This is a genomic window from Pelomonas sp. V22, from assembly GCF_030014915.1.
Taxonomy (GTDB): domain Bacteria; phylum Pseudomonadota; class Gammaproteobacteria; order Burkholderiales; family Burkholderiaceae_C; genus JAUASW01.
The window spans coordinates 509,169-565,335 of the sequence record NZ_JAGIXS010000001.1 but is presented as its reverse complement, the minus strand read 5'-3'; the positions used below and the strand labels follow the sequence as shown (position 1 = coordinate 565,335).

The 56,167-nt window shown below is 68.2% G+C and carries 48 protein-coding genes and 1 pseudogene (2 of these 49 only partly in view); 25 read left to right on the top strand and 24 right to left on the bottom strand.

Annotation, left to right across the window (positions count from 1 at the left end):
• The 3 genes in view from rsgA to J7U46_RS02480 are tightly spaced (each overlapping or abutting the next) and all read right to left on the bottom strand, a layout consistent with a single transcriptional unit that may run on beyond the window.
• Positions 1-385: the start of a ribosome small subunit-dependent GTPase A gene (rsgA, locus tag J7U46_RS02490; protein ID WP_282823238.1), read on the bottom strand. Its footprint begins 521 nt before the window's first position; 385 of the gene's 906 nt are visible here — the first part of the coding sequence; its start codon is at positions 383-385; the stop codon falls past the left edge of the window.
• Positions 382-714, bottom strand: a complete 333-nt coding sequence (locus J7U46_RS02485) for a 4a-hydroxytetrahydrobiopterin dehydratase (RefSeq protein WP_282823237.1) — start codon at positions 712-714, stop codon at positions 382-384. The genes rsgA and J7U46_RS02485 overlap by 4 nt, the downstream gene beginning before the upstream one ends.
• On the bottom strand, positions 711-1,979 hold the full coding sequence (locus J7U46_RS02480; protein WP_282824945.1) for a M48 family metallopeptidase: 1,269 nt from the start codon (positions 1,977-1,979) through the stop codon (positions 711-713). The genes J7U46_RS02485 and J7U46_RS02480 overlap by 4 nt, the downstream gene beginning before the upstream one ends.
• Positions 1,980-2,094: 115 nt before the next feature.
• On the opposite strand from J7U46_RS02480, the gene orn reads away from it, so the two are divergent.
• The 6 genes from orn (at position 2,095) to J7U46_RS02450 (ending at position 9,974) form a co-directional block, all read left to right on the top strand.
• Positions 2,095-2,679 (top strand): oligoribonuclease, encoded by a 585-nt coding sequence (orn, locus tag J7U46_RS02475; RefSeq protein WP_282823236.1) that lies wholly within the window; start codon positions 2,095-2,097, stop codon positions 2,677-2,679.
• Positions 2,680-2,705: 26 nt separating this feature from the next.
• Complete coding sequence (locus J7U46_RS02470) at positions 2,706-4,541, top strand: chorismate-binding protein (protein ID WP_282823235.1); 1,836 nt, start codon at positions 2,706-2,708, stop codon at positions 4,539-4,541.
• Positions 4,542-4,567: 26 nt separating this feature from the next.
• Entirely contained in the window at positions 4,568-6,586 is a 2,019-nt protein-coding gene (locus J7U46_RS02465) for a hypothetical protein (RefSeq protein ID WP_282823234.1), read from the top strand.
• Positions 6,587-7,007: 421 nt separating this feature from the next.
• Complete coding sequence (locus J7U46_RS02460) at positions 7,008-8,726, top strand: DEAD/DEAH box helicase (RefSeq protein ID WP_282823233.1); 1,719 nt, start codon at positions 7,008-7,010, stop codon at positions 8,724-8,726.
• Positions 8,727-8,817: 91 nt separating this feature from the next.
• On the top strand, positions 8,818-9,465 hold the full coding sequence (locus tag J7U46_RS02455; protein ID WP_282823232.1) for a cold shock and DUF1294 domain-containing protein: 648 nt from the start codon (positions 8,818-8,820) through the stop codon (positions 9,463-9,465).
• Positions 9,462-9,974 (top strand): GNAT family N-acetyltransferase, encoded by a 513-nt coding sequence (locus J7U46_RS02450; RefSeq protein ID WP_282823231.1) that lies wholly within the window; start codon positions 9,462-9,464, stop codon positions 9,972-9,974. The genes J7U46_RS02455 and J7U46_RS02450 overlap by 4 nt, the downstream gene beginning before the upstream one ends.
• Here the strand turns inward: J7U46_RS02450 and J7U46_RS02445 are convergent.
• Entirely contained in the window at positions 9,965-10,726 is a 762-nt protein-coding gene (locus J7U46_RS02445; protein ID WP_282823230.1) for a fumarylacetoacetate hydrolase family protein, read from the bottom strand. The two genes, J7U46_RS02450 and J7U46_RS02445, sit on opposite strands and share 10 nt — an antisense overlap.
• Positions 10,727-10,925: 199 nt before the next feature.
• Between J7U46_RS02445 and J7U46_RS02440 the strand changes: the two genes are divergently transcribed.
• Both J7U46_RS02440 and J7U46_RS02435 read left to right on the top strand, forming a co-directional pair.
• Positions 10,926-13,217 carry a TonB-dependent receptor gene (locus J7U46_RS02440; protein ID WP_282823229.1) on the top strand — a complete coding sequence of 764 codons (2,292 nt, stop codon included), beginning with the start codon at positions 10,926-10,928 and terminating at the stop codon, positions 13,215-13,217.
• A gap of 84 nt (positions 13,218-13,301) precedes the next feature.
• Positions 13,302-13,550, top strand: coding sequence for a DUF3297 family protein (locus J7U46_RS02435; RefSeq protein WP_282823228.1), 249 nt, complete (start codon positions 13,302-13,304; stop codon positions 13,548-13,550).
• A gap of 19 nt (positions 13,551-13,569) precedes the next feature.
• Here the strand turns inward: J7U46_RS02435 and J7U46_RS02430 are convergent, their stop codons facing one another.
• Positions 13,570-13,992 (bottom strand): hypothetical protein, encoded by a 423-nt coding sequence (locus J7U46_RS02430; RefSeq protein WP_282823227.1) that lies wholly within the window; start codon positions 13,990-13,992, stop codon positions 13,570-13,572.
• A gap of 184 nt (positions 13,993-14,176) precedes the next feature.
• On the opposite strand from J7U46_RS02430, the gene J7U46_RS02425 reads away from it, so the two are divergent.
• The 3 genes from J7U46_RS02425 to J7U46_RS02415 all read left to right on the top strand — a co-directional run bounded on the left by J7U46_RS02425 (position 14,177) and on the right by J7U46_RS02415 (position 16,003).
• Positions 14,177-14,659: a MarR family transcriptional regulator gene (locus tag J7U46_RS02425; RefSeq protein WP_282823226.1), complete on the top strand. Its 483-nt coding sequence runs from the start codon at positions 14,177-14,179 to the stop codon at positions 14,657-14,659.
• A gap of 18 nt (positions 14,660-14,677) precedes the next feature.
• Positions 14,678-15,094, top strand: coding sequence for a TIGR03067 domain-containing protein (locus J7U46_RS02420; protein WP_282823225.1), 417 nt, complete (start codon positions 14,678-14,680; stop codon positions 15,092-15,094).
• A gap of 78 nt (positions 15,095-15,172) precedes the next feature.
• The gene (locus J7U46_RS02415; protein ID WP_282823224.1) at positions 15,173-16,003 is read left to right on the top strand and encodes a UDP-2,3-diacylglucosamine diphosphatase; all 831 of its coding nucleotides are present in this window, start codon (positions 15,173-15,175) and stop codon (positions 16,001-16,003) included.
• Here J7U46_RS02415 and J7U46_RS02410 read toward each other — a convergent pair.
• Positions 16,000-17,028 (bottom strand): M14 family zinc carboxypeptidase, encoded by a 1,029-nt coding sequence (locus tag J7U46_RS02410; protein WP_282823223.1) that lies wholly within the window; start codon positions 17,026-17,028, stop codon positions 16,000-16,002. The genes J7U46_RS02415 and J7U46_RS02410 overlap by 4 nt on opposite strands.
• A 260-nt stretch (positions 17,029-17,288) precedes the next feature.
• Here J7U46_RS02410 and J7U46_RS02405 point away from each other — a divergent pair, with 260 nt between their 5' ends.
• Both J7U46_RS02405 and J7U46_RS02400 read left to right on the top strand, forming a co-directional pair.
• The gene (locus tag J7U46_RS02405) at positions 17,289-18,923 is read left to right on the top strand and encodes an AAA family ATPase (RefSeq protein WP_282823222.1); all 1,635 of its coding nucleotides are present in this window, start codon (positions 17,289-17,291) and stop codon (positions 18,921-18,923) included.
• A gap of 14 nt (positions 18,924-18,937) precedes the next feature.
• Entirely contained in the window at positions 18,938-19,564 is a 627-nt protein-coding gene (locus tag J7U46_RS02400; RefSeq protein WP_282823221.1) for a general secretion pathway protein GspB, read from the top strand.
• A gap of 14 nt (positions 19,565-19,578) precedes the next feature.
• On the opposite strand, the gene J7U46_RS02395 is transcribed toward J7U46_RS02400, so the two are convergent.
• The 5 genes from J7U46_RS02395 to J7U46_RS02375 all read right to left on the bottom strand — a co-directional run bounded on the left by J7U46_RS02395 (position 19,579) and on the right by J7U46_RS02375 (position 25,271).
• Positions 19,579-20,163, bottom strand: coding sequence for a TMEM175 family protein (locus J7U46_RS02395; RefSeq protein WP_282823220.1), 585 nt, complete (start codon positions 20,161-20,163; stop codon positions 19,579-19,581).
• A gap of 62 nt (positions 20,164-20,225) precedes the next feature.
• On the bottom strand, positions 20,226-21,629 hold the full coding sequence (locus J7U46_RS02390) for a sigma-54 dependent transcriptional regulator (RefSeq protein WP_282823219.1): 1,404 nt from the start codon (positions 21,627-21,629) through the stop codon (positions 20,226-20,228).
• Between the two features lie 38 nt (positions 21,630-21,667).
• Positions 21,668-23,092: an ATP-binding protein gene (locus J7U46_RS02385; protein ID WP_282823218.1), complete on the bottom strand. Its 1,425-nt coding sequence runs from the start codon at positions 23,090-23,092 to the stop codon at positions 21,668-21,670.
• Between the two features lie 68 nt (positions 23,093-23,160).
• Positions 23,161-24,711: a hypothetical protein gene (locus J7U46_RS02380; RefSeq protein ID WP_282823217.1), complete on the bottom strand. Its 1,551-nt coding sequence runs from the start codon at positions 24,709-24,711 to the stop codon at positions 23,161-23,163.
• A gap of 20 nt (positions 24,712-24,731) precedes the next feature.
• Positions 24,732-25,271 (bottom strand): hypothetical protein, encoded by a 540-nt coding sequence (locus tag J7U46_RS02375; RefSeq protein WP_282823216.1) that lies wholly within the window; start codon positions 25,269-25,271, stop codon positions 24,732-24,734.
• A gap of 374 nt (positions 25,272-25,645) precedes the next feature.
• Here J7U46_RS02375 and J7U46_RS02370 point away from each other — a divergent pair, with 374 nt between their 5' ends.
• Positions 25,646-26,872, top strand: a complete 1,227-nt coding sequence (locus tag J7U46_RS02370; protein WP_282823215.1) for an HD-GYP domain-containing protein — start codon at positions 25,646-25,648, stop codon at positions 26,870-26,872.
• 20 nt (positions 26,873-26,892) lie between these two features.
• Here J7U46_RS02370 and J7U46_RS02365 read toward each other — a convergent pair whose 3' ends face one another.
• The gene (locus tag J7U46_RS02365) at positions 26,893-27,582 is read right to left on the bottom strand and encodes a TetR/AcrR family transcriptional regulator (protein ID WP_282823214.1); all 690 of its coding nucleotides are present in this window, start codon (positions 27,580-27,582) and stop codon (positions 26,893-26,895) included.
• A gap of 204 nt (positions 27,583-27,786) precedes the next feature.
• Here J7U46_RS02365 and J7U46_RS02360 point away from each other — a divergent pair, with 204 nt between their 5' ends.
• The 3 genes from J7U46_RS02360 to J7U46_RS02350 all read left to right on the top strand — a co-directional run bounded on the left by J7U46_RS02360 (position 27,787) and on the right by J7U46_RS02350 (position 32,013).
• Positions 27,787-28,911, top strand: a complete 1,125-nt coding sequence (locus tag J7U46_RS02360) for an HlyD family secretion protein (protein WP_282823213.1) — start codon at positions 27,787-27,789, stop codon at positions 28,909-28,911.
• 70 nt (positions 28,912-28,981) lie between these two features.
• Positions 28,982-30,547: a DHA2 family efflux MFS transporter permease subunit gene (locus J7U46_RS02355; RefSeq protein ID WP_282824943.1), complete on the top strand. Its 1,566-nt coding sequence runs from the start codon at positions 28,982-28,984 to the stop codon at positions 30,545-30,547.
• A gap of 26 nt (positions 30,548-30,573) precedes the next feature.
• Positions 30,574-32,013 carry an efflux transporter outer membrane subunit gene (locus J7U46_RS02350; RefSeq protein ID WP_282823212.1) on the top strand — a complete coding sequence of 480 codons (1,440 nt, stop codon included), beginning with the start codon at positions 30,574-30,576 and terminating at the stop codon, positions 32,011-32,013.
• A 32-nt stretch (positions 32,014-32,045) separates the two neighbouring features.
• Here the strand turns inward: J7U46_RS02350 and J7U46_RS02345 are convergent, their stop codons facing one another.
• Positions 32,046-34,040 carry a TonB C-terminal domain-containing protein gene (locus tag J7U46_RS02345; RefSeq protein ID WP_282823211.1) on the bottom strand — a complete coding sequence of 665 codons (1,995 nt, stop codon included), beginning with the start codon at positions 34,038-34,040 and terminating at the stop codon, positions 32,046-32,048.
• Between the two features lie 325 nt (positions 34,041-34,365).
• Here J7U46_RS02345 and J7U46_RS02340 point away from each other — a divergent pair, with 325 nt between their 5' ends.
• The 5 genes from J7U46_RS02340 (at position 34,366) to J7U46_RS02320 (ending at position 41,540) form a co-directional block, all read left to right on the top strand.
• A complete protein-coding gene (locus J7U46_RS02340) occupies positions 34,366-35,475 on the top strand; it encodes a DUF5694 domain-containing protein (protein WP_282823210.1) in 1,110 nt (369 codons plus the stop codon).
• A gap of 141 nt (positions 35,476-35,616) precedes the next feature.
• Positions 35,617-36,966, top strand: coding sequence for a hypothetical protein (locus tag J7U46_RS02335; protein WP_282823209.1), 1,350 nt, complete (start codon positions 35,617-35,619; stop codon positions 36,964-36,966).
• Complete coding sequence (locus J7U46_RS02330) at positions 36,963-37,733, top strand: hypothetical protein (RefSeq protein WP_282823208.1); 771 nt, start codon at positions 36,963-36,965, stop codon at positions 37,731-37,733. Before J7U46_RS02335 ends, J7U46_RS02330 begins: the two co-directional genes overlap by 4 nt.
• Entirely contained in the window at positions 37,733-40,564 is a 2,832-nt protein-coding gene (locus tag J7U46_RS02325) for an ATP-binding protein (RefSeq protein WP_282823207.1), read from the top strand. Before J7U46_RS02330 ends, J7U46_RS02325 begins: the two co-directional genes overlap by 1 nt.
• A gap of 94 nt (positions 40,565-40,658) precedes the next feature.
• Complete coding sequence (locus J7U46_RS02320; RefSeq protein WP_282823206.1) at positions 40,659-41,540, top strand: DUF4349 domain-containing protein; 882 nt, start codon at positions 40,659-40,661, stop codon at positions 41,538-41,540.
• 6 nt (positions 41,541-41,546) lie between these two features.
• Here J7U46_RS02320 and J7U46_RS23195 read toward each other — a convergent pair whose 3' ends face one another.
• Complete coding sequence (locus J7U46_RS23195) at positions 41,547-42,347, bottom strand: GNAT family N-acetyltransferase (protein ID WP_349239480.1); 801 nt, start codon at positions 42,345-42,347, stop codon at positions 41,547-41,549.
• A gap of 207 nt (positions 42,348-42,554) precedes the next feature.
• Between J7U46_RS23195 and J7U46_RS02305 the strand changes: the two genes are divergently transcribed.
• Positions 42,555-45,167, top strand: coding sequence for a zinc-dependent metalloprotease (locus J7U46_RS02305; RefSeq protein ID WP_282823205.1), 2,613 nt, complete (start codon positions 42,555-42,557; stop codon positions 45,165-45,167).
• A gap of 66 nt (positions 45,168-45,233) precedes the next feature.
• Here the strand turns inward: J7U46_RS02305 and J7U46_RS02300 are convergent, their stop codons facing one another.
• The 5 genes and pseudogenes from J7U46_RS02300 to J7U46_RS02280 all read right to left on the bottom strand — a co-directional run bounded on the left by J7U46_RS02300 (position 45,234) and on the right by J7U46_RS02280 (position 48,673).
• Positions 45,234-45,992, bottom strand: a complete 759-nt coding sequence (locus J7U46_RS02300; protein WP_349239479.1) for an MgtC/SapB family protein — start codon at positions 45,990-45,992, stop codon at positions 45,234-45,236.
• A 68-nt stretch (positions 45,993-46,060) separates the two neighbouring features.
• Positions 46,061-46,408: an FKBP-type peptidyl-prolyl cis-trans isomerase gene (locus J7U46_RS02295; RefSeq protein ID WP_282824937.1), complete on the bottom strand. Its 348-nt coding sequence runs from the start codon at positions 46,406-46,408 to the stop codon at positions 46,061-46,063.
• Between the two features lie 30 nt (positions 46,409-46,438).
• Positions 46,439-46,783, bottom strand: a pseudogene (locus tag J7U46_RS02290) (FKBP-type peptidyl-prolyl cis-trans isomerase); the annotation flags it as partial.
• Between the two features lie 28 nt (positions 46,784-46,811).
• Positions 46,812-47,702: a tRNA glutamyl-Q(34) synthetase GluQRS gene (gluQRS, locus tag J7U46_RS02285; protein ID WP_282823204.1), complete on the bottom strand. Its 891-nt coding sequence runs from the start codon at positions 47,700-47,702 to the stop codon at positions 46,812-46,814.
• Positions 47,702-48,673 carry a LysR family transcriptional regulator gene (locus J7U46_RS02280; RefSeq protein ID WP_282823203.1) on the bottom strand — a complete coding sequence of 324 codons (972 nt, stop codon included), beginning with the start codon at positions 48,671-48,673 and terminating at the stop codon, positions 47,702-47,704. Before J7U46_RS02280 ends, gluQRS begins: the two co-directional genes overlap by 1 nt.
• A 98-nt stretch (positions 48,674-48,771) precedes the next feature.
• On the opposite strand from J7U46_RS02280, the gene J7U46_RS02275 reads away from it, so the two are divergent.
• Positions 48,772-49,506 (top strand): pirin family protein, encoded by a 735-nt coding sequence (locus J7U46_RS02275; RefSeq protein WP_282823202.1) that lies wholly within the window; start codon positions 48,772-48,774, stop codon positions 49,504-49,506.
• Positions 49,507-49,516: 10 nt separating this feature from the next.
• Positions 49,517-50,239 (top strand): DUF599 domain-containing protein, encoded by a 723-nt coding sequence (locus tag J7U46_RS02270; protein ID WP_282823201.1) that lies wholly within the window; start codon positions 49,517-49,519, stop codon positions 50,237-50,239.
• Between the two features lie 6 nt (positions 50,240-50,245).
• On the opposite strand, the gene J7U46_RS02265 is transcribed toward J7U46_RS02270, so the two are convergent.
• The 5 genes in view from J7U46_RS02265 to J7U46_RS02245 are tightly spaced (at most 60 nt apart) and all read right to left on the bottom strand, a layout consistent with a single transcriptional unit that may run on beyond the window.
• Positions 50,246-51,625 carry a TolC family protein gene (locus tag J7U46_RS02265; protein ID WP_282823200.1) on the bottom strand — a complete coding sequence of 460 codons (1,380 nt, stop codon included), beginning with the start codon at positions 51,623-51,625 and terminating at the stop codon, positions 50,246-50,248.
• Positions 51,626-51,630: 5 nt separating this feature from the next.
• Positions 51,631-53,646 carry an ATP-binding cassette domain-containing protein gene (locus J7U46_RS02260; RefSeq protein ID WP_282823199.1) on the bottom strand — a complete coding sequence of 672 codons (2,016 nt, stop codon included), beginning with the start codon at positions 53,644-53,646 and terminating at the stop codon, positions 51,631-51,633.
• A complete protein-coding gene (locus J7U46_RS02255) occupies positions 53,643-54,809 on the bottom strand; it encodes an efflux RND transporter periplasmic adaptor subunit (RefSeq protein ID WP_282823198.1) in 1,167 nt (388 codons plus the stop codon). Before J7U46_RS02255 ends, J7U46_RS02260 begins: the two co-directional genes overlap by 4 nt.
• A gap of 60 nt (positions 54,810-54,869) precedes the next feature.
• Positions 54,870-55,844 (bottom strand): alpha/beta hydrolase, encoded by a 975-nt coding sequence (locus tag J7U46_RS02250; RefSeq protein WP_282823197.1) that lies wholly within the window; start codon positions 55,842-55,844, stop codon positions 54,870-54,872.
• Positions 55,841-56,167: the end of a sulfurtransferase gene (locus J7U46_RS02245; RefSeq protein WP_282823196.1), read on the bottom strand. 456 nt of this gene lie beyond the right edge of the window; the window shows 327 of its 783 coding nt (coding positions 457-783); its start codon lies off the right edge, out of view; the stop codon is at positions 55,841-55,843. The genes J7U46_RS02250 and J7U46_RS02245 overlap by 4 nt, the downstream gene beginning before the upstream one ends.

Genomic DNA, 56,167 nt, shown 5'->3' with positions numbered 1-56,167 from the left:
CGGCCACGCCGGGCAGGTCGGTCTTGTTCATCGCAATGCGGGTGCTGATGCCGGCGCTCTCGGCGGCTATCAGGGCGCGGGCCAGCTGCGTCTCGCTGAACACCGGCTCCACGGCCACCAGCACCAACAACTGGTCGATGTTGGCGGCGAAGCTCTTGGTCTTCCATTCGTCCTGACGGAACAGCAGATTGCGGCGCGGCTCCACGGCCTCGATCACGCCCTCATCGCCAGTCTCGGCCCAGCGCACCAGGTCGCCGACCACGCAGTCGCTCTTCTTGCCGCGTGGGTGGCAGACGCGGCGTTTGCCTTCGCTGTCTTCCACGATGTAGTGGCGGCCATGGCCGCGCACCACCAGTCCCAAGTCCAGATTGCCGAATCGGCTCATTCGCCGAAAGCCTCGGGCAGGGCGTCAGCTTGCGCGGCACAGATGAAATCGTTCGCCGTCAGGCCGCCCGCCGAATGCGTGGTGTAGCTCAGGGTGCAGGCCGAGTAGCCCACATGCATCTCCGGGTGGTGGTCCTGGGCATGGGCGATCTCGGCCACTGCGTTGACGAAGGCCATCACCTGGTAGAAGTTCTCGAAGGCAAAGCGCCGCGCGATCAGCTTGTGCTCGGGATCGGCGCGCCAGGCCGGCACTTGCGCCAGCCAGTCGGGCAGTTGTTCAAGCGGCAGGGCCTCGCGTTGAGGCGTGCATTGGGCGAGCAGCAGATTCATGGGGAGGCTTGCAGTGCCGCCAGACGTTCGCTGGCCGGCGGATGGGAGTAGTAGAAGCGGGCATACACCGGGTCCGGCGTCAGCGTGCCGGCATTGTCCTCGTGCAGCTTCAAGAGTGCGCGGGCCAGGTCCTCGCCGCTGCTTTGCGCGCGGGCATAGGCATCGGCCTCGAACTCGTGTTTGCGCGACAGGCGGCTGCCCAGCGGCGTGAAGAAGAAAACGAACACCGGCAGCGCCAGCATTAAGAGCAAGAGCGCCAGCGCATTGTTCGGCGCCGCCAGATTCGGTTGCACGCCAAGTCCCAGGTAGAAGCCGACCTGGCTCGACAGCCAGCCCAACAGTGCGAAGCCGAGCAGGCTCAAGGCAAACATGCTGAGGATGCGCTTCTGCACATGGCGGTGCTTGAAATGACCCAGCTCATGGGCCAGCACGGCCTCGATCTCGTCGGGCGCCAGGCGTTCCAGCAAGGTGTCGAAGAAGACCACGCGCTTGGCGGCGCCGAGGCCGGTGAAGTAGGCATTGCCATGGCCGGAGCGGCGGCTGCCGTCCATCACGAAGAGGCCCTTGGCCGCAAAGCCGCAGCGCTGCATCAGCGCCTCGACGCGGACCTTCACGCCCTCGTCGGCCAGCGGCTCGAACTTGTTGAACAGCGGGGCAATGACCGTCGGGTAGAGCACCAGGATCAAGAGGTTGAAGCCCATCCACGCGCCCCAGGCCCACAGCCACCACAGGCTGCCGGCAGCGCCCATCAGCCACAGGATCAGGGCGGCAATCGGCAGGCCGATCAGGGCGCCGATGAAGAGCCCCTTCACGGCATCGATCACGTAGAGCTTCAGCGTCATGCGGTTGAAGCCGAACTGCTGCTCGATGCGGAAGGTGTTCCAGAGCTCGAACGGCAGGTCGAGCAGCATGCCGATCAGGGCGAACGCGGCGATCAGGCTCAGCTGGTAGCCCATCGTGCCAAGCGGTTCGGCGGTGAGGCCGTAGATCCAGCTGTTCAGGGCATCGAGGCCGCCGAGCAGGGTCCAGCCGAGCAGCAAGGCGCTTTCGAAGGCGAGGGCGAGCAGGCCGAACCGGCCTTTGGCCACCGTGTAGTCGGCCGCTTTCTGATGGGCCGCGAGCGGCACGCTGGCGGCGAAGGCCGCCGGCACTTGGCCGCGATGCAGCATCACGTGGCGCATCTGGCGGCTGCTCAGCCAGAACTTCATGCCGAGGCTGACCACGAGAGCCAGCGCGAACAGCAGGCTCACGAGCGGTGCGGACAGGGGAGGGAGAAATGCGCTGGAGGACATGGCCGAAGTGTAGGGCTGCCACAATGCGAGGCTGTGCCGCCGGCATTGCGATGACAATCCGGCCCCAACAAGAAACCAAGGAATTCCCATGAGCAGCAGCCCGGACACCCCGAGCGCAGCCCCTCAGCTGGCGATCAGTGACACCAACCTGATCTGGATCGACCTCGAGATGACCGGCCTGTACCCGGACCGCGACCGCATCATCGAGATCGCCGTTGTCGTGACCGACGCGAACCTGAACGTGCGCGTCGAAGGCCCGGTTTTCGCCATCCACCAGAGCGACGAGACGCTGGACAAGATGGACGCCTGGAACAAGGGCACGCACGGCCGCAGCGGCCTGATCGAGCGCGTCAAGGCCTCGACCATCAGCGAAGACGAAGCGGTGGCACAGACCATCGCCTTCCTGAAGCAATACGTGCCGGCCAACAAGTCGCCAATGTGCGGCAACAGCATCTGCCAGGACCGCCGCTTCCTTGCGAACTACATGTCCAAGCTGGAAGAGTTCTTCCACTACCGCAACCTGGACGTCACCACGCTGAAAGAGCTGGCCAAGCGCTGGAAGCCGGCAATCCTCGATGGCTTCAAGAAGGCACAAGCCCACACGGCGATGGCCGACATCCACGAGTCCATCGACGAACTCGCCTACTACCGCGAGCATCTGCTGAGTCTCTGAAGACCCGGCGATCCGGTCCATCACCCATGAGTGAGCAGCACCGCCCGGAGCATCTCTGGGCGGCCTTCGACTTCCCCCGCCATCCGCTGGCCCGCGAGGACGGCGAGCGCGTGCGTGGCGCTTTCTATGCGCCGCCCGCGCGCTGGCTGCGGGCCGAGCGAGCGGACCAGGTGGCCGCCGTGCTGGCAGAGGCCCATGCGGCGGCGCGTGCCGGAGCCTGGGTGCTGGGCGGCCTGCGCTATGAGGCTGCACCAGCTTTCGACGAGGCGCTGGCGGTGCAGGCCGGCGATCAGCCGCTGGCCGAGTTCGCCGTCTATCTGGATGAGCCGCAAGCCTGGCCCGAAGCGGCGGTGGATGGCACGGGCCTGCTCGGCTGGCACGACAGCCAGCAGGACGCCGATGAGGCCGCGCAGATCGAGCGCATCCGCGAATACATCCGCTCGGGCGACTGCTACCAGGTCAACCTGACCACGCGGGTGCGGGCCCAAGCGGCTGCACCTGATCTGGGCCGCACCTTCCTCGCCCTGCACGCCAGCCAGCCGGGCGGCTTCTCGATCTTCTTGCGCGAGGCCGGCGTGGCCAGCGTCTCGCCCGAGCTGTTCTTCGACTGGCGCGCCTTGCCCGAAGGGCCGCGCACCTGGCTGCTCGCCGCCCAACCCATGAAGGGCACGGCGCCGCGCGGCCGCGACGTGGTGGAAGACGAGGCCGCCCAGGCCTATCTGCGCACCAGCGAGAAGGAGCGCGCCGAGAACCTGATGATCGTGGACCTGCTGCGCAATGACATGGGCCGCATCGCCACCCTGGGCTCAGTGCGCGTGCCGCGATTGTTCGAGCTGCACGCGCTGCCCACCGTCTGGCAGATGACCTCGACGGTCACGGCCGTCAGCCGGCCTGGCACACTGCTTTCGGATGTGTTTGGCGCGCTGTTCCCCTGTGGTTCGGTCACCGGCGCGCCCAAGGTGCGGGCGATGGAGATCATTGCCGAGCTGGAGCCCGAGACGCGTGGCTGGTACTGCGGCGCGTTGGGTCTGATACAGCCAGGCGGCGTGGCAACTTTCAACGTGCCTATCAGGACGGTGGAGCAGGGCGCCGAAGGCAGTCTGCGCTGCGGCATCGGCAGCGCGATCACGCTGGACTCGTCAGCTGAGGCCGAGATCGCCGAATGGCGGGCCAAGATGCGCTTTCTGCGCCGCGCCGAAGCGCCCATCGAGGCGCTGGAGACGCTGCGCCTGCAGGACGGCGAGGTAGTGCGGCTGGCTGCTCACCTCGCGCGCCTGCAGCGCACGGCCCATCACTTCGGCATCAAGCTGCAGGCTGCCAAGGTCCGAAGCACGCTGGCCGAGCTGGCGGCCGCCCATCCGGCGGGCCGCTGGCGCCTGCGCCTCACCGTGGCGGCGGACGGCCGCATCACCACCGAATTGCAGGCGCTGGCTGATACGCCAACGCCGGTGCTTCTCGCCCTCGCGCCGCGTGCCATCGAAACCGATGGCGCTGCGGCCGAGTTCATCCAACACAAGACCACCCGCCGCGAGCTCTACCAGGCCTTCGCGGCAGACAAGCCGGCGGCGGCCTTCGACCTGCTGCTGTGGAACGCCCGCGGCGAGCTGACCGAATGCACCTTCGGCAACATCGCGCTGCAGATCGAAGGCCGCTGGCTGACGCCTGCGCTCGGCTCGGGCCTGCTGCCCGGCGTGCTGCGCGATGAGCTGCTGGCGCAAGGCCGCATCCATGAGGCAAGACTGACCCTGGACCATCTGCGCCAAGCCAGCAGCCTCGCCTTCTTCAACAGCTTGCGGGGCTGGTGCCCGGCCGAGCTGATCACCCACTCCCCCAGCGCCGCGCCTCCTGCGCCCGGCGCCTGAATCCGAATCCCTTCCCTCCCTTTTTCATGGCTACCACGACCAAGAGCCGCCGCAAGGCGGAAGCTGCGCTTGTTGAAGCGCCGCTGACAGTGCCCGAGACCCTTCATCAAGACGCGATCCAAGACGCTGTCCAAGCCGTCACCCAAGACCCCGTGCAGGAGCCGCCCCCGGAAGTCCCGGCCGCCGCACCCGCTGCCAAGAAGAAGGCAACCACGGCACGCAAGCCGCCGGCAAAGAAGACGCCTCGTGCCGCCAAGGTGGCGCCACCACGGTTTGGGTTCGTTGCTCGCCCGGCCGAGGGTGCGCTGGGGCGCTATGTCTTGAGCGACAGCCAGGCTGATGCGGTGCTGCAGCTCGATGTCCACGGTGATGGTGTTGGTGACTACCGCTGTAATTGCGCGCCCTTCGCTGCGAGCGATGAGGGCAGCTGCGAGCACAGCCAGTTCCTGCTGGAGCAGATTGGCGACACGCTTACCACAGCACCTGCGCCGGCTTTCAGCGAGATCTGGCTGGCCCAAGGCCTGCAGCGCCGCTTGCGCTGGCGAGCTGGCGAGACGGCACCCGAGGCGCTCTGCGAAGCTGCTGAAGACTTGTTCGGTGAGTCGGCCTCGCTCGACGCAGAGCAAGGCCAGCGCCTCGATCCGCTGCTGGACCTGGCGGCCGAGCTGGGCCATGAGTTGCGCGTGGCGCCCGAGGTGTGGGAGCAGCTGAGCCATGCGGCCGATGCGCGCGAGCGCCTGGCGCGGCTGGAGGCCGCCATGGCCGAAGGTGCTGATCTGCAGCAACTGGCGGGCCTGCGCCAGCCTTTGCCCGAGTTCCAATGGGAGGCAGCCCTGTTCGCGCTCTGCGCCGGCCGCAGCCTGCTAGCCGACGACCTCGGTCTCGGCCACCGTGCCGCGACCCTGGCTGCCTTGCAGCTGTGGCGCCGTTTGTTCGGCCTCGGCAGCGTGGTGCTGCTGGCGGCAGAAGAGCGCCATGCCGCCTGGCGCGCCGATGCCGAGGCCTGGCTGGGCGGCTGGCCCGAGGGCGTGCAGCTGCTACAGCAGGGCGAGGCGCCGCTGGCCGATGCCGAGCTACTGATCGTCGATGGCGTGCAGCAGCTGGAAACCCTGCCGCTGGTGCCCACCACCCATCTGCTCTTGCTGGCCGACCGTGAGCTGCTCGGCGAACCGCTGCTGGGCGAAATGGTGGCCTGGCTGGACCTGCATCGTCGCGGCCCCTGGGCCCTATGGCACAAAGAGGCGGCGGCCGCCAGCAAGCGCCAGCAACGCGAGCTGCTGCAGAGCGTGATGCTGAGCCGCCGCAAGCGGGACCTGCTGCCGCGCCTGCCCGAGACGCTGGATCAGCGGCTCTGGTCGGCTGAGTCGGTGGCGCTGGATCAGGACGCGCTGGCGCAGCTTCGCCAGTTGCAGGCACGCTGGCAGTCGCAGCGCTACCTGGGTGCCAGCGAGCAACTGCGTCTGATGACGGCATTGCAGGTTTTGCGCCAGTCCGCCCAGTCGCCGGCGGCCTTGGCCATCAAGAGCGGGCAGTTGCTCAAGCTACTGCCGCAGATCATCCCGGCTGCCGCCCAGCGCGTCGCCGTGTTTGCCCAGCAGGACGCCAGCGTGCAGGCGCTGGCCGCAGCCTTGCGAGCCGAAGGCCTGGCCGTCGCCGAACTGCTGCTGGCTCAATCGCCCGAGCAGCGGCAGGGCGAGCTCGATGCCTGGCGCGGCGACGAGGGCCTGCTGCTGCTGGCCTCTGACGCGGCCTGTGCCGGTCTCGATCTGCAGCATGAACAGGTTGCCCTGGTGCATGCAGATCAGCCCTGGAACCCGGTGCAACGCGATGCGCGAGCCCGCCGCCTCAACGGCGAGACGGGTCGCGGGCTGCCCATCTGGCACCTGATGTTGACTGGCAGCTTCGACGCCGTGCAGTCCTGGGCACAAGCCGGCCGCGCTGCCTTGCCGGCCGGTGGCCTGGACTACGAACTGGGCGCTCGCCCCTTCCTGGCCGCCGCCGATTTGGCCCTGCTGATGGACGCGCTGGCCTCGGCCGGCGCCTGAAGCCAGCGCTCGGCGGCCAGAAATCATGTCCGCCGGGCTTGCTAGTAAAAACCCTAGTGTGCTATAGTCGCGGCTTCGCTGCAGAACACCACGGGGTGGATGCAGCGGGTTCGTACGTCTCCTCTGACCTCGTTCAGGCCGCTTCTCTCCATCTCCGAGAGATCCACAAGCGCAGCACTGAACACCCTCGGGTTCGGTCGGCGGCGATGCCGTCGCTTTGACTGTTCCCCCGGCGCCGCACCGGCCCCTTGATTCCAATTGAATGAATCAGGCCATCGTCTTTGACGATGACCAGGTGTGCGACGCGAGCTTGTCTCCCAGCGACTTCACTGTTCCTGCCTGCAGCGCCAAAACAGCTGAGGCTGGAATTGTCTTGCTCGGCTCTCGCCAGGCAAGGCATGGTTTTGTTGAAAGAAAATCGATGTCATTCGAAACACTCGGCCTGCACGAAGCTCTCCTGCGCGCCGTCAAGGAATCCGGTTACGAGACCGCCACCGAAGTGCAAGCCCAGGCGATTCCTCACGGCCTGGCTGGCAAGGACCTGATGGGTTCCTCGCGTACCGGCTCGGGCAAGACCGCTGCCTTCATCCTCCCGGCCCTGCAAAAGGTGCTGGACCACCGCGCCACCGACACCGCCCGTCCGCGTGGCAAGAACTTCGGCCCGCGCGTGCTCGTGCTGGCCCCCACCCGTGAACTGGCCCAGCAAGTGGCCAAGGCCGCACAGACCTACGGCCGCTATGTGCCGGGCCTGCGCATCTGCACCGTGCTGGGCGGCATGCCTTACCCGCTGCAGATCAAGCAGCTGACCAGCTCGCTGGACATCCTGATCGCCACCCCGGGTCGCCTGATCGACCACCTGCAATCCGGCAAGGCCGTGCTCGAGAACGTGCAGATGCTGGTGCTCGACGAAGCCGACCGCATGCTGGACATGGGCTTCATCGACGACATCAAGATGATCGCCGAGCGCACCCCGGCCAATCGCCAGACCGTGATGTTCAGCGCCACCTTCGCCGGCCATGTCGGCCGCCTGGCTCAAGAGCTGCTGAACGACCCGGTGCGTGTCGACGTGGCCTCGCACACCGACACCCACGAGAACATCACCCAGCGCCTGCACTGGGCTGACAACAACCACCACCGCGACCAGCTGCTCGAGTCCATCCTGGGCGAGTCGACGCTGGACCAGGCCGTGGTGTTCACGTCCACCCAGCGCGATGCCGACTGGCTGGCCGAGCGCCTGCACGAGATCGGCCACGCCGTCGCTCCGCTGCACGGCGGCATGCCGCAAGGCCGTCGCAATCGCGTGCTGATGGCCCTGCGCCGCCGCGAAGTGCGTGTGCTGGTCGCCACCGACGTGGCCGCCCGCGGCATCGACGTGCCGACGATCACCCACGTGATCAACTACGGCCTGCCGATGAAGGCCGAGGACTATGTGCACCGCATCGGCCGCACCGGCCGTGCTGGCCGCGAAGGCCTGGCCGTGACCATTGCCTGCCGTGACGATGTGTCGATGATCCGCCGCATCCAGCAGTTCACCACGCAGCAGATTCCGGTGGCTCACATCGAAGGCCTCGAGCCCAAGACGCAAGAACCGCGCATCTTCCCGCCGCGTCCGGCTGGCGAGCGTGGCCACTTCGAAGACCGTGGCCCGCGCCAGGGCTATGCCAACAAGAGCGGCTTCAACAACAAGTTCGGCAGCAAGCCTTTCCAGCGCGATGGCGGTCGCCCGACCTTCAATCGTGACGGTGGCGGCAAGCCCTTCAGCCGTGACGGTGGTGGCTACCAAGGCAACCGTGGTGAAGACATGGGCTTCCGCTCGACCGAACCGCGCAGCTTCAGCGGCGACCGCAAGCCTTTCGAGGCTCGCAGCTTTGATCGCGGCCATGACCGTGGCTTCGACAACGGCGGCTACCAAGACCGCCAGGACCGTGGCTTCGCGCCGCGTGCCGAGAAGCCGGCCTTCGCGCCGCGTGGCGACAAGCCTGCTTTCGGTGGCAAGCCCAGCTTTGGCGCCAAGCCCTCGTTCCAGCGTGAAGGCGGCGACCGCCCGTCGTTCGGCGGTGACCGTCGCGGCCCTGGCGGCCCGGGCAAGCGCCCCGGCCCGCAAGGCGGCGCCCCGCGTCGCGGCGGCTTTGGCCGCTGAACGCGTGCTGACCGCTGATCAATTCAATCGCTCTAGCGATTGAACTCATGAAGCCCACTTCGGTGGGCTTTTTGCATTCCAATCAGCAGCCATGCCAGAAGCGACCAGAGATACCGGAAAACTGAGCCAATGGGATGACGCCAAGGGCTATGGCTTCATCACGCCGGATGCCGGCGGTCCCAAGCTTTTCGTCCACATCAAGTCCTTCGGCCTGCGCGCACGCCGGCCCTTTGTCGGTGAGAGGCTGAGCTATCTGCCTGGGCAGGATGCGCAAGGCAAGGCGCGCGCCTTGAAGGTGCAGAGCCTTGAGCCCAAGCCAGTCACGCCCGCAGCAGCGCCAAAGCGCAAAGCCTCGTCTGCCGACAAGGGCGACATCAGCATCGGCCTGGTGCCTGGCTTTGCCGCGCTCCTGCTGTTCTGCCACCTGGCCTGGCCACTGCCGCAGGCGGTGCTGGGCATCTACATGTCGATGAGCATGGCCAGCTTCATCGTCTATGCGCTGGACAAGCGAGCCGCCCGCCTGGGCCATTGGCGGGTCAAGGAGGCCACGCTGCATGGCCTGGCCCTGGCCTGCGGCTGGCCGGGCGCCTTGCTGGCGCAGAACATCCTGCGCCACAAGAGCAGCAAGCCGGCCTTTCGCCGCGTCTTCTGGCTGAGCGTCCTGGCCAATGTGGCGGGCTTCGTCTGGCTGTTCACGCCGCTGGGCATCGGGCCCTGGCAGCGCCTGGTCGCGGCATGACCAGCGTGGCGCTGCGGCTGCTTCGTGCCGCCGACGTGCCAGCGGTGCTGGCCTTGCAGGCCCAGTGCTACGAGGCGCAATTCCTGGAGAGTGCTCGGGCCTTCGAAGCCAAGCTGTTGGCCGCCGAGCCGCACCGCAGCAGCTGGATCGCGATGCAGGGCGAGTTGGCGCAGGCCTATGCGGTGGCGCTGCCTGTCTGCTTGCAGACGCTGCCGGCACTGAACGCGCCTCACATCACACCGAGCGCAAGGCCGGAACTGTTGTACCTGCATGACCTGGCGGTTGCGCCGGCCGGGCGTTCGCTGGGCTTGGGGCGACTTCTGGCTGAGCAGGTCGAGCAGAGCGCGCGTGCCCTGGGCCTTGCGCGCATCGGCCTGATCGCGGTGCAGGACTCGCTCGCCTACTGGCAGCGCCAGGGCTTTGCCGAGCTGCCGTCCTTGCCGGAGGGACTGCAGGCCAAGCTTGCCAGCTTCGGCCCGCAGGCCCGCTGGCTAGAGCGTCAGGTCTGAACCGACAGCTCGCCCAGGCCCTCGAAGCGGATCAGCACCCGCTCGCCCTGGCGCAGCGGCAGGTTGCCGGTCCAGGATCCGGTGGTGACCACGCTGCCGGCCGGCACGCGGCGGCCATCGCGGCAAGCAAAGCGCAGCCAGTGCGGCAGCAACCAGGCCGGGTCGACCAGTGAGTGCGAGCCGATGCGGCGCAGCGCCTCGGCCTCGCCAATCCTGATCTCGCAGGCCTGGGCCGACCAATCGCGCTCCGGCTGCACGGGCAGCCAGGGCCCCAACAGCAGGGCCGCATGCGATTGCAGATCGGCCTGGCGCAGTGCGTCGGGCGCGGCACTGCCTTGCTGCCAGCGGGAGGCCGTCAACTCGATGGACAGGGCCATGCCGTCGCACAGGGCGAGGGCGCTTGCCTGGTCCAGGCCGGCAGCCAGCTCCGCATCCACTTCATGGGCGATCCGGAAAGCGATCTCCGCCTCGGCGCCGCCCTGCGGCAGCCACCGCTGGCTCGCGTCCATGGGCAGGCCATTGAGCGATTGCTGCAGCCAGGTGTGGGGCAGGGGTGAGTGGCCCAGGCGCAGCGGATCGCGGCTCGGGCCGCCGGACTTCCAGCAGCGCGCGGCTTGCCCGTCCAGCGCTTCGACCACGCCATGCTGCGTGGCCACGATGGCGCTGGCATCGGGCACCAGCCAGTCGGTGGCCGACAGCGTCTGCAGATGTTGGTGAGCCTGGATCAGGGCGGTGGCAAGCGCGGAACTCATGGCTTGGAACTCTCTCTGCTGGGGAGCGGTGGGGGGAGGGCTGCGCAGTATCGCGTTGACCCGGCTTCATGGGGCGCATTGTGCGAGCCGCGCGCGCCGTGGAGACAAAGGCTTTACATGTGCATGCTGTAATTTCTTCGTGACATCTGCTTACAGCCTGCGCGCCTCAGCGGCGCTCCCCCGCAAGACCTGGCCCCCATTGTTCAGCGCCATCCTGGCGTTGGCGCTGAGCCTCGACGTGCATGCGCAAACCTCGGTGCCGCCGGCACCCGCTCCGGCTGCCAGTGCACCGGGGCAAGCCGCTTCGGCCGCCCCGGCCGCATTGGTCGCACCACAGGCGGCCATGGCCGCGAGCGCGGCGAATGGCACGCAGAGCATGCCGCGCGTGGAGATCAGCGGCGCGCCGGAGTCCGACGAGAGCAACCGCCGCCGCCAGAACGCGGCCATGTCCATCTACGGCCGCGAGGAGCTGGACCGCCAGGGCGACATCGACGTCACCGACGTGCTCAAGCGCCTGCCCGGTGTCTCGATGGACAACGGCGCACCGCGCCTGCGCGGCCTCGGCGGCGGCTACACCAAGGTGCTGATCAATGGCGAGGACGCGCCCCCGGGCTTCTCGCTGGACAGCCTGGCCCCAGGCGACGTCGAGCGCATCGAGATCATCAAGGGCGCGACCGCCGAGTTCCCCGGCGTGGCCGGCACCATCAACATCGTGCTGCGCGAGCCACCGCGTTCGCGCAGCCGCGAATGGCGCGGTGGCCTCAACTACCGCGCGGTCCAGCCCGGCGGCAGCCAGGCCTTCCAGTGGGGGGATCGTATCGACGGCTTCTCCTTCGTGGTGCCGGTCAGCGTGTCCCGCACGGCGCAGGGCACCGAGTACTTGAGTGACCGTCTCTCGCGCACGCCGGCCGGCGAGGTGCAGGAGCAGGCCATCCATGGCGAGGACGTGGGCCGCAGCAGCAGCGGCCAGATCGCGCCGCGCATGCAGTGGAAGCTCAACGACCTGGATACGCTGACCGCCGGTGCCTTCTACCAGCACAACAAGTCGCGCAGCCACAGCCAGCGCGACTTCACCACGTTGCAGGGCACACCCTGGCTGACTGCCAGCGATGGCTCGCAGTCGCAGGGCGAGAGCGAGGTGAGCCGCCTCAACGGCCAGTGGCAGCACAAGTTCAAGGAGGGCGGCAAGGTCGAGCTCAAGGCCTCCTGGCAGGACACCGACCGCACCACGCTCGGCCACTACCAGTCGCTGCGCACCGATGGCAGCGTGCCTGTCATGCGGGATTCGCGCACCGAGTTCGCGGAGTCGCGCAGCCTCGTAGGCGCGCGCTGGAACCAGCCGCTCGGTGAGGAGCACACGCTCGTCATGGGCATCGACGTGGAAAGCCGCGAGCGCGACGAACTGCGCCGGGTCTGGGACTTCGGCGTCGAGCGTCTGGACAGCGCCACCGGCATCCCGTTCGCGGCCGACATCAACCAGACCGCCGTCTTCGTGCAGGACGAGTGGACGCTCAGCGAGCGCTGGTCCTTTCTTCCGGGCGTGCGCGTGCAGGAGGTGCGCACCCGCAGCAGCGATGGCAGTGGGCCGATCAACAACCTCGCGCGCACCACCTCGCCGGTGCTGCACGTCAACTACCGCTTCGACCCCAAGGGCCGCGACCAGATCCGCGCCAGCGTGACGCGCAGTTTCAAGCTGCCCGACCTCAATTCACTGGTGGCGCGCTATGTGCTGAACGGCAACTACGAGCGCGATGTGACCAACACGCCCATCGCGGCGGACCGCGCAGGCAACCCGCTGCTCAAGCCCGAACTGTCAACAGGCTTCGACCTGCACTACGAGCACTACCCCTCGAGTGGCGGCATCTTCAGCATGGGCCTGTTCTACCGCCGCATCGACGGCCTGACCCGCCAGCGCATCAGCCTGGAAGAGCATCCGGCACCGGGCGTGGTCGATGTGCCGCGCTGGGTCTCGCGCCCGGTCAACCTGGCACAGGCCACGACCATGGGCCTGGAGTTCGAGGTCAAGGGCCGGGGCGAGGACTGGCTGCCGATGTTCTTCCGCCGGGGCCGCGACAGTGGCTTGCAACTGCGCGCCGCCTTCAACCTCTACCGTTCGCGCGTGGAGCAGGTTGAAGGGCCGGACAACCGGCTCGAATCGCAGCCGCCCTGGCTCGCCAACATGGGCTTTGACTGGCGCCTGCCCGGCTACGCGGCCTGGACCGTGGGTGGCAGTCTGGTGATGCAGCCCGGCTACCGCACCATTCAGACCGACCGTCAGATCGCCCGGCGCAGTGCCGTGCGCACGCTCGATGCCTTCGTCTCCTGGCGCATGGACCGCATGACCCAGGTGCGCCTCGGCCTCGCAAACATGCTGGCTCCCGACAATGTCTTCTCCAGCAGCGTGATGGACCTGGACGGTTTCTCGGCCGGCAGCACCACGCGGCGCAACAGCCTGCGGGCCGTCAATCTCAGCTGGGTGCTGAGGTTCTGATGCGGGGCAGGGCGAGGCTGGGCAGAAAGTGCTCCGGAATCCCGGACAATCCGCTCATCATCGATTTTCTGAAGCTTCACTCTCATGAGCGATACCGCCGCCAAGCCTGAACTGCCCGACCACCTGTCCGTCGACCCGCGTAGCCCGCACTACAACGCCGCCGTCGTCGAGTTTGACATCGGCATCCGCTTCAACGACAAGGAGCGTTTCGACGTCGAGGAATACTGCCTCAGCGAGGGCTGGATCAAGGTGCCGGTGGGCCGCAAGGTCGACCGTCAGGGCCGGCCGCTGACGATCAAGCTCAAGGGCAAGGTCGAGGCCTTCTACAAGTAAGGCAAGCCGCTGCTGCGGCTCAGGCCTTCAGCGGCATCAGCACGCAGCGCAGCCAGACATTGGTGCCGGGCTCGACCTGGTAGTTCAGCAGGAACTTTTCGGCCGTGGAATTGCGCTTGACGAAGCGCAGGCCGAGGAGCTGGCCGAAGTCGCCGAGCGGTCGCTGCCAGGCGGTCTCGACGACGCCGTTGAACCAGGTCACCGCATCCTCGGCTTCCTCGCCCATCAGCAGCACCACGTCGTGCCGGGCGGCGCTGAGGTCTTCGCCGGCGCTGACCAGCACCTGCAGGCCGCCATCGCTGATGTTCATCACCAGGCCGGCCGGTGCCTTGTTGAACTCCACCTTGCGAAAGGCCCAGTCGGGCAGCAGGCCGCGCTCATTGGTCGGCGAGAAGAAGCTCACGCGGGGATGCTGGCGGTGTTCGGCAAAGTCCTCGGCCATCAATGGGCTCCTGGGTCAGGGCGTTGGGGGCGAAATGCAGGCCGCATCATCGCCCAGCACGGGGCTGCAGAGGCTGCCACCCGGGTAAGTCCCAGCGTGGGATGAGGCGGATTGCTTCAAGCTAACAATTGATATCAATCCGGGGCACCGTTTCTTGATTCCATCGCCTGCCACCCTCGATCCCATGCGTAGCTTCGGCTTTCTGCTGAAGGACTTGTCGCGCCTGTATTCCAGCAACTTCGAGCGCCATGCCGCGCCGCTGGGCCTCACGCTGCCCCAGTGCAAGCTGCTCGGCTACCTGCAGCGCAACGAGGGCATCTCGCAGTCGCGCCTTGCTTTCCTGACCGACACCGACCCGATGACGCTCAGCCGCCTGGTCGATCGCATGGCGGCCGAGGGTCTGGTCGAGCGCCGGCCCGACCCGACCGACCGCCGCGCCCGTCGGCTCTACCTCTGCGAAAGCGCCTTGCCGGTGCTGGACGAGATTTGGCGGCTCTCCGATGTGGCGCGCGGCGAGGCCATGAGCGGCCTCAGCGTCAACGACCGCAGCCTGCTGATACAGCTGATGCAGCGTGTCCGCGCCAACCTGGATGCGCTGATGCCTGGCGTCGCCGATGACAACGGCCTCGCCATCCGGCCGACCGGGCGTGCCCGGCAGTCGGTCTGACCGAGTCGAGGCCTGCCCATGATCCGGCGCTCCCTGCTGATCTTGACCCCGCTTCTGTTCGTCGCCTGTGCCCAGGCGCCCAAGCCGCCCTTGCTGGCCGGCGAGTGGCTGCCGCAGAGCGCCCAACTGGCCGGCCAGGAATTCCCGGTCAGCAATTTCCGGGGCGCCAGCCTCAACCTCACGGCGAGCAGCTATGAGTTCGCCGGCGACAAGGGCAGCTACAGCCTGCTGCCGGGTGCCGAGCTGCCGGCCCGCATCGACATCCAGGGCCAGCAAGGGCCGAACGCCGGCCGCCTGATACCGGCCATCTACCGGCTTGAAGACGAAGTCCTGACCCTCTGCTACCAGCTCGCGCCGGGCGCTGCGCGGCCCACCGAGTTCGCCTCGCCCAAGGGCTCGCGCATCTTGCTGGTGCGCTACCAGCGCTTGCGCTGACGGCTTACCGCAACGGGGGTCACGCCGGCGTCATCAGGGCCGGCCACCATGCCGGGCGAATCCATAGCAGGAGTCGCCATGAGCCCCATGTCAGAAGAATCCGGCGCGAGCCTGCGCGTGCGCACCGCCTGGATCTCGGACCTGCACCTGGGCACGCCGGGCTGCCAGGCCGAGGCCTTGCTCGACTTCCTGCGCGAGCTCGATTGCGAAACGCTCTACCTGGTCGGCGACATCATCGACGGCTGGCAGCTGCGCCGCAGCTGGTACTGGCCGCAAAGCCACAACGACGTGGTGCAGAAGATCCTGCGCAAGGCCCGCAAAGGCACGCGGGTGGTCTTCGTGCCCGGCAACCACGACGAGTTCGCGCGCCGCTATGTGGCGCACAACTTCGGTGGCGTCGACGTGGTCGATGAATGCATCCACGTCACGGCGGACGGCCGCCGGCTCTGGATCACGCATGGCGACCTGTTCGACGGCGTCATCCAATGCGCCAAGTGGCTGGCCTATGTGGGCGATGCGGCCTACGAGTTCACGCTGAAGATGAACCGCCACCTGAACCGCCTGCGCGGCCGCCTCGGACTGCCGTACTGGAGCCTCTCGCGCTACCTGAAGCTCAAGGTCAAGCGTGCGGTCAGCTATGTCTCGGACTTCGAGGAGGCCGTGGCCCGCGAGGCCCGCAAGCGCGGCGTGCACGGCGTGGTCTGCGGCCACATCCACCATGCCGAGATCCGCGAGATCGACGGCGTGCTCTATTGCAATGATGGCGACTGGGTCGAGAGCCTCACGGCCCTGGTCGAGCATGCCGATGGCCGGCTCGAGATCCTCGACTACAGCGCCCGCTCTGACGTGCACCGCCTGATCGAGAAGTTGAAAGGCGAGCTGGCCCCGGTGGAAGGCGCGCTCGGCTAGGCCTGCCTTCGGTACCAGCGGTCCAGCGCCGCTTCATGGGCCAGCGCGCGGGCCTCGCCCTGCGGCCGCCATCGTTCGTGGCTCCAGGCGGCCCGGGCGATGAAGTCCAGCCAGCCCAGGTGACGGCGCAGCACGCGCTGCTGGCGATGGGCGATCAAGGGATTGAAGATGCCGTGGCGCGAGAACAGCTGGCGCGGGTTCTTCTTGATCCACAGCCAGGAGCCCATCTCCAGCGTCAGCGGCAGAAAGGCCTGCTCGGCATGTTCGGCGCGGCTCGCCAGGTAGAGGTGGTCCCAGAGGTCGCCGTGGCAGAGGTACTGGCGGCTCTGCGGCTCCATCGTGTAGCGGTGGTGCAGGAGCGTGCGGTCCTGCATCTCGGCCAGGGCCTGCAGTTCGGCCAGATGGGCTATGGGCCGCGCCGTGTGGGCGAACGGGAACCAGATGCGGTCCACGAAGCCGAAGCCCGAATGGCAGTCCACCGCGATGCTGAAGCGGTGCGGCAGCAGCTGCTGCTCGACGAAGGCGCAGAGGGCAGCGCTCTCCTGTTCCATCGGCGCGCCTTCAGCGCCGCGATACCAAGGCAGGCGCGGGCTGATGCGCTGGCCGCCCACCAGGGCCGGCGCGCCGGCCTCGGCCGAGATCGGCCCGTTGCGCATCAGGTCCACGCCGCGCGGGTTGGCTCGGGTGCCGAGGAGCAGGCCGCCGGGATTGACCAGGGGCATGAAGACGAGGCGCATCGAAGCCAGCATGCGGTGCAGGCTCTCGTCCCATTGCAGCCGCGTCACCAGGCTGGTCAGGAAGGCCAACACCACCTCGCTGCCTATGCGCTCCAGCCCATGCACACCGCCGAAGTAGCCCACGGCGGGCAGCGCCGGGTCGGCATTGCCGAGCGTGAAGGCCAGCAGCGGCAGCTCGCGCTCGCCCAGGGTCACGCGGCCCAGCTCATGCAGCTGCAGCGCGCCGCCGGCCTGGTCGTGGAGCTGCAGGAGCTGCTCGAGCTCGGGAAGGGCTTGGTTTGTCGTCACCTTGGGCTGCCATCGTGCCGCCATCAAGTTGTCATCTGATGACGCGAGCATGACCCCGTTGCATTCCCGCGACCGAGAGTTCCATGCAGACATCCACCCGACAGCGCCTGGTCCAGCAGGTCTTCGTCACGGCCGCCTTGATCGCTGGCCTGCGCGAATGCCTGGCCCTGGCCTGGGCCCAGCGCCACCGCCGCCGCGCCTAGGCGCGAACGCGGCGCTGCAACCGCTACCATGCGGGCAGTTTCAAGACTGCCCCGCCCATGTACGCGAAATTCTTCGGCCTGCAACAGGAGCCGTTCTCCATCGCGCCCGACCCCCGCTACCTCTTCATGAGCGAGCGGCACCGCGACGCCCTGGCCCACCTGCTCTACGGCCTGCGCGGCGGTGGCGGCTTCGTGCTGCTGACCGGCGAGATCGGCGCGGGCAAGACCACGGTCTGCCGCTGCTTCCTGGAGCAGATCCCCGAGGGCTGCAACGTCGCCTACATCTTCAATCCCAAGCTCACGGTCCACGAGCTCCTGAAGACGGTCTGCGAAGAGTTCCACGTCGCTCACGAGCATCCGGCCGGCGAGGCGGTGACGGTCAAGCAGTACATCGACCCGCTGAACGAGTTCCTGCTGCGCACTCATGGCCAGGGCCAGAGCAATGTGCTGATCATCGACGAGGCCCAGAACCTCTCGGCCGAGGTGCTGGAGCAACTGCGCTTGCTGACCAACCTCGAGACCAATGAGCGCAAGCTCTTGCAGATCGTGCTGATCGGCCAGCCCGAGCTGCGCGGCATGCTGGCGCGGCCCGAGCTGGAGCAGCTGGCGCAGCGCGTGATCGCGCGCTTCCACCTGGAGGCTTTGTCTGAAGGCGAGGCCGCGCAGTACATCCAGCACCGGCTCGGCGTGGCCGGCTTCACGGGCCCGCTGCCGTTCGACAAGGCGGCACTGCGGCGCATCCACCGGCTGACGCGTGGCGTGCCCCGTCGCATCAATCTGCTGTGCGACCGCGCCTTGCTGGCCGCCTACGCGCTGTGCCGCCACCAGGTCGACCGCAAGACGCTGGACCGCGCGGCCGCCGAGGTCTTCGAGGGCGCGGGCCAGGCCGTGTCCAGGCAGCGCTGGATCTGGCCCCTGGCCTTGGCCGGCCTGCTCGGCGCCGCCGGCGTGCTGGCGGTGACGGCCAAGCGCCTGAGCCCTGAAGAGAAGCCTCCGGTGATGGCGTCCGCCGCGGCGAGCGTGCCGCTGCCAGCCTCGGCGCCGGCCCGCTCAGCGGTTCCGGCAGCGATCAGCGAGGGCCCCATCGCCTCGTTGCGCAGCGAGGCCGAGGCCTGGAGCCTGCTGGCCGCCGCCTGGCGACTGGAGTGGCCGATCGACAACCAGCCCTGCCAGGCTTGGCGCCAGCTGGCAGCGCCGGTGCTGTGTTTCAAGAGCAATGAGGGCGGCCTCAACCTGCTGCGCCAGCTGGGCCGGCCGGCCGTGCTGACCCTGCACGACGAGGACGGCCAGATCGGCTACGTGACGCTCACCGGTCTCGGTGAGGGCCATGCCGTGCTGCGTGCCGGCGAGCAGCAGCAGGTGGTGAGCTTGCTGTCGCTGAGCAAGCAATGGCGGGGCGAGTTCGTCACCTTGTGGCGCTCGCCGCCCGGTTTCACGGCAGGCCGCAGCAGCATCAACGAAGAGCTGGCGGCCTGGATCGATCAGCAGTTGCTGCGCGTGTTCAAGGAGCCGCGCGCTGCGGCCGCCTCGGCGCCCGACGCCGCCAGCTTGCAGGCCCGCGTCGCTACCTTCCAGCGCTCGCGGGGGCTGCGCGCCGACGGTCTGGCCGGGCCTATCACCCTGATGCAACTGGGCCGGGCGGCCCAGGCTTTCGACGAGCCGCCGCTGCCCGCTGCCGTGCCGACGAAGTAGAAGAGAACAGAGTCATGTCCTTCATCCTTGACGCCTTGCGCCGCGCCGATTCCGAACGGGAGCGTGGCCGCGTGCCGGGCCTGCATGCCCAGCCGTCGAACGCGATGAGCGCCGATGGTGCTGTAACGGGCGAGGGTCGGCGTGCCGGCTGGAATGGGGCGCAATGGCTGGCCGCTGCACTGGTGGCCCTGGCCTTGCTGTTGCTTGGGGGCTGGCTGTCGCTGCGCTTGAGCGAGCCCAGGCCCGAGGGCCTTGCGCCCGCGCCCACAGCTGCGCCGCCGCAGCCCGCGCCGCAGCAGTTGCCGCCAATGAATGTGCCGACCGTCGTCCAGGCGCCGGTCGTGAGTCAGCCGCAGGTGGCTGTGGTAGCGCCTCCGGTTCAGCCCGCCGCCTCTGCAGCCGCAAAGGACCAGCCGGTGCCGCTGCTCAGCGAACTGCCTGCCGAGCTGCGCAGCCAGATCCCGGCATTGACGTCCGGCGGCAGCATGTATTCGGAGACACCGGCCAACCGCATGCTGATACTCAATGGCCAGCTGCTGCATGAGGGCGACCTGGTGGCCGGCAAGCTGGTGCTGGAGGAGATCCGCCTCAACGGCGCCGTGCTCTCGCTGAAGGGTCAGCGCTTCCGCATCAGCTACTGAGCGCTGATGCGGCTTCAGCCGCCATGCGGCTCGATGACGCGCTCGATGCGGCGGTCTGGCACCAGCCAGATCAGCGCGGCCAGCACGTAGAGCGCCTGCGGTACCCAGGGCACGCAGAAGGACAGCACGATGCCGCTGATGTAGATCAGCGGCGAGAGCTTGCCCTTCCAGTCCGAGCCAAGGGCCCGGCTCAGCACCGAGCTCGAGCCATCGGCCGCGATGATGCGCAGCTGCAGGATGTAGTACGAGATCGCCGCCATCAGGAGCACGAAGCCGTAGACGGCCGAGGGCAGGGCGGCAAAGTGGTTCTCGCCCATCCAGCCGGTGGCAAAGGGCAGCAGCGACAGCCAGAACAGCAGGTTGAGGTTGGCCCACAGCACGCCGCCCGACACATGCTTGGCCGCATGCAGCAGATGGTGGTGGTTGTTCCAGTAGATGCCCACATAGATGAAGCTCAGCACATAGCTGAGAAAGGGCGGCATCAGGGGGCCAAGGGCCGAGATCTCGGAGCCATGCGGCACCTTCAACTCCAGCACCATGATGGTGATGATGATGGCCAGCACGCCATCGCTGAATGCTTCGAGCCGGGTCTTGCCCATTGTCGCCCTTTTGAAAAGTGGGTGGCGGCACCATACCACCCGCTTCAGGCGCTCAGGTCCCGTCAGGCCGCGTCTTCGTCGCGCAGGTTCAGCCGCTCCAGGCGGTAGCGCAAGGTGTCGCGCGAGATGCCCAGCAGCTTGGCTGCTTGCGTGACATTGCTGCCGCTTCGCTGCAGGGCACGTTGCACCAGGCGGCGCTCAGCGCGCTCGAGATTGAGATCGTCTGCGTCGTCGTCATCGCCGCTGCCCTGCGGCAGCTGTTGGCTGCTCGCAGTTGACAGGAATCCGAACTCACGGAGCCCGATGCGAGGCCCTGGCGCAAGCAGCAGGGCTTGTTCGATGGCATTGCGCAGTTCTCGCACATTGCCCGGCCAGGGGTAGCGCTGCAGCGGCAGCAGCAACTCCTCGCCGAGTTCGGGCAGCTCGCGCCGGTAGCGCTGGGCATGCCATTGCAGGAAATGCCGGGCCAGCAGCAGCACGTCGGTGCCGCGCTCCCGCAGGGCGGGCACCGGCACTTCGATGATGCGCAGGCGGAAGTACAGATCGGCCCGGAAGCGTCCCTCGCGCACCATTTGCTCCAGCGGGCGGTGCGTGGCTGCAATCACGCGCACATTGGCCCGCTGCTCGCGGATGCCGCCCAGGCGGCGAAAGCTGCGGTCCTCCAGCAGCTTCAGCAGCTTGACCTGGGTGGCCGGGTCGGCCTCGCCGATTTCGTCGAGGAAGAGCGTGCCGCCGCTGGCGGCCTCCACCAGGCCGATCTTGCGCTGGCGGGCGTCTGTGAAGGCGCCTTTTTCGTAGCCGAACAGCTCGGCCTCGATCAGCTGCGGGGGCAGGGCGCCGCAGTTCAGTTCCACGAAGGGTTGGCTCGCGCGAGCACCGCCGAAATGCAGGGCGCGCGCCACCAGCTCCTTGCCGGTGCCCGTCTCGCCCTGGATCAGCACGCTGGGTGGGTTGTCGTCCGACAGCTGCCGCTCCGCGCCGACTATCAGACATATGCGCTCTCGCAGGGCCGTGACCTGGGAGGACTCGCCGATGATCTTGTCCAGGCCGCTGTGATCTGCCTCGCGCTGGCGGTAGTACTCGACACGGCTTTGCAGCCGACTTTGAGCGAGCAGCCGTTCGAGCAGCAGGCGGAGTTCACTCAGCGCCAGCGGCTTGGCCAGGTAGTCGGCAGCGCCCTGCTTGATGGCCGAGACGGCCAGTTCGATGCCGCCGTTGCCGGTCATCAACACGACGCGGGCTTCGGCATCCATCGCGCGCAGCTTGACCAGCGCGTCCAGCCCGGTCTGGCCCGGCAGGTTGTGGTCCAGCAGCACGATGTCAGGCCGGAAGCTGGGGTAGAGATCGAGGCCTTCCTCGGCGGAGCCGGCGATTTGCGTGGTCCAGCCCAGGCGCTGCAGGTAGGTCGCGATGTTGCGGGCCAGCACGGCCTCGTCATCGATGATGAGAATGGCCTGCCCGGACACGGCGGGCTTCTCTGGCAAGTCGGAGCGCGAGGCGGTGTTCAAGCGGCGGCCCCCGTCGTGTCGGCCGGCAGTTCGGTCACGGGCAGATGCAGTGTCACGCGCGTGCCCTGGCCTGCAGGACTGTGCAGTTCGACATCGCCGCCCAGCCGCTTCAGGATGCGCTGCGACAGGGCCAGGCCGAGGCCCAGGCCTCGGGGCTTGGTGGTGTAGAAGGGCTTGAACAGGTTCTGCATTTGCGCAGCGCCTATGCCTGCGCCGCTGTCAACGAGTGTGATGAGGGCCTGCTGCCCCCGGCGCGATGCTTGCAAGCTGATGCGGTCACCGGCCTGGGTGGCCTCGGCCGCGTTGGCGAGCAGGGAATTGAACACCTGGGCCAGCACCATGGGATCGGCGGCCACCTTGCCCAACTCCTGGGGCATGTCGATCAAGAACTGCTTGCCCTGGCTCTTCAGCTCTGGGGCAAACCGGGTCACGGCATCCCGCAGCACGGCCGCGAGGTCGGCGCTGGTCTGGTGTTCCGAGGGATCGCTGGCGTAGGTGAGCAGGGTGCGCACCAGATGTTCGATGCGATCAACGTTGCGCATGGTTTCTGCATGCACCTCTGCCTGTTCGCCACCCAGTTCGTGGTGTAGTTCGGCCGAGGTTCGAATCGAGACCAGCGGGTTGCGGATGCTGTGTGCCACGGCGGCCGAGAGCTCCCCGACGATGGCCAGCGCTTCGGCCTCGATCAGCCGGCGACGTTGGTCCTGCAAGGCTCGCTCGGTATGGCGCACGAAGCCAACCAGGATCAGGAACAGCATGGCTCCACCTGCCACGGCGCCAAGCTGCATCAGGTGCTGGCCTGCGCGGATCGCGGCAAACAGGGCATCCGGCTGTCGATAGAGCTCGATCACGCCGATCAGCTCCTTGCCACTCTGGTCGAAGACCGGGAGGTAGTCTTCGACGAACATGACGTCGGCGCGCAAGCCCTGGTGTTCGGCCTTGTGTGCCTTGTTGGCTTCTTCCTCATCCTCTTCCTCGCGGTTGACGACCACGCGCCCACGCAGGGCTGCGTCCAGCTCGTCGTTGGATGGGAAGGTCTTCCCGATGAGCTCGGCTCTGCTGGACCACAACACCCGGCGGTTGGTTGCATAGACATTGGCGCGCAGCACGTCGGGCATGGCAGCGACGTGGGCGAAGAATTCGGTGACTTCCTTGCTCTCCGGGCCGTCGGGGTCCTTGAAGAAGCTGCCGACCTGCTGGATGTTGGCGATGCTCTGCACGAAGTCGCGGCTGAGCGCCGCATCGCGTTCGAGCATCCGGGTCGCGAGGTAGTTGCTGAGCAGCCAGGCCATGCCCAGGCTGAACAGTCCGATGGACAGGGCACCCACCAGCGCGAACCAGCGTGTGAGGCCGAGGCCGGTGGTGGGGTCGATCAGGCGTTGCGGCCAACGGCTGCTGGAACTGGAAGAGGCAGGGGGCATGAATACGGGCTCCTTGTCGCCCGAAATATTGCCACCCTGTCCCCTCGCCAGCCTTACGGCCGCGGCTCTTACTTGCTGAAGTTCGGTTGAACCTTGGCGTCGGCGCCCAGCACCACCGTGCAACTCGGCGCGCTGCCGCTGCAGGCGCCGCTCCAGCCGAGGAAGCTGGCGCCAGCGAGCGGTACTGCCGTCAGTGTGACCGCCGTGCCCAGCGTGTACTTCGCCGTGCAGGTGTCGCCACAACTGATGCCTGCGGGGCTGCTCACGACGCTACCCGTCTTGGACTTGGTGACCGTCAGCGTGGCGCCGGAAACCGCGCCGCCGCCGCCGCCACCACCACCACCACCACCACCGGCAACAGCGCTGAACTGGGCTGAGACCGACTTCTCGGCATCGAGCCGCACGGTGCAGCTCAGGGCGTTGCCGGCGCAGGCACCGGACCACAGCGCGAGGGCATTGCCGGAATCCGGCTTGGCCGTCAGCGTGACCGTGGTGCCGGGCGGGTAGACGCCGTAGCACTTGCTGCCACAGCTGAAGACCTTGTCCGAGGACGACACGCTGCCGGCGCCTGCGACGCTGACGCGCAGGGCGTTCAGGTCCAGGTTGGCTGCTGCGTTTTGCGCGCCGATGGCATCGCCTAGCTCTCCCGGGCTGGGCGCGGTGCAGGTGCCATCCGCGCACAAGGCCTCGTTGGTGATCGGGTCGAAGGCCCCGGCGTACTTGTAGTGTTCGTAGCGGCGCACCACGGCATGCTTGCCATTGCCGAGGTTGCCCTGGTTCACCAGCTTGCCGCGCCGGCGCTGATTGCCGCCCGAGGGGGGCTCTTGCTGAAGCAGCGTCCAGCTGACTTCCTGATGTGCGGCATCGGCGGCGACGACGGCGCGGTTGTCACCCATCAGCTCATGCAGATCGACCTTGCGGTCGAGCTCGTTCTTGTAGACCTTGACCCACTGTGCCTCGCCGTACTTCGGCACCGGCGCGGGCGGTGCTGGCTGCACCTGAACCTCAGCCACCACCACGGGCGGCAGCGCCGGATCGGCCGGTGGCTGCGCTGTCCAGATTGGCGCTGGCAGTGATACATCGGTGCCTGCTCGGATCAGTTGCCCAGGGTTGGCCGGGTCCGGCAGCAGCCAGCGGTACAGGATGCGGGTCGGGTTGACATAGCTCGTGCTGATGCCGAAATGCTCGCAGCCCGCCGTCGCGTAGGTGCCGGGCATGCCCAGCGTCCAGCAGGACTCGCCGGGCACGGTGCTGCGGTTCACCGGCTTGGGCGTGCAAGACGTGAAGCGCCCTGAAGCGGCGTCATAGGGCGACATCCAGCGCACATAGGTGCCGCCTGGGAAGTCCGTGGCCTTGCCGAAGCCGTAGCGAATCACGCTGGCATCGAAGTTCGACGGGAAGATGCGGCTCAGCTGGGCGGCGTTCACGCCCCAGACCTCCATCTCGAAGCCGCAAGCCTCGCCGCCGGTGTTGTTCAGCACATCGAAGTTCTGGTACGAGCCTGCCATGACCACCGCTTGAGCGCGGGCCTGGAAGGTGGGGGCGAGCAGCAGCAGGGCGAGGGCCAGGGGCTTGAGCCGCTGCCGGCGGCCGGCTTGGGGCGAGTGCATGCTTGTCATGGTGTCTCCTGTCGGTCGGGTTACTTTGCGGGGCTGGCGACGCGGACGCGCAGGTTGTCCAGCGCGAGGTGGTTCCAGTCCTTGCCATTGCTGTCGAAGGCGAGGGCGACGTAGTCGACCAGGCCGGTGTAGTTGGGCCGGATCATCGTGGGCGCGCCGGTGAAACGGATGCGGCCGCCCTTCTTGTCGGTCAGGCCGTTGTAGACCGTCTTGCCCTTGAGGTAGAGCACGAAATAGACGTCGCCCACGGCGTCCAGGCCGCGGCGGCTCCAGAGGTCGATGCCATCGAAATAGAAGGGCGTGCCGTCGCTGTGGCGCCAGTAGGTGCCATTGCTGGAGCCCATGGCCAGGTACTTGTTGCCGGTGACCTCGTTGGTCATGTAGTAGTAGCTCGACGACCAGTCGAAGCCGCCATAGCCGTCCGGCAAATTGGCGGCAAAGGCAGGCTTGGGCAGTTCGTCGAAGGCCAGCAGTTGCGAGCCATAGCTCTGCGCCTGTGCCGTGGCGGCCAGCATCAGGCCGGTGGCAAGGAGGGATATGCGGTGGAGCGTGCGGGTCATGGCGTTCTCGTCGAGATGGGCAGTTGCGATGCCTTGAGTGGCGCAAATCGCATGCCAGCCATCAATCCGTCCCGGCGCTGATGTGAATCAACGACTTGGCGAGCCTCCGCCTAGCTTGTGCGGGGCAAATCGCGCAATGGGGCTGGGGCTTATCCCCCACTCCATCACGGTGGCGAGCCTTTCGATAAGGCCCGATCCCCTGCCTGACTCAAAGCTTGGCTATCGTGCGGGCAGACCGGGCCATGCGAGAAGTCATGTTTTTTAGGGTTCTTGATCAAGGTCATGCGTTGCTGTGGTGGCGCACCAGAAATGCATCACAGAATGCGCGACAGAGACCTCATGCGGGGCCAGCGCGTGTCAGACGGAGTCGATGAATGCTGAAGAAGATCCCGACCGCCCAGGTCCGCACCGGCATGTTCATTCATGCGCTGGATGGTCCTTGGCTGGCGCACCCGTTCTGGAAAACCAAGTTCGTGCTGGAGGAACCCGCTGACCTTGCTGCCTTGCAAGGGAGCAAGGTGCCTGCCGTCTGGATCGACGTGAGCAAAGGGCACGACCTGGAGGCCGAGGCCGAACTGCATGCGCCCCCAGAACCTGCGGCATCTGCAGCCGAGGAGCTTCCCCCGAGTCGCGAGGCCTCGACCCGGAGCACGGGTCGCGTCACCAGCGCCGCCGAGATGTCGCGTGCTGCAGCCCTGGTGAACCGCTCACGCCAGCAGGTGATGACGCTGTTTGGCGAGGCGCGCCTCGGCAAGGCCGTTGATGCCGAGCAATGCCTGCCCCTGGTCGAGGACGTGGCCAATTCGGTGGCGCGCAATCCGTCGGCGCTCATCAGCCTCGCGCGGCTCAAGACCAAGGACGACTACACCTACATGCACTCGGTGGCCGTATGTGCCCTGATGGTGGCGCTGGCCCGCCAGCTCGGCCTGGACGAGGCGAAAACCCGCGAGGCCGGCCTCGCAGGCTTGCTGCACGACGTGGGCAAGATGATGATGCCGCTTGGCGTGCTGAACAAGCCGGGCCAGCTGACCGATGACGAGTTCAATCTGATGCGCTCGCACCCGGTGCGCGGCTACGAGGCGCTGAAGGAAGGCGGGGCCGTGCCCGAATCGGCGCTGGACGTCTGCCTGCACCACCACGAGAAGATGGACGGCACGGGCTATCCGCACAAGCTCGCCGGCGAGCAGATCAGCCTGCTGGCGCGCATGGGCGCGGTCTGCGATGTCTACGACGCCATCACCTCGACCCGGCCCTACAAGGCCGCCTGGGATCCGGCCGGCTCGGTGCAGCGCATGGCGCAGTGGCAGGGGCATTTCGACCCGGCCGTGTTCCAGGCCTTCGTCAAATGCGTGGGCATCTATCCGCTGGGCACGCTGGTGAAGCTGCAGTCAGGGCGCTTGGCCGTGGTGGTGGACCAGCACCCGAGCAACCTGGTGGCGCCCACGGTCAAGGTCTTCTTCTCGACCAAGTCGCAGCTGCCCATTCCGGTGGAGTTGCTGGACCTGACGCGCGGCAGCGACCGCATCGTCGGGCGCGAGCAGCCGGCCGACTGGGGTTTCAAGAACATCGACGATTTCTGGTCGCAGCAGGACGGGCGCTGAGCGCCGCTGGCTGAGCCTGCTCAGCGCAGCACGCTGCGGTAGAACAGTTCCATGCGCTCGGCCAGCGCCTTGGCGCGCTGGGCCTTCGTGCCCTCGTCAGGATGCAGGAGCATGCGCGACATCTGGTCGCCGAGGATGCAGTTGATCAGGAAGACCGGCAGCTGGGCCATTGGCAGGTCGTCGTGCAACTGGGCGCGAACCTCCGGCCGGCTCAAGTAGCGGGCAATGGCCTCGCGTGAGATCGTCGGGCCCTCGGCAAAAAAGGTCTGCACCAGCTCCGGGTTGCTGCTGGCCTCGGCCGCCAGCATGCGCTGCAGACCGGCGGCCTCGGGCGTGGTGATCATCGTGTAGAAGCGCTGCGCGAAATCGTCCAGCACCTCGCGCACCGGGCGGGTGTCGGTGCTCATGTCCATGTTCGCGAAGAACTGCTGGCGCTTGTCCTGCAGCACGGCGGCGAGCAGGCCGCTCTTGCCGCCGAATTTCACATAGATGGTGCGCACCGCCACGCGGGCCTCGCGGGCAATCATCTCCAGGCTGACATTGCCGTAGCCCTTGGCGAGGAAGAGCTGGCCGGCCGTGCAGCGCAAGGCCTCCAGGCGTGCCTCGACCTCGGTCGCACGCGGGCGCCCGGCGCTTTTGGGCGCGACTGCCTTGCGGGCTGCGGCGCGCGGGCTGCGAGGCTTGGTGGTGCCGGTGGCCGGTGCGGGCATGGCTGAGGTTGGCTTGATAGGTGTTGGCTTGGCTGGGGAGCGCAAGGCTGGCGAGCGCGTGGCTGACTGCTTGGGCATGGCCGAGACTGTAAATCAGCCAGCGCGAAACAGAACAAAATGAAATGAAACATTTTCATTTCTTGACAGGTGACAAGCGGGCGCAAATAATGCGCAGCCTTCATTTCATTAATCCGAGTCCGCGTCATGCAAAACACCCAGACCAAGACCGAGCCGGTCGCTCTCGCCGGGATCGCGCCGGCCGCTGCCGCAACGCCGGCGCCCAAGGCGCCGGGCAAGCCGCGCGTGCTCCTCGTGCTGGGTGTGATGGCGCTGGCGGGCCTCAGCTTCGGTGGCCGCATGTACTGGCGCAGCCAGAACTTTGTCGAGACCGAGAACGCCTACGTGGCCGGCCATGTGCACCCGGTGTCGGCCCGCATCGCCGGCGTGGTCACGAAAGTGCTGGTGGAGGACAACCAGCTCGTGCAGCAAGGCCAGCTGATTGCCGAGCTCGACCCGGCCGACCAGCGCGTCAAGCTGGAGCAGATCCAGGCGCAGATCGCCTCGGTCGAGCAGCAGGTGCTGCAGGCCGATGCCCAGACCGCCCAGGTCAAGGCTTCCGCGAGTGCGGCCAAGGCCCAGGTGCTGCAGGCCGAGGCCCTGGCCCAGCGCGCTCGCCAGGATGCCGAGCGCTACAGCCAGCTCTACAACTCGCAGATGAAGGCCGTGGCCAAGGCCGAGCTCGATGCCGCCATCGCCGCCCGCGCCAGCACGCAAGCCGACCTGGCCGCTCGCAAGGACGCAGCCCTGGCGGCCGAAGCCCAGATCGGCGCAGCCCGCTCGGCCCGCGCCGTGCTCCAGGCCCAGATCAAGGTGCTGCAGGCCCAGGCCAAGGACGCTCAGCAGCAACTGGGCTACAACCAGATCGTCGCGCCGGTGGCGGGGCGCCTGGGCAAGCGCAGCGTCGAGGTCGGCGCGCGCGTGCAGCCGGGCCAGCAACTCGCCGCTCTGGTGGAAGACAAGGTCTGGGTCACCGCCAATTTCAAGGAGACCCAGCTGGCCGGCCTGCAAGTCGGCCAGGAAGTGGATGTGGCCATCGATGCACTGCCGAATGAAAAACTGAAGGCCCGGCTCGACAGCTTCTCGCCCGCCTCGGGCAACCAGTTCGCCCTGCTGCCGGCCGACAACGCCACCGGCAACTTCACCAAGATCGTGCAGCGCGTGCCGGTCAAGCTGGCGTTCGCCGAGGCTGACCTGAAGCGCCTCGCGGGCCGCCTGGTGCCGGGCATGTCGGCCGTGGTCGAGGTGGACCTGCGTCAGTCCAAGCGCTGATTGCCGGCCTGCTTCGGTAAAGAAGACGGCCATGGCCACCTCATCCTCTTCGTCGGCAGCGCTCGCGCCGATGCTCGCGGCACACGATGCGCGCGTGGACCTGCGCACCTGGCTGGCCGTGGCGGCCGGCCTGCTAGGCGCCTTCATGGCGGTGCTGGACATCCAGATCACCAACTCTTCACTGAGGGACATCCTCGGCACGCTCTCGGCCACGCAGGAGGAGGGCTCCTGGATCTCCACCGCCTACCTGTGCGCCGAGATCGTCGTGATTCCGCTGACCGGCCTGATGGCGCGCGTTTTCGGCCTGCGCGCCTACATGGTCGTGACGACGGCCCTGTTCCTGGTCTTCTCCACGCTCTGCGGCGCGGCCTGGAACCTGCCCAGCATGATCGTCTTTCGCATGCTGCAGGGCTTCACCGGTGGCGCCCTGATCCCGATGGCCCTGACCCTGGTGATGGCCAAGCTGCCGCCGACCAAGCGCGCCATGGGCATGGCCATGTTCGGCCTCACTGCCACGCTGGCGCCCACCATGGGCCCGACGCTGGGCGGCTACCTGTCGCAGATCTACGGCTGGCCCTCGATCTTCTACATCAACTGGATTCCCGGCCTGCTCCTCATCGGCGGCATCCTCTACGGCCTCGACAAGGATCAAAAGAACTGGTCGCTGCTCGCCAACGCCGACTGGCTGGGCATCGCCTTCATGGCCCTCGGCCTTGGCAGCCTCACCATCTTCCTGGAAGAGGGCAATGCCAAGGACTGGTTCGATTCCGGCTTCATCCGCGGCTTCGCCACGCTCGCCGTGGTGGGCCTCGTAGGCTGGGTGGCCACCAGCATGCTGAGGCGCGACCCCTTCGTCGACCTCGGCCTCTACCTGCGCCGCAATTTCTTCGTGGCCTCGGTGCTGGCCGCCGTCACCGGCATGGCGTTGTACGGCTCGTCCTTCCTGCTGCCGCTGTACCTGGGCCAGATCGCCAACTACACGCCGATGCAGATCGGCGAGGTGATCATGTGGGCCGGCCTGCCGCAGCTCTTCGTCATGCCGGTCGCGGCGGCGCTGTCGTCCAAGCTGGACAACCGCATCATGTGCACCATAGGCCTGGGCCTGTTCGGCATCTCCTGCCTGATGAACGGCTTCATGGATGCCAGCGTGGGCTACGACCAGCTGCTGGTCTCGCAGGTGGTGCGGGCCCTGGGTCAGCCCTTCATCATGCTGACGCTGTCCAACTTCGCCATGGCCGGCATCGCGCCGCAGGACACACCCTCGGCCTCCAGCCTCTTCAACATGACGCGCAACCTGGGCGGCTCCATCGGCATCGCCATGCTCGCGTCGATGCTGACCAACCGCCAGCATTTCCATTCGGCGCGCATCGGCGAGTCGGTGACGCTGTTGTCTGACGCCACGCAGGCCCGGCTGGATCAGCTGACGCAGGGCTTCATCGCCAATGGCATCGACCCTGCGCAGGCCGCCAACCAGGCGCTCGCCGTGGTCGACCGCATCGTGCGCCGCGAGTCCTATGTGATGGCCTACAACGACGGCTTCCTGATGATGGCCGGCGTGCTGTTCGCCTGCATCGCCGTCCTTTGGTTTGCCGACAAGACCAAGTCTCCTTCGGGCGGCGGTGCCGGTGCGCACTGAGACCAGAACATTGAGGTAGAGAAGCAATGAACAAGCCCCTGATCCGTGGTGCCATCGCTGTCGCAGCGCTGGCCGTGCTGAGCGGCTGCGCCAGCGTCGGTTCGAGTTTCGTCGCGCCCAAGTTCGAGCCTGCGGCCGCGAGCTATCGCCACGCCTCCGTCAGGCCGGCGGACGCCGCGCTGCCGTCCAGCTGGTGGACCGTCTTCAAAGATCCGGCGCTTGATGCGCTCGAGCAGCGCGCGCTGCGCGACAACCCGAGCGTGGAAGCCAGCTTCCAGCGCCTCGTGGAGGCGCGGGCGCAGCTGGGTCTGGTGCGCTCGGACGAGGGCGTGAAGTTCGGCGTCGGCACCTCGGCCGGCTACTCGCACAGCTCCAAGAACACCTCGCAGGCCATCATGCTGGGCCGCCGCACGGTCGAAGGCACGAACTTCACGGCCGGCGCATCGCTGTCCTATGAGCTCGATCTCTGGGGCCGCGTGCGCCGGGCTGTCGAAGCTGCCGATGCCCAGGCCCTGGTGGCGCAGACGGACCGCGACGGCGTGCTCTTGATGCTCTCCAGCCAGGTCGCTGCCAGCTACTACCAGCTGCGCGGCCTGGACACCGACATCGCCATCCTCGAGCGCGCCCTGGGCACGCGCCGCGAGACCGAGCAACTGGTGACGGCACGCTTCGACAACGGCCTCTCCAACGAGCTGGACCTTTCTCGTGCCCGCGTCGAGCGGGCCAATGCCGAGTCCGATCTGCACGAGGCGCGCCGCCAGCGCCAGGCGCTGGAGCATGGCCTGGCCGTGCTGGTCGGAGCCTCGCCGAGCGAGCCGCTGATGGCCCCCCAGGCCGGCGAGCTGCCACTGCCGCCCAGCATCCCCACCAGCCTGCCGGCTCAGCTGCTGGCCCAGCGGCCCGACCTCGCTTCCAGCGTGGCTGGCCTGCGCGCCTTGAACGCCCAGGTCGGCGTGGCCGAGAGCGCCTTCTACCCCTCGATCAGCCTGACCGGCAACTACGGCTTCGCCTCCGAGAAGCTGCGCGAGCTGAGCCGGGACAGCTCGCAGCAGTTCAGCGTCGGCCCGCTGGCGCTGAACCTGCCGCTGTTCGATGGCGGCCGCAACAAGGCCAACCTGGCGGCAGCCCAGGCGCGCTATGCCCAGGCCGTGGCCAACCATGGCGGCAAGCTGCTGACGGCGCTGCGCGAGGTCGAGGATGCGCTGTCCGACGTGCAGCAACGCCAGTTGCAGGCCGAGGCTCAGGCTCAGGCCCAGGTGGCGGCGGCACGCGCCTATGAAGTGGCGCGTGCGCGCTATGAGCGCGGTGTGTCGAGCTACCTGGACGTCACCGATGCTCAGCGCAGCAACCTCGCGTCCGACCGCGCTGCGGCGCAGATCCGCACGCAGCGCCTGCTGGCCGCCGTGAACCTGGCGCGCTCGCTGGGTGGGGGCTGGGCGCCTGATTCGCAGGCCGAGCGGCACTGAGGTCGGGCCGGCCGTCCATCGGCCGGGTGGTCTCAATCCAGCCGCACGGCCGTGTCGAAGTGCCAGGTGCGGCGGATCTCGATCACGTCGTACTCGCGGGCCAGGGCCGGCTGGAAGGCCGGGTAGTTGGCCTGGGTCTGGATGATGCGGCGCACCGCCTCGTCGAGGGCGGGCAGGCCGCTGGAGCGCACGAAGGTGATGGTCTCGACCGAGCCGTCGCTGCGCACGGCCACCGTGACGACCGGGTCCGAGTGCGGCTGCTTGAGCAGCTCGCGCACCGCCTCCACCGTGGTGTTGAGCTGGATCTTGCGGGCCCAGGCCTCGGCATAGAGCACCAGTTCGGCATTCGGGTCGATGCGGCCGAACAAGCGCGCGCGCCGCGCGGTGCTCAGCGAATAGGGCAGATTGGATTGCTGCTGCTGGCGTGCTGCGGCCTCGCGGCGGTCCGCTTCCTCGTTCAACTGCTTGCCGATGGCGCGAAGCTTGGCCTCGCGCTGCTCGGCCGCCTGCGCGGCTTCCAGCCGGGCGGCCTCGATCTTGGCGGCCGCGAGGCGCGCCGCTTCCAGCCGTGCTGCCTCCTGCTGCAAGCCGGCCTGGCGCGCGGCTTCCACCCGCGCGGCTTCGGCGCGCGCTGCTTCCTGTCGTGCAGCCTCCTGGCGCGCCGTGGCCTGGCGTTCAGCTTCTTGGCGGGCGGCGGCTTCGGCTCGTGCGGCCTCCTGACGTGCGGCTTCCCGCTTGGCTTCGGCCTGGCGGGCTGCCTCGCGCCGTTCGGCTTCGACACGCGCGGCTGCCTCCACCCGGGCCGCTTCGACGCGAGCCGCCTCCAACCTCGCGGTTTCGAGCCTTGCTGCTTCCAGTCGCGCCGCCTCCTGCTTGGCCGCCTCGGCCTTGGCCGCTGCAGCTACGCGGGCCGCCGCCTCCTGGCGCTCGGCCTCCTGCCTTGCGGCTTCGGCGCGGGCCGCTTCCAGCCGGGCGGCTTCTGCCTTCGCTGCCTCCAGCTTGGCAGCGGCCAGGCGCTGCGCTTCCTGTTTCGCCGCTTCGGCGCGCGCGGCTTCCAAGCGAGCGGCCTCCTGCTTAGCAGCTTCCTGCCGGGCCGCTTCCTGCTTGGCGGCCAGTTGGCGTGCCGCTTCCTGGCGGGCGGCTTCGGCACGGGCGGCCTCGAGGCGCGCGGCCTCCTGCCGTGCGGCCTCGCGCTTGGCGGCGGCCGCAGCTTCGGCGGCGGCCTCGGCCTGTTTCTGTTGGGCCTCCTGGCGCAGGCGCTCGCGCTCGGCCAGCTCGGCCGCACGCTCGCGCGCTTCCTGCTCGCTGCGTACCCGGGCTTCCTCGGTGGGGTCGCGGGTCGAGGCGTCGTCGGTCTGCGGGCTCGGGGCGCTGGAGGCGGCCTTGATGTCGGGCGAGGGCGCGGCGGCGGAGGCGGCGGTGACGCTCCAGGCGGCCTTCTCCGGCTTCTCCACCGCCAGCACTGTGGGCTCGGGCAAGGGCGGCGGCGGCGGCGGCGGCACGGCCAGCGGGTCCACCCGGCCGACCTGCTTGGCCGGCACGGCCGGCGTGTTGCTGCCTGGTGTGAACGTGGGTTTCAGCGGAACGGCCGGCGCCGTGGCCGCCTGCGCGGCCAGCGCCAGCACCTGGCCGGTCCAGTCGGAGGGCGCTGCGGCGGCCGAGGCCGAGGGCGCCGGCTCGCTGGCGGCCTGGGGCGGCGTCTCGGCGGGCGTCTCGGCGATGGCTTGTGGCGCCGGCTGCGGCAGCAGGACCACGCGCAGGTCCGGCACCTCGACACGCCGGTGCTCCCAGGGGAAGCTGAGGCCCGGCAGGCCGAACTCGGCGCTGCCGAACGCGAGGCTCAGCAGCAGCGCATGGAAGACCAGTGACACCGTGAGCGCCAGTGTCGAGCGCCGGCCTTCGCCGCCCAGGTTCAGGCTGGGCCGGCCTAGCCAGGGCGCGTCATCCGCCGGGAGGGCGGCCGGCGCCGCTTCAAGCTCGGAGGGCTGGGTCGGCGCGTAGCTGGGGGATCCTGGCGTGGAGCTCAAGACGGCTCCGTCTTGGCAACTGCTGCGCCGCCGTCGGGCCGACAGCGGTAGCGATCAAGGGCCGGCATCGGCCCAGGGGAGACAGTCATGTGCCACATCGGCCGGCATTGTCCCCTCCAAATCCGACTCATTGGTGCCCGCGCAACAGGCGATTCGAGCATTCCCATGCGGAGAAACCCTTTGGATTCGCGCCGGCATCTGACGCCCGCGAACTGACGCTCTGTCGCAGCGGCCTTCCGGTGCCGGCGCTGCACGCTTATGGTCCCTGCCTGTCGCGGTCGGTCGCGGCGCGACGATTCAACCCCATCACACCCCGGTTTCACCCATGCGAAAACTCTTTGCCCTGATTCCTCTGCTGACTTCGCTGGCCGCCCTGGCCCAGAGCCCGGCCGGGCCGAGTCAGCCCACGGCGGTGGCGGCTGCCGTCGACATCGCCGACCAGGCTGCCCTGCAGCGTGGTGGCCGTTCGCAGATTGCCGTGCTGGGCACGACGCATCTGCGCGAGGCGCCGGAGGCGCTGACCCGGCAGGCACTGTTCGACCCGCTGGTCGAGCGGCTGGCGACCTTCAAGCCCGAGCTGCTGGCCGTCGAGTCCATCGCCGGCGCCCAATGCGACTACCTGCGTGCCTATGAGTTCGCCTACGACGACGCGGCCAAGACCTATTGCACCGATCCCACGGCCGCCCGGGCCTTGCTGAAGCTGGATGCGGTGGCGGCCGAACGCGAGGTGGAGCAGACGCTGGCCGCTGGCCGCGAGTTCACGCCCGCGGAGCGCCGCCGCCTGGTGGCGCTGTTCCTGGCCATTGGCGAGCCGGCCTCGGCCAGCCTGCAGTGGCGGCGCCTTGCCCCGGCCGAGCGGGTGGCCGATGCCAACCTCAGCGCCGAGCTGATCGCCCAGGTCGAGAAGCGCCTGGCACGGCGCTCCGAAGACACCTTCATCGCCATCCCGCTGGCCCTGAAGCTGAAGCTGGAGCGCATCTACCCGGTGGACGACCACACCGGCGACCGCGCCACCGGGCCCATCGACGAGGCCGCCTGGGCCGTGAACATGAAGCGCGTCTGGAGCAACCCCCATGCCGAAACCCGCCACAAGCTGGACAAGCAGGCGCTGGATCAGGCCGTGGCGAGCGGCGATGTGCTGGCCTGGTACCTCTGGTCCAACTCTGCCGAGGCGGCGCGGCTTGCGGTGGGCGGCGACTTCGGTGCGGCAGCGGGCGACACCAGCCCGCAGCGCACCGGCCGCGCGTATCTGGCCTATTGGGAGACGCGCAACCTGCGCATGGTGGCCAACATCCGCGAGGTCGTGGGCCGCAGCAAGGCGCAGCGCGCCCTGGCCATCGTTGGCGCTTCGCACAAGCCCTACTACGAGCGCTATCTCGGTGTGCTCAGTGATGTCGAGCTGGTGGGTATCGAGGGCTTGTTGATGAAGAAGTGAAATCGCGGGCCGGCGCGAGCGGCCATTGGATTGGTTCCGGTTGTTTGTGCGCATTTCGCCCCGATCGTGGGCTCGTGGCGGCCGGCACTACCCGGCTTCCCCTAGCCGGACCGGCCCGTCCGCCCGGGGATAATCCGTCCCATGCATGACGAGACCGCATCTGCGGCGAGCGCTGTCCAGGACGAGACGGAGCTGCGCTTCGAAGACTATTTCCGTGAGGGATCCGCGCCAACCGAGGCGCTGCTGTGGTGGCAGCTGGAGCGCAACGAGGCCCAGCTGAACGCGCTGCGGGCCCTGTTCCATGGCCCGGCCGCCCTGGTGCGCCTGCGTGTCTGGGTGTTCCTGGAGCTGATGGCGTTGCCCGAGTCGCGCGTGTCGCGCGAGACCCTCAACCGCCATTTCCACTTGCTGCGCGACGAGGCGCTGGAGCTGGTGCTCAAGCGCCTGCGCGAGGCCGAGCTGCTGGCCTGGGACGGCTCCAACCAGCAGTACGGCGTGACGCCGCTGGCGCAGAGCGTGGTGGGCCTCCTGGCGCCGCTGGCCCGGGCCCCGCAGCAGGATGGCGACCTGGCTTCGCTGCTGGCCAGCGTCACCGGCGCCCACCAGCTCGGCACGCTGGACCCGGCCCAGCTGCAGCATCTGCAGGCCCAGCTCTCGCGCCTGTATGACGAATTCGCTGACGCCATCGCCAGCGGCTCGGAGTTCCACCTGCGTCGGGCGCGCCAGCGTTTCGAGCGCGCGCTCAAGCTGGTGGACAAGGCCGGCGACGCACTGAAGGCCATCATTGAGCAGGCCCAGGAAGACGGCAACGCGCGCCTGGAGCGCCTCGCCCGCGAGTTGGGCCTTGCGCAGGCACGGCTGCTGGCCATGGCCAGCCAGTTCAACCGCGCGCTGCAGCAGGCCGACCGCCAGCGCGTGACGCTGGGCTCCACCGGCATCACCACCACCGACGTGCGCCGCTGGCTGCAGGGCGTGCATTTCCTCGAAAACATCGCTCTCGGCGCGCTGTCGCGGCCGGTGCAGCCGGTGCTGGTCTCGCAGCATGAGTTGCTGGACATGGCCGAAGGCGAGTTCGAGCGCGACCGCCCGCTGGATGGCCGCTCGCCCGAGGCTCTGCCGCAAGGCCAGGCCGCGCCCGAGGGGCAACTGGCCGTGCTGAGCCTGCCGCCCGAAATGGCCTTGATGCAGCAGCTGCTGAACCGCTGGAGCGGCGAAGGCCATGCCGAGCAAGACCTGGCCCCGGCCGTGCTCGGCGGCAGTTATGCCCGCGCGGCCTATCGGGCCCAGCTGCTGCCGCTGCTCGGCGATCCGCAGGCCCAGCACCTGGCCGGCGCCACCGGCGACATGGCGCGCCAGCCCTGGCGCGTGCTGTGGTCGGCCGAGCAGGGCGAGATCGCCGACGAATACGTGCGCTGGATGAGCCGTGGCCTGCTGCGCAGCACCGAGGCCGCCGCCCCTGAATCCGAAGAATCCTCCTCTCCCCATCCATGAGCCAAAAACTGCAAGACGATGCCGCGCTGCTGGCGGCGCAACTGCTGGCGCGCCGCTGGCTGCCGCGCAGCCATGCGCTGGTCAAGCGCGCCCTGATCGACGACGAGCTCTGGGCCGCCCTCGGCGAGCGCCTCGCCGCCGTGGGCCTGCGCGTCGTGGACAACCTCTATGCCGACCACATCAGCGTGGCCATGCTGCGCTCGGCCGAGTCGGCGGTGTTCGGCGAGACCGGCCTCGCGGCCAACAACAACCTCGATCTGCCGCGCGACGGCGTGGCCCTGCTGGTGGTGCTGTGGTCGCTGATCGTGCTCCCGAAGCGCCAGCGCCAGGTGGCGCGGGCCGATGCCGTGGAAGCCGGGCAGGGCGAGATGTTTGCCACCGACAAGCCCCTGCCGCTGGCCAGCAGCGTGGCGCCCTCGGTGTCCTACCGCAGCCTGCTGGCCGACTTTGGTAACCAGCTCGGCAAGAAGCTGCGCATCGACTCGAACCTGAAGCTCCTGGAGCGCCACGGCTTCATCCTGCGTCGCGGCGAAGACATTGCCGAGGGCCCGTTGCTGGACCTGATGCTGGACTACGACCTGCTGGCGCCGCGCATCCTCGACGGCGCGTTGGCCGACGTGCTCGGCCGCACGACCGATGCTGTGGCCGGTGCTGAAACCAAGGCCGTGATCGACAAGCGCCGCGAGCCCGAGCCGGAAGAAGAGACGCCGGAAGCAGTGATCGAAGAACGAGCACATCAAGAAGAACAAGACGAGGGCCCCGCCTGATGTTTCACCTGCAATCGCTGGAACTGCTGCACTGGGACTACTGCCAGCGCGTCTCCATGCCGCTGGACGGCGCCATCATCACCATCGCGGGCCCGAACGGCTCGGGCAAGACCACGCTGCTCGACGCGATGCGCACGCTGCTGGGCCTCGAGTGCTCGGGCGGCCGCACCTTCCGCACCTATGCGCGCCATGCCAATGCCGACACGGCCTGGCTGCGCGCCCTGGTGGACAACCGCCCGCGCGGCCGCCAGAACTCGAGCCGCCCGTTTGCCAGCTCGCTGCTGTACGCAGATCAGGTGACGCTGGCCTGCCGCATCGAGCGCCATGGCGGCGACTGGCAGCGCAAGTACATCCTGGTCGACGGTGCGCATGAAATCGAGGCCCTGGCACAGCATGCCGAGAAGGAATGGCTGGGCATTGAGGCCTGGAAGCGCCGCCTCGAAGCCGCCGGCTTGACCCGCGCCATTGGCCGGGTGCTGGCACTGGAGCAGGGCCAGACCGACCGGCTGTGCGAGCTGTCTCCCAAGGAACTGCTGCGCCTGGTCTTCGAGGTCTTCGGCGACCAGGAAGTACTGGACCGCTACGACCAGGCCCGCAACCATCAGCAGCAGCTGCTGAAGGAAGTGGAGCAGGCCGCGCATGAGCTCTCGCACACGCAGGCCCAGGTCTCGGACCTGGCCAACCGCGTCAACAGCTATCAGCAGTACCAGCTGCGCTTGAAGGAACGCGAGCGCCTGGCCACCGAGGTGCTGCCGGTGCTGCAATGGGCCGAAGGCCGCCAGCGCACCGCCAACCAGCTGCGCGAGCTGCACCGCCAGCGCCTCTTCGCGGCGCAAGACCAGCGCCAGATGAGCGCCAAGCGCGCCGAGCTGCATGGCCTCTTCGTCGCGCATGAGGCGGCCAAGCAGAAGCTCGTCGACCTCGAAGCCCAGCGCAAGCAGGCGCGTGCCGATTTCGATGCGGCCCGCGAGGCCGAGCGGCCGGCCGAACTGCTCGCCAAACGCGAGGAAGAGCTGAAGGCGCTGGCGGCGGTTGAAACCGATGCTGCGGAGCTGGGCGAGCGCCTGGCCAGCTTGAGCGGCCAGCAGCACCAGCTGCGCGAGGCTTACACCCGCGCCAACGACCAGAGCCGCAAGGCGCAAGCCGCGATGGATGCGCTGACTGGCCAGCGCCTGCCGCCGCCGCCGGTGGAGGTGACGCGTTTCCGCAAGGCGCTCGACGAAGCCGGCATCGCCCACCATGTGCTGGCCGACTGCATCGACATCGCCGACGAGGCCTGGCGCGCTGCCGCCGAAGGCATGTTGCGGCCCTCGCGCTGGGTGGTGGTGCTCGCGCATTCAAGTGACGAGTCGCGCGCCTTCAATCTCGCGTCCAAGGAGCGCTACCGCCACTATGTGGTGGCCGATGGCGAAACGGTGCCAGCCCAGGTGCCCAAGGATTCCTTGCTCGCGGCCCTGAAGGTCAATGCCAAGTTGCCGGGCTGGTTGCTCCGCCAGCTGGCCAGCATCCGCTGCGTGAAGGACACCGAGGCCGGCGCACGCGCAGGGGGCGAGTGGATCACCCCCGATGCCTACTACCGCGATGGCCGTGGCGGCCGCAGCCTGTGGGTCGAGCCGCGCGACTACCAGTTCGGCGCCTCGGCGCTGGACTCGCAGCGCGGCGCGCTGGAGCGCGAGCTCTCGCGCTACGACGCGGAGCTGACCCGCATCGCCAAGGAGCAGGCCGAGGTCGAACGCCAGCTGAAGGACGTGCAGCGCGCGGCGCAAGGCCACAAGGCCGCGCAGGAGCTGGCCGAGCGCGGCGCTGATTTCGCCGAAGCACGCGCCCGTTTGCCGGCGCTGCGCCAGGCCCGTGTCGAGGCCTCGACCCGCATGGGCCAGCTCGACCAGGAACATGACCGCGCCTTGACGCAAGCCACCCGCAGCGAGCGCGACTACGAGGCTGCGCAGGGCGGGCTCAAGGCCAGCGAAGCCAATGTGCTGCGTGTGCAGCGCGAGCATGAAGGCCGGCGCGACGAGCTGCGCGCAGCGGCCAAGGCCTCGCGCGAGGCGCGGGCGGCTTTCCCGGTGTCGTGGGTGCAACCGAACCGCATCGCCTCGCTGCGCGACGAGTTCGAGAACGCCAAGCAGGCCGAGATCGCGATGCGCCATGTGCAGCAGGAGCTGGACAACGGCCTGGCCAACGGCACCTGGGAGGTCGACCCACAGGTGCAGGAGCGCCATGCGCGCATGAGCGTCTCGGTGCTGGAGCAGACCACGCAGCTGGAAGACCGCCGCGCCAGCAACGAGATGGCGCGCATCGCCGCCTTCAATGCCCGCGAGCGCTACATCGACGTGCTGCGCGCCACGGTGCGCCGCTACAAGAAGAACGTGCAGGAACTGGGCGAACTGGCCGGCGTCAATGCCCAGGCCGAATTGCCGCACCTGGACAACGACGACACCGTGCTGGCGCAAGCCGGCCTGCACGTGAAGTTCAACTTCGACGGCAAGGGCGAGGTCGGCCTGAACGACGGCGAAGCCTCGGGCGGCCAGCAAGTGCTGAAGAGCCTGATCCTGCTCGTGGGTCTGATGAAGGACGACGAGACCCCCGGCGGCTTCGTCTTCATCGACGAGCCTTTTGCCCACCTGGACGTGCGCAACATCCAGCTGGTCGGCCACTTCCTGCGCTCGACCCGCGCGCAGTACTTGCTGACCACGCCGATCACGCACAACGTCGAGGTCTTCGAGCCCAGCGAGATCACCTTGATCACGTCCAAGAAGACCCGTGGCGACCGCTGGGCCCCGCCGATTGCGGTGCTGGCGAGAAGGCCGGAGAAGGGCGTGTACGACTGAGGGCCCACGGGCGCACCCGGGCTTGTCCTCGGGGTGGCGCTGCCGCTCCGCCGTTAGCATGCCGCGCATTGCCATCGCTGCCGGGGAGGGCGCAATGCAGGGACATCATGGGCTTGTGTGGGGCGCGCTGAGCGCCATGCTGTTGCTGTCGGCCTGTGGCCGCTCGCAGCCGGAGCGGGTCGATCTCGACATGTCGCCGCAGCGCCTGGCCATGGCCGCGCCCGCCTTCATTCCGCCCCCTGAGGCGATGGCCATCCGGGCAGCGCCTGCGAGCCAGGGCGACGGCAGCCAGATGAGCTATTCGCACCAGCTGAGCCTGCAGCTGGAGGCCCAGCGCCTGAAGAGCGCCTACCAGGAGATCGTGGAGGCCTGCAAGGCCGCCGGGCCCGCCAAGTGCGTGGTGCTGCGCTCAGGCTTCAAGCAGGACCAGGCCCAGGAGGCCAACGTCGACATGAAGGTCGAGCGGACCTTCCTCTCCGGCCTGCAGCAGAAGGCCCGGGCCTTGGGCAAGGTCACCGAGGACCGCACCGAGGCCGAGGACCTCGGCGCCGTCATCGTCGACAGCCAGCGCCGCCTGGCCATCAAGAAATCCTTCCGCGACAGCCTACAGGCCCTGATGGCCAAGCCGCAGGCCAATGTCGAGGCCCTGCAGAAGATTGTCGAGAAGCTCAACGAGGTGCAGGCCGAGATCGAGGGCGAGGAACGCGGGCTGAAGGAGCTGAAGGACCGCGTGCAGATGGATGACTTCCACCTGAAGCTGTTCAGCAAGGAGGGCATCGTCGAGCGGCCCGATGCGCTGGCACAGGCCGCGAGCGATTTCGTGCCCAACCTGCAGCGCGCGCTGGGCGACATGGTCGTCCTGCTGGCCCGCTTCCTGCCATGGGCGCTGCTGACCCTGCTGCTCTACACCCTGGTGCGCTGGCTGCGGATCCGCTGGCTGAAGCATCAGCGAGCCAGGAAGGCCGGCTCTTCCTGAACCGGCTCACAGCCCCTTGTAGGCCCGGATCTCGGTGATGCGACCTGCCGCGTCGAAGCGCAGCGCGTCGATGACGTGCAGGTGCAGCGAGCCGTCGATGACGATTTCCAGTTCGGCGGCGGCGCGGTGCTCGCCGTCGCCTTCACCTTCGTAGATCGCGAGCAGCTCGATGCTCAGCGACCGCACCGATTCGAAGTTCTTGCGCGTCTCATCCAGGGCAGCGGCCTTGCCTTGCACCGCGAGGTTCCAGTCGACGAGGCGGATGTCGTCCGCGAACTGCCGCCCGACGCGTGCCAGGTCCCTGGCCTCGTAGGCCTGCAGGTAGGCGCGCAGCCGCTCGGCTGGCCTGGGCTCGGCACTGGCGAACAGGAACTCCAGCTCCTCGTCGCCCAGGCGGTCCCGCTTGCCCGTAGGCACCCAGCCGAGGTGGCGGTAGAAACCATGCGAGCGTGAGGCCGGATCGGCCGAGCAGCCGAGGAAGAGCCGCTGATGGCCGAGCTCGCGCAGCAGGCTCATGGCGCGGTCCAGCAGCGCGCGGCCGAGGCCCTGGTCCTCGAAAGCCGGCAGCAGGGCCAGCACCACGATCTCCCCGCTGGTGGCGTCGCCGAAGCAGTAGCCGGCGAGTTGCTCGCCTTCGAAGGCGAGGATGCCGAGCAGGCGCTCGGCCTGCACGTCGGCCGACCAGCTGGCCCCGGTCACGCCGAGCTCCGCGAGCCGTGCTGCACTGACGGCGTTCTGCCGGGTTTTGCCGCGCAGCACGATGCAGGCGGCGATGTGATGGGGCAGGGCGGCTTGAAACTGGATCATGGTCATGCGATCAGGGTCGAGGGCGGCATTGGGCTCGTTGTTGGCCCGACTTCCAGTGCCAGAGGTCAGGCCCGCACACCGGGGCTCATCCCAGGACTGGGATGCACCGGCCGCCCCTATGATGCCTCGGCCGCCGCAATGCCAAGTTCGTGGCGCGGCCAGCAGCTTCACCCATCCATCCTTCCAAGAGAAAGACGCGGGATTGCCATGCACCTTCGTATGACCCCCCTGGCCAGCCTGCTGTCGCTGGCCCTGATCGCCGCCGCAGCCACGGCAGCCGAGGCACCCGCCCCCAAGACACCGACCACGCCGTCGGCTCCCAGCGCGCCGAGCAAGCCTGGCCAGGACACGCCGCAAGCCGCCAAGCCTCCCGCTGCCGCCGCGTCGGGCGCCGCTGCCGTCACGCCGCCGCCGGGTGCCGACGAGCCCAAGCCCTACGACAAGGTGGTCACGGCCGACGCCAAGAGCCAGAACGGCCTGTTCAAGATCCACACGATCAAGAGCAAGCTGTACTTCGAGATCCCCAAGGCAATGCTGGACCAGCAACTGCTGATGGTGGCCACCGCCATGGCCGTGCCTACCGGCACCGACCACGTCGGCCGTGAGATCAACGAGGACGTGGTGCGCTTCACGCTGAAGGGCAACAAGGTCCTGTTCCAGACCGTCTCGCATGCCTATGTGAGCGACCCCAACCGCGCCATCGCCCCGGCCGTGCAGGGCTCCCAGCGCGACACCATCCTCGCGAGCTTCCCGGTCGAGGCCTTCAGCAAGGATGGCGCGCCGGTGATCGAGGTGAGCAAGCTGTTCACGACCGAGGTCGGTGATTTCTCTGCCCGCCAGGTCGTGCGTGGTACGGGCCTCGACAGCTCGCGCAGCTTCGTCGACGGCTCCAAGGCCTTCGCTGGCAGCCTGCGTGTTGATGCCGTGCAGACCTACGGCCTGATGCCCGCCATCAGCTTCCCGACGATTCCCGGCATGCCGCCGCAGCCCTCGCCGCCGGCCCGCAGCGGCAGCGTCAACGTGGCCTACAACATCGTCAAGCTGCCCGACCAGCCGATGATGCCGCGCCTGATGGACGACCGCGTCGGCTTCTTCAGCATCTCGCGCGTCGACTACGGCAGCGACGAGCATGAGAGCAAGCGCGAGCGCCTGATCACCCGCTGGCGCCTCGAGAAGAAGGACCCGACCGCGGCCGTCAGCGAGCCGGTGAAGCCGGTGGTCTGGTACATCGACAGCGCCACGCCGGCCAACCTCGTGCCCTACGTGAAGAGGGGCGTGGAGGAGTGGAACGTGGCCTTCGAAGCTGCCGGCTTCAAGAACGCCATCCAGGCGCGCCCGTTCCCGACCAAGGAAGAAGACCCCGAATTCGATCCGGCCGATGTGCGCTACAGCATCATCCGCTGGGTGCCGTCGCCCGTGGCTAACGCCTACGGTCCGCACCTCAGTGATCCGCGCACCGGCGAGATCCTGAACGCCAACATCGTCATGTATCACAACATCATGCAGCTGCAGCGTGACTGGTACGTGACGCAGGCCGGCGCCGTCGATCCGCGCGCCCAGAAGCTGCCTTTGCCCGACGACCTGATGGGCGACCTGGTGGCCTATGTGGTGACGCACGAAGTGGGCCACTCGCTCGGCTTCCCGCACAACATGAAGTCCAGCTCGCTCTACCCGGTCGAGAAGCTGCGAGACCCGAAGTGGCTGAAGGAGATGAGCCACGTCGCCACGCTGATGGACTACAGCCGCTTCAACTACCTGGTGCAGCCGGAAGACAAGGTCGACCCGGCACTGCTGATCCCCAAGATCGGCCCCTACGACGTGTTCGCCACCAAGTGGGGCTATATGCCGGTGCCAAGCGCCAAGACGCCCGAGCAAGAGCAGACGGTGCTCAATGCCCTGGTGCGCGAGCAGGACAGCAAGCCCTGGCTGCGTTTCAGCACGCCCAAGGGCGAGGGTGACTTCGGCGAGAACACCGAGGCCGTCGGCGATGCCGATGCGGTGACCGCCACCACGCTCGGTACCAAGAACCTGAAGCGCATCGTCAAGATGCTGCCGGGCATGACGCTGAAGGATGCCCGCGAGGACAAGGCGCTGGAAGAGCTGTACGGCGCCACCTGGGGCCAGTGGAACCGTGAGCTGGGCCATGTGGTCGCCGTCGTGGGCAGCTACAGCACGCAGAACAAGCATGGCGACCAGCCGGGCGCGATCTTCTCCGCCACGCCCAAGGCCCAGCAGGCCCGCGCGGTGAAGTTCCTGACCGAACAGTTGCTGGCCACGCCGAGCTGGATTCTCGATCCGGCCATCACGGAGCGCCTGCGTCCCTCGGCTCCGGGCAACATGCTGCTCGGCAGCCAGCGCAATGTGCTGCGCGGCCTGCTGGACCGCTCGCGCATGGCTCGCCTGCAGAACCAGGAAGCCGTTGCTGGCGACAAGGCCTACCGAGCCGACGAACTGCTGGCCGACCTGCGTGCCGGCGTGTTCGGCGAGCTGAACAGCGGCGCCAAGATCCAGCCGGCCCGCCGCAACCTGCAGCGTGTCTACCTGGAACTGCTGGGCGAGCGTGTCAACGCCGCTGGCTCGGCTTCCGGCGACGACAGCAAGCCCCTGGTGCGTGCCGAGCTCATCGACCTGCGCGGCCTGCTGTCCGCCAAGGCCGGTGCTGCCGCCGACCGCACGCAGCGTGCCCACCTGGTTGCCATGGCCGACTACATTGGCAAGGTCCTCGACCCCAAGATGGCCGACAACAGCTCGGCCGGTCCCGTGATCACGACCGTGCGCATGGGCATCGACGAGCAGGTCTGCTGGCCGACCGGCGAGTAAGCCTCTCTTGAAGTAAGAAGGGCGGGCCCATCGGGTCCGCCCTTTTTTCTTCCTGCTGCGCGGCGCTCAATTGCGCGCGTGCGTCACCCGGTAATCGGCCACGCCAGGCAGCTCGTGCAAATGGCTGGTGAAGCGGCAGAGCGTCTGGCCCTTGTAGTTGCGCTTGGCGGTGCAGACGAAGCGCCATTCCTCATGACCTCCATGCTTCTCGATGCTGAGTGAGCCGGGGGCGAAGCGGTAGCCGAGGCCGTTGGTGAAGGCGGCCAGCTCTTCCTGGGTGAAGCGCCGACCGCTCTCGCCGCGCAGCAGCACCGAGATGGCCGGGTGCGAGGGCAGCTGGTTCTCCAGCTTGGCGCCCCACATCATCAGGCTGGCGCACAGGAGCGTGAGGGCGATGGCAGCGAAATAGAAGCCCATGCCCAGCACGATGCCGATGGCCGAGGCGGCCCAGAGCGAGGCGGCCGTGGTGAGGCCCGAGATGTTCATGCCCTCGCGCATGATCACGCCGGCACAGAGGAAACCGATGCCGGTGACCACGCCCTGTATCACCCGCGTCGGGTCCAGCATCGGCGGCACGCCGCCGCCGGAGACATGGCCGCCAAACCATTGGTCGGGGTAACCCACCAGGATGGTCACGGCACAGGAGGCCATGCAGACCAGGGCATAGGTGCGCATGCCCGCCGCTCGGCCGTGGTAGGCCCGCTCGTAGCCGAGGATCAGGCCGAGCAACATGGCGCCGAGCAGGTGCATCAGCATCAGCACATTGGCCGCCCATTGCGTGGCGTTCCAGTAGTGCAGCAGGTGGTTCAGGTCGAGCATGTCCATGCGGCGATGCTAATGCTCGGCCCATGAAAAAGGGGCCTCGCGGCCCCTGGGTTGTTGCTAGCCGGCTATCAGACGGCCAGCAGCTCCACCTCGAACAGCAGCGTGGCGTTTGGCGGGATCACGCCGCCCGCGCCGCGCGCGCCATAGCCCAGCTCCGAGGGGATCACCAGCATGCGCGTGCCGCCGATCTTCATGCCCTGCACGCCCTCGTCCCAGCCCTTGATGACCTCGCCACCGGCCAGCTTGAAGCGGAAGGGGTCGCGGCGGTCCTTGCTGGAATCGAACTTCTTGCCGCGCGTGCCGTTCTTGTAGAGCCAGCCGGTGTAGTGCACGGTGACGCGGGCGCCGGCCTTGGCCTCGGCGCCTTCGCCCACCACGGTGTCCTGGTACTGCAGGCCGCTCGGCAGCGTGGCCAGGTCCAGCGAGATCTCTTCATCGCCGCCGGCCAGGCCCAGCAGTTCCACCTCGAACAGCAAGGTGGCGTTCGGCGGGATCACGCCGCCGGCGCCGCGGGCGCCATAGCCCAGCTGCGGCGGGATGATGAGGGTGCGCTTGCCGCCGATCTTCATGCCTTGCACGCCTTCGTCCCAGCCCTGGATCACCATGCCGGCATCGAGCTCGAACTGGAAGGGATCGTTGCGGTCCTTGCTGGAGTCGAACTTGGCTCCCTTTTCGCCGTCCTTGTAGAGCCAGCCGGTGTAGTGCACGGTGACGTCCTGGCCCGACTTGGCAACGGCGCCGCTGCCCTCGGTCGTGTCTTCAAACTGCAAGCCGCTCTCGGTGGTGTTCATGGTGGGAGTCCTTCTCTTCCAGGGAAATTCAGCAGGCCGGCATCATGCCACGCCAGGCTTGCACCGCCTTGGCCAACCAGTCCGGTAGGCTCGTGCTCTCGGCCTGCAAGCCGAGGGTGTTGCCCGCCTGGCGCAGCGCGGCCAGCGGGTCCGACAGGTCCAGTGCCAGCGCGCCGTTCTGCTTGGACAGCTTCTCCCCGTTGGCACCCAGCACCAGGGGCGTGTGCAGGTAGCGCGGCGCGGCGAGGCCCAGCTGGCGCTGCAGCCAGAGCTGGCGCGGCGTGTTGTCGGCCAGGTCTTCGCCGCGCACCACGTCGGTGACGCCTTGCAGGGCGTCGTCCACCACCACGGCGAGCTGGTAGGCCCAGAGGCCGTCGGCGCGCTTCAGCACGAAATCGCCGACCTCGCGTTCCAGGTCTTGCGTCTGCGCGCCGAGGCGCCGGTCTGTCCATTCGATCCTGCCGCTGTTCTCGGTCGAAAGGCGCCAGGCCCGCGCCGGGCGGCCGTTCAAGCCGGCGCGGCAGGTGCCGGGATAGACCAGCTCGCCATGCCTTTGCTGAACCTGGCCGGCAGCTTCCTGGGCACGTGCAATGTCGGCGCGGGTGCAGGCGCAGCCGTAGGCTAGGCCCGCAGCCTGCAGCTGTTCCAGCGCCTGCTCGTAGGGCGCGCAACGCTGCGATTGCCAGACCGGCTCCCCATCGGGCAGCAGGCCGCAGGCGGCGAGTTGCTGCAGGATCAGGTGATCGGCACCGGCCACGCAGCGCGGGCCATCCACGTCCTCGATGCGGACCAGCCAGCGGCCGCCGTGGGCGCGCGCATCGAGCCAGCTGGCCAGGGCCGCGACCAGCGAGCCGGCATGCAGGGGGCCAGTCGGGGAGGGCGCGAACCGGCCGACGTAGCAGCTGCGGTCGCTGGACATCAGAGCAGCAGCCCCTCGTGCTGCTCCAGCAGGGCGCGGCGCGTGGCGGGGCTCTTCAGGCGTTCCAGCCACCAGGCCAGGGCCTTGCCGGGCTGCTGGTTGCCGCTGTCGCGCCAGGCGTAGTGCAGGGTGGCGGTGCGACGGCCCTGGTAGGTGGCTTTCTGGACCAGGCGGCCGGCCTCCAGATGGCGGCGCGCCATGCTGGCCGGGATGCCACCGCAGCCCAGGCCCCGCAGCAGGCATTCGAGCTTGACTGCCATCGAGGGCACGGTCAGCACATCCTGCCCCGGCACGATGCCGGCGGTGATGGGCGTGAGCTGGCGCGCCGTGTCGGCCACGGCGATCACGCGGTGGGCGGCCACGGTGCTGGCGGCGAGCGGCTCCTCGGCCTTGGCCAAGGGATGGTGAGGCGCCACGCAGAACAGCAGCTCCAGCTCGCCCAGCGGCTCGCATTGCACGGCGCTGCCGGGCAGTTGCGGCGGCGTGCCTATGGCCAGGTCGGCCTGGCCCGAGACCAGGGCTTCCCAGGTGCCCGACAGCACCTCCGTGCGCAGCTTGAGCCGGGTCGGCGGGCCCTCGCCATGCTCGCCGCCTTCGAGCTGGTAAAAGCTCTCGAACAGCTCGAACAGCGCCCGGCGCGCGAGGGCATCGTCCACCGCAATGGTCAGCTCGGTTTCCCAGCCGGTGGCCACGCGGCGCACGCGGTTGGCCACGGCATCGATCTCCTGCAGCAGGCGCCGGCCTTCGCTGAGCAGCTCCTGGCCGGCGGCCGTCAGCTGGGCCTGGCGCGAACGGCGGTCGAACAGCAGCACGTCGAGCGCATCCTCCAGCTGGCGCACGCTGTAGGTGAGGGCGGACGGCACCTTGCCCATCTCCCGGGCGGCGGCGGCAAAACTGCCGGTGCGGGCAATGCTGTCCATCATGGCCAGCGCCTCGGGCGTCAGCACATTGCGTTTGTCGGTTTGGGCCATGGCTTCATGATATTTGAACGATGGCTTCAAGCCGCGCCGGGACACAAGAGCGACCCTCGGTCCTACAGTCTTTCCATCGACACAAGGAGAGCAACACCATGATGGAACTGATCAAGTCCTGCGACCGCGGCCATGCCGACCATGGCTGGCTGAAGTCCTTCCACAGCTTCTCGTTCGCCGAGTACTACAACCCGCGCCGCATGGGCTTCGGGCCGCTGCGCGTGATCAACGAAGACCGCATCGCCCCGGGCACCGGCTTCGGCACGCATGGCCATCGCGACATGGAAATCATCAGCTATGTGCTGGACGGCGAACTGGCCCACAAGGACTCGATGGGCAATGGCCAGGCGGGTGGTGCCGAACTTGGCAAACACTCGGGCGTGATCAAGCCCGGCGACGTGCAGCGCATGAGCGCCGGCACCGGCGTGATGCACAGCGAGTTCAACAACGCCCAGGGCCAGAACACGCACTTCCTGCAGATCTGGATCCAGCCCAACCAGCTCGGCGTGAAGCCCGGCTACGAGCAGCGCCATTACAGCGAGGCCGACAAGCGTGGCCGCCTGGCCCTGGTGGCCTCGGGCGATGCGGCCGAGGGTGCCGTGGCCATCCATGCCGATGCGCGGCTCTATGCCGGCCTGTTCGATGGCAGCGAATCGGCCGAGCTGCCGCTCGCTGCCGGTCGCCTGGCCTATGTGCATCAGGTGCGCGGTCAGGCCGTGGTCAACGGCCAGTTGCTGAAGGCGGGCGACGCTTTGCAGATGAAGGAGCAAGCATCGGTGAAGATCGAGCAAGGCGAAGGCGCTGAGCTGCTGGTGTTCGATCTGGCCCCCTAAACTGGAGGGCATGGACAGCCTGCGCACCCTCCTCACCTCCCTGCCCGCCACCGATTGGGCAGCCTTGCTGCTGTTCTTCGTGGGCTGGGTGGGCTATGCCACGCTGGCCAAACGCTGGTCGGTGTCCAAGGGTTCGCTGCTGGTGGCCACCAACCGCGAGCGCCGGCGTTGGATGCTGCAGGTCACCTACCGCGAGGTGCGGGTGATCGATGGCGTGGTGGTGCAGAACCTCTCGACCAGCCCGTCCTTCTTCGCCTCCACCACCATCCTGATCATCGGCGGCCTGCTGGCCGCCATGGGCGCGAGCGAGAAGGCCACCGAGCTGGTGCGCGAGCTGCCTTTCGCGGCCCGCACCTCGGCCCTGGTGTTCGACCTCAAGCTGGCCCTGTTGGCTGCCATCTTCGTCTACGCCTTCTTCCGCTTCACCTGGAGCATGCGCCAGTACACCTTCGGCGCGCTGCTGGTGGCGGCCGCGCCCGACTTCGAGCGTTTTGCCGAACAGGGCGACGCGGCCCGCGAAGCCTTTGCCGACCGCGCCGGCCGCCTGATGGGCATGGCGGCCGAGACCTTCAACGACGGCCTGCGCGCCTACTACTTCGCCTTCGCGGCGGTGAGCTGGTTCTTCTCGCCCTGGGCTTTCATGGGCGGCACCGTGGCCGTGATCAGCATCCTCTACTCGCGCGAGTTCCGCTCGGATGTGCTGGCGGTGTTGAAGGACGAACCATCCGCCTGATGGCAGCTACTGGGCTCGCAGTTCCAAGCCCAGCGAAGCGCACAGCTCGGCATGCAGTTGCCACTGGCGCAGCCGCAGCTGCTGCAGCTCCTGCTCGCTCGACAGCCGCGCGTTGCGGGCCTGCAGCCAGTCCAGACGGTTGATCAGGCCCAGCTCCAGCTTCAGCGCCGCGATCTGTTCGGCCTGGCGGGCTTCATCCAGGCGCTGGCGCACGGCGGATTCCTGCTCCCCGGCGCGCTGCGTATCGATCAGCCGGCTCTCGATTTCGACCAAGGCCTTGTGGACCGTGTCGCGCAGGGCGATGGCAGCCTGATCGAGCTCGCTGCGGGCCAGCTGGCGCTGCAGGTCCAGGCGTGGCCAGTCCACGAGGGGAACGACCAGGCTGGCGGCCAGCGAGGCGAGGGGCTGGTCCAGCCAGCGTCGCCAGTCAGCGCTGCCGCTTGAGATGCCGCCGCTCAGCTGCAGCGAGGGATAGCGCGTGGTCTGGCTGAGCCGCAGGTGCACGAGGGCCGCATCGACCGCCAGGCGCGCGCGGCGCACGTCGACACGCTGCTCCAGCACCTCGGCCGGCGTGCCGAGGGCGAGCGGTGCCGGCGCCTCCAGCGGCGGCCCGGCATGGGCCTGCTCGACCACGCCAACGGGCATCTGGTCGAGCAGCAGGGCCAGTTGCTGATGCTGTTGCAGCAGCTCGTGATCCAGGTCGGAGCGGCGCAGGCGCGCCGACTGCACGCTGGCGGCGGCACGGTCCACCTCGATGGGCAGCAGCTTGCCCTCCTTGACGCGCAGCTTGGTGATCGCGAGTGCCTCCTCGGCCTGGGCCAGGATCTGGTCCTGCAAGGGCTTTTGTGAGGCCAGGCTGCCGAGCTGCCAATGGCGCGAGGCGATCTGGGCCAGCAGCAGGGCGCGGGCCGCCTGCTGGTCGGCTTGCTGGGCTTCCAGCTGGCGTTCGCGCAGGCGATCGCTCATGGCGAGGCGGCCCCACAGGTCGACCTCGTAGCCGGCCATGGCGCTGAAGCTGTGGCTGCGCGCGACGCCATCGGCCAGGCCCGCGCCACCGAGCTGGCGGCTCTCGCTGCGCGAGGCGCTGAGGCTGGCCTGGACCGACAGCCGCTGGCCGTCCACCCGAGCCTGGGCCAGTGCGTCGCGCAAGCGCATCGCCGTGAGCCGCTGGTCGCGGTTGTTCGCGAGGGCCTGCTCTTGCAGCGCCGCAAGCTGGGCATCGCGCACCACGGCCATGGGTGCGGCCTTGGCAAGCGGGGTGCTCCATTGCGAAGGCAGGGCTTGCGGGTCCTGCGGTGCTTCGCCGGGCTTGATCAGCGGCGCGCTGCAGCCGGCCAGCAGGCACAGGGTGCCCAGCGTGAGACCAAGGGGGAGCGGAATCTTCATGGCATTCATTCGCGGGCCAGCGCGTCGACAGGGCTGAGGGCGGCGGCACGGCGGGCCGGCAGCGTGCCGAACACCAGGCCGACGAGGCTGGAGATGCCGAAGGCGAGGCCCAAGGCCTGCCAGGAGATGGTGACGACCAGCTGCTTCTGCGCCGCATTGATGGCCTGGGCGCCGAGCCAGCTGAGCACGAGGCCGGCGAAGCCACCGAGGCAGCACAGCAGCACGGCCTCGATCAGGAACTGCAGCCGCACATCGCCCTGGCGTGCGCCCACGGCCATGCGGATGCCGATCTCGCGGGTTCGCTCGGACACCGAGACCAGCATGATGTTCATCACGCCCACGCCGCCCACCAGGAGGGCGATGGCGCCTATGCCGGCGAACACGAGGGAGATCGCACCGGTGACCGACTGGAACTCGCGGAACTCGGCGTCCAGGTTCTGGATGCCGAAGTCCTCCTGGCCATGCAGGGCGCGCAGCCGGTGCTTGACCTGGGCGCTGACCTCGGCCGGCGGCAGCTTGTTGTCGAGCAGCACGTCGAACGAAGGGATGTCGGTGCTGCTGTCCAGCTTGCGGGTGTAGGTGCTGCGCGGCATCAGGAGCTTGTTGCCCCAGCTGCCGAACTCGCTGCCATTGGTCTTGTCCACGACGCCCACCACGGTCATCGGCAGCGGCGCCACGCCGAGCGGCTTGTTGGGGTCGCTCATGCCGCGGCCGGCCGCCATGCTGGCCATGCTTTCCACCATCAGCGTGGCACCGATCACCGTCTGGCCGGGCTTGAACAGGTTCTTGCGCGTGGCGACGTCGATCAGCACCACGCTCGCCATGGTCTCGATGTCCAGCGCATTGAGCTCGCGGCCCTCGACCAGCTTCATCCGGCGGTCCGCCAGGTCGCCGGCCTCGGCGGCAATGGCATTGCCGCGCACGTCCTTGGACTTGAAACGCAGGCTGACCTGCGACTCGCGCTTGACCGCCACGCCCTTGACCCCCGGCAGCACGGCCAGCGTGTCCAGCTCGGATTGGAGGAAGGCGCGGGGCTGCACGCCGGGCGGCAGCTTGTCGTTGCCCGGGTAGACCGGGATGCGGCCCGACATGAAACCGCGCAGGCTGGACTCGACCTTCTCGCGCGCCGCCGCCGACAGCGCCACGATGGTGACGACCGAGGCGATGCCGATGCAGATGCCCAGCATGCTCAGCGCGCTGCGCAGCCGGTTGCCCTTGAGCGAGAGCCAGGCGGTGTTGAGGGCCTCCCCCCATTGACCCAGGCGCTGGCGCAGCCAGCTGCTCTGGCGCAGCGTCGGGCCTTCGGTGTCGGGGCGGCCGGTGGGCACATGGCCGGGCGGCGTGCCGCTGTCGCTGAGCAGCTTGCCGTCCTTCATCTCGATCACGCGCCGGGCATGGGCCGCGACCTTGTGGTCGTGGGTCACGAGGATGATGGTGTGGCCCCGGCCATGCAGCTCGGAGAGCAGGCGCAAGAGCTCAGCGCCACTGTGCGAGTCGAGCGCGCCGGTGGGCTCGTCCGCGAGGATGATCTGACCGCCATTCATCAGCGAGCGGGCGATCGAGACGCGCTGCTGCTGGCCGCCCGAAAGCTCGTTCGGCCGGTGGTGGCTGCGGTCGGCCAGGCCCAGGCGCTCCAGCAGGGCCTCGGCCCGCTCGCGCCGGCTGGCCTGCGGCGCGCCGGCATAAACGGCCGGCAGGCTCACATTGCCCACGGCATCGAGATGCGGCAGCAGGTGATAGCGCTGGAACACGAAGCCGAAATGTTCGCGCCTGAGCCGCGCCAGCTCGTCAGGCTCCAGCTCACCCACGTCCACGCCGTCCAGCCTGAAATACCCGGCCGTGGGTTGGTCCAGGCAGCCGAGCAGGTTCATCAAGGTGCTCTTGCCCGAGCCCGAGGCGCCGACGATGGCGACGAACTCACCGGCCTCGATCTGCAGCGACAGCCCGTCCAGGGCCGGTACGTCGATGTCGCCAATGCTGTAGTGGCGCTGGACCTGGTCCAGCTCGATCAGGGCGCTCACGGCGGGGCGCCGCCGGGGCCGCCCACGGGGGCCAGCAGCAGCTTCTCGCCGACCTTGACGCCCTCGCGGATCTCGGCCTTGTTGCCGTCCTGCAGGCCCAGCTTGATCTTGCGAGGCTGCGGGTTCTTGCCCGCTGCATCGACCACCTGCACCGTGTAGCGGCCCTCGGCATCGCGCTCGCCCAGCGCGGCGATGGGCAGCAGCGGCACCTGCTTGGCCGTGCCGGTCACGATCTCGACCTGCACCGTCATGTCGGAGAACAGCTTGCGGGCCTTGTTGTCCACCTCGAACAAGACGTTGTAGAAGACCGCATTGCCGACCCGCTCGGGGATGGGCTGCACCACGCGGACCTTGCCTTCATAGCGCTGCAGATCGCCCGCCAGCGTGCTGAAGCGGGCCAACTGGCCGGGTTTCACCAACTGGATGTCGGCCTCGGGCACGCGGGTGCGCACCGTCATCTGGTCCAGCTGGGCGAGCGTCATCATCACCGGCGTGGTCTGCACCGCGATCACCGTCTGGCCTTCCTGGATCGGCAGGTTCACCACCATGCCGTCCATGGGCGCGGTGATGCTGGCGTAGCCGAGCGAGAGCTTCTTCTTTTCGAGGTCGGCCTGCAGGCGGGCGAGGTTGGCGGTCTGGCCGCGCAGGTCGGCTTCCATGCGGATCAGGCTGTTGTCGGCCTGCTCGACCTCGATGGGCGTCGACGCATTGCCGGCCAGCAGGCGGTGCTGGCGCTCGGCCTCGCGGCGGGCCATGGCGAGGCTGACCTTGTTGCTCTCGAGCTGGGCACGCTGCTGATCGAGCGTAGCCTCGGCCTGGGCCACATCGCTGCGGGCCAGTTCGGGGTCGAGGCTGACGAGCAGCTCGCCCTTCTTCATGTTCTGACCCAGCTGCACATGGATCTTGCGGATCTGGCCGCTGACCTGGGCGCCGACGTCGACCTTGCTCTGCGCCTGCAGCACGCCGGCCGCCTGCACGATCTGGCTCACGTCACCCAGGGCCACGGCGCCGGTGGGCGGTGGCGGCAGCTCGACCGGGCGCTTGCTCCAGGCCCAGTAGCCGAGGCCGGCCAGCACCAGGCTGCCGATGATGAGACGCCCACGCCAGCGGCGCAGCAGGCCCGGCCTGGCGCGTGCCTTGCCGTTTTTCTTGTTGTCGTTCAATCCGCTCTCCCTTGGCTGCAGGCCCGGATGGCCCGGCAGCGGCGGGGCAATATAACCGCTCTAATTCGCGGCAACGGTGGTCATGCCGTCCAGGAATTCCCGTACCGGTTTGAGCGTGGCGGCCGGATCTTCCTCCTGGGGCACATGGCCCAGGGCGTCGAACATCACCAGGCGGCTGCCGGCGATGTGCCGGGCGAAGACGTCGGCGTTGCCGGGCGGAATCAGGTGATCGCGCCCACCCCAGAGGATCAGGGTGGGCTGCTTCAACTCATGCAGCCGGTCGGCATAGAAGCCGGGGCGGCGCTGGTCCATGCGGCGGGCGAGCGCTTCGCGGTTGCCTTCGCGCAGGGTCAGCTCGAAGTAGCGGTCCACCAGGGCCGGCGTGACTTTGGCGGGGTCGCCGTAGACATTGCGCACGCTGCTCTCGATCAGGCTGCGCGGCAGCAGGTTGCGGGCCACCACGCGCAGGCCGGGCAGGCGCGCGATGCGAAAGCCTATCGGCACCGATTCGGACGTGACCGCCAGGCCGCCGGCATCCACCAGCACGAGGCCGGCCACGCGCTGTGGATGCAGCAGGGCCGTCTCCCAGGCCACCTGGCCGCCGAGTGAGTTGCCGCCCAACACCACCTGCTTGAGCTTGAGGTGGTCGAGCAGGGCAAGCGTGGTGCGCACATAGGCTTCGTCGCTGTAGTCGCCATCCGCGCTCGGGCCGGTGAGGCCGAAGCCCGGCAGATCGAACGTGATCACGCGGCGCGTCTTGGCAAGACCTGACACCCAGCCTTCCCAGGTGTGCAGGCTGGCCGAGGTGCCGTGGATCAGCACGATGGGCAGCGGGTCTTCGCGCGGCCCTTGATCGCGCAGGTGAATCAGCTGGCTGGACGATGGGTTCGGCAGCTCGATGAAGTCCGAGGGTGCGGGCGCCCAGTTGGCGATCAGGCTCTGCAGCGAGCGCTCGGGCGCATAAAAGGCCGCCGCCGAGATCGACAGGCCCATGAGCAGCAGGCCCAGCGCGCGCAGCAGCAGGCCTGACTTCATGCGCGGTGCGCTTCGCTGTCCGGCCTCACCAGCGCTTCAGGGGTGCGCAGCCCGGCGTCCAGGGCCTCGCGCTGGTCGAACACGAAGCAGCTGCCGTGGTAATGCTTGCCGCCGGCCAGTTCGAAGTAGCGCAGGATGCCGCCTTCCAGCTGGTAGATGGGCGTATCGAGCCCTTGCTGTTCCAGCACGATGGCCGCTTTCTCACAGCGGATGCCGCCGGTGCAGAAGCTGACCACGGTCTTGCCGCGCAGCTCCTCCCGGTGCTCGGCCAGGGCGCCAGGGAACTCGGTGAACTTCTTGATGCGCCAGTCGATGGCCTTGTC

Excerpts from the sequence above, each read along its gene's own strand:
- J7U46_RS02300 (WP_349239479.1), bottom strand. The coding sequence starts at position 45,992 with ATGGACATGCTCGACCTGAACCACCTGCTGCACTACTGGAACGCCACG.
- J7U46_RS02470 (WP_282823235.1), top strand. The coding sequence starts at position 2,706 with ATGAGTGAGCAGCACCGCCCGGAGCATCTCTGGGCGGCCTTCGACTTC.
- J7U46_RS02340 (WP_282823210.1), top strand. The coding sequence starts at position 34,366 with ATGCGAAAACTCTTTGCCCTGATTCCTCTGCTGACTTCGCTGGCCGCC.
- J7U46_RS02385 (WP_282823218.1), bottom strand. The coding sequence starts at position 23,092 with ATGCCCCCTGCCTCTTCCAGTTCCAGCAGCCGTTGGCCGCAACGCCTG.
- J7U46_RS02460 (WP_282823233.1), top strand. The coding sequence starts at position 7,008 with ATGTCATTCGAAACACTCGGCCTGCACGAAGCTCTCCTGCGCGCCGTC.
- J7U46_RS02275 (WP_282823202.1), top strand. The coding sequence starts at position 48,772 with ATGATGGAACTGATCAAGTCCTGCGACCGCGGCCATGCCGACCATGGC.
- J7U46_RS02455 (WP_282823232.1), top strand. The coding sequence starts at position 8,818 with ATGCCAGAAGCGACCAGAGATACCGGAAAACTGAGCCAATGGGATGAC.
- J7U46_RS02335 (WP_282823209.1), top strand. The coding sequence starts at position 35,617 with ATGCATGACGAGACCGCATCTGCGGCGAGCGCTGTCCAGGACGAGACG.
- orn (WP_282823236.1), top strand. The coding sequence starts at position 2,095 with ATGAGCAGCAGCCCGGACACCCCGAGCGCAGCCCCTCAGCTGGCGATC.
- J7U46_RS02415 (WP_282823224.1), top strand. The coding sequence starts at position 15,173 with ATGAGCCCCATGTCAGAAGAATCCGGCGCGAGCCTGCGCGTGCGCACC.
- J7U46_RS02250 (WP_282823197.1), bottom strand. The coding sequence starts at position 55,844 with ATGAAGTCAGGCCTGCTGCTGCGCGCGCTGGGCCTGCTGCTCATGGGC.
- J7U46_RS02430 (WP_282823227.1), bottom strand. The coding sequence starts at position 13,992 with ATGGCCGAGGACTTTGCCGAACACCGCCAGCATCCCCGCGTGAGCTTC.
- J7U46_RS02320 (WP_282823206.1), top strand. The coding sequence starts at position 40,659 with ATGCAGGGACATCATGGGCTTGTGTGGGGCGCGCTGAGCGCCATGCTG.
- J7U46_RS02445 (WP_282823230.1), bottom strand. The coding sequence starts at position 10,726 with ATGAGTTCCGCGCTTGCCACCGCCCTGATCCAGGCTCACCAACATCTG.
- gluQRS (WP_282823204.1), bottom strand. The coding sequence starts at position 47,702 with ATGTCCAGCGACCGCAGCTGCTACGTCGGCCGGTTCGCGCCCTCCCCG.
- J7U46_RS02365 (WP_282823214.1), bottom strand. The coding sequence starts at position 27,582 with ATGCCCGCACCGGCCACCGGCACCACCAAGCCTCGCAGCCCGCGCGCC.
- J7U46_RS02280 (WP_282823203.1), bottom strand. The coding sequence starts at position 48,673 with ATGGCCCAAACCGACAAACGCAATGTGCTGACGCCCGAGGCGCTGGCC.
- J7U46_RS02380 (WP_282823217.1), bottom strand. The coding sequence starts at position 24,711 with ATGACAAGCATGCACTCGCCCCAAGCCGGCCGCCGGCAGCGGCTCAAG.
- J7U46_RS02265 (WP_282823200.1), bottom strand. The coding sequence starts at position 51,625 with ATGAAGATTCCGCTCCCCCTTGGTCTCACGCTGGGCACCCTGTGCCTG.
- J7U46_RS02325 (WP_282823207.1), top strand. The coding sequence starts at position 37,733 with ATGTTTCACCTGCAATCGCTGGAACTGCTGCACTGGGACTACTGCCAG.
- J7U46_RS02350 (WP_282823212.1), top strand. The coding sequence starts at position 30,574 with ATGAACAAGCCCCTGATCCGTGGTGCCATCGCTGTCGCAGCGCTGGCC.
- J7U46_RS02360 (WP_282823213.1), top strand. The coding sequence starts at position 27,787 with ATGCAAAACACCCAGACCAAGACCGAGCCGGTCGCTCTCGCCGGGATC.
- J7U46_RS23195 (WP_349239480.1), bottom strand. The coding sequence starts at position 42,347 with ATGATCCAGTTTCAAGCCGCCCTGCCCCATCACATCGCCGCCTGCATC.
- J7U46_RS02270 (WP_282823201.1), top strand. The coding sequence starts at position 49,517 with ATGGACAGCCTGCGCACCCTCCTCACCTCCCTGCCCGCCACCGATTGG.
- J7U46_RS02355 (WP_282824943.1), top strand. The coding sequence starts at position 28,982 with ATGCTCGCGGCACACGATGCGCGCGTGGACCTGCGCACCTGGCTGGCC.
- J7U46_RS02305 (WP_282823205.1), top strand. The coding sequence starts at position 42,555 with ATGCACCTTCGTATGACCCCCCTGGCCAGCCTGCTGTCGCTGGCCCTG.
- J7U46_RS02395 (WP_282823220.1), bottom strand. The coding sequence starts at position 20,163 with ATGGGCAAGACCCGGCTCGAAGCATTCAGCGATGGCGTGCTGGCCATC.
- J7U46_RS02375 (WP_282823216.1), bottom strand. The coding sequence starts at position 25,271 with ATGACCCGCACGCTCCACCGCATATCCCTCCTTGCCACCGGCCTGATG.
- J7U46_RS02370 (WP_282823215.1), top strand. The coding sequence starts at position 25,646 with ATGCTGAAGAAGATCCCGACCGCCCAGGTCCGCACCGGCATGTTCATT.
- J7U46_RS02425 (WP_282823226.1), top strand. The coding sequence starts at position 14,177 with ATGCGTAGCTTCGGCTTTCTGCTGAAGGACTTGTCGCGCCTGTATTCC.
- J7U46_RS02435 (WP_282823228.1), top strand. The coding sequence starts at position 13,302 with ATGAGCGATACCGCCGCCAAGCCTGAACTGCCCGACCACCTGTCCGTC.
- J7U46_RS02420 (WP_282823225.1), top strand. The coding sequence starts at position 14,678 with ATGATCCGGCGCTCCCTGCTGATCTTGACCCCGCTTCTGTTCGTCGCC.
- J7U46_RS02450 (WP_282823231.1), top strand. The coding sequence starts at position 9,462 with ATGACCAGCGTGGCGCTGCGGCTGCTTCGTGCCGCCGACGTGCCAGCG.
- J7U46_RS02400 (WP_282823221.1), top strand. The coding sequence starts at position 18,938 with ATGTCCTTCATCCTTGACGCCTTGCGCCGCGCCGATTCCGAACGGGAG.
- J7U46_RS02405 (WP_282823222.1), top strand. The coding sequence starts at position 17,289 with ATGTACGCGAAATTCTTCGGCCTGCAACAGGAGCCGTTCTCCATCGCG.
- J7U46_RS02465 (WP_282823234.1), top strand. The coding sequence starts at position 4,568 with ATGGCTACCACGACCAAGAGCCGCCGCAAGGCGGAAGCTGCGCTTGTT.
- J7U46_RS02485 (WP_282823237.1), bottom strand. The coding sequence starts at position 714 with ATGAATCTGCTGCTCGCCCAATGCACGCCTCAACGCGAGGCCCTGCCG.
- J7U46_RS02330 (WP_282823208.1), top strand. The coding sequence starts at position 36,963 with ATGAGCCAAAAACTGCAAGACGATGCCGCGCTGCTGGCGGCGCAACTG.